The sequence below is a fragment of the Citrobacter sp. wls711 genome (assembly GCF_005281055.1).
In the GTDB taxonomy this organism is placed as follows: Bacteria; Pseudomonadota; Gammaproteobacteria; order Enterobacterales; family Enterobacteriaceae; genus Citrobacter; species Citrobacter gillenii.
The window spans coordinates 1-57,671 of sequence record NZ_SZXC01000060.1 but is presented as its reverse complement, the minus strand read 5'-3'; the positions used below and the strand labels follow the sequence as shown (position 1 = coordinate 57,671).

Below are 57,671 nucleotides of genomic sequence, written 5' to 3'. Positions count from 1 at the left end.
GCAGTGCGGCATCTTCAGCAAACGGCGTGGCTAATTTCGCGAGCGTATGCGCACTGTTGCGTACGCCCATCCGCCAGCGCATCGCCAGCTGTTTCTCCAGCGGCGGGCACAGCGCGCTCACTGGGATAAACACCGGCTCATGTCCCTCAAGTTTCGCCTGCGCCTGTCCGGCATGCAGGGTAGGTGCAATCCCCATCAGGTCAAAAATGGTTTCCGTCAGCACACGGGTTGGATCTTCGCTCACCCCGTGCACCACGACCGGGAAACCCAGCTTATGCAGCAAAATAGCCAGCAGCGGCGTCAGGTTAGCCTGCTTGCGCGCACCGTTGTAGCTGGGAATGACGATAGGCATCGGTTTGGCAACGGGCGGCGTCAGGCGAAGGGTATGGTTTTGCATCGCCTCATAAAAGCCCAGCATTTCTGCCTCACCTTCCCCTTTAATACGCAGCGCAATCAGTACGCCGCCCATCTCAAGGTCAGGTACGTCGCCGTTTAACATGTGGGTATACAGTCCGCGAGCGGTATCCTGGTCCAGGTCACGCGCGTGATTTTTACCTCGCCCAATCTCTTTGATGATTTTGCGGTAATCCATCGATAACTCCTTGCCTGTTGCTCACATCGTTAACGCCGACGGCGGCGTGTGGGTTTCGCTTTTTCTTTTGGTTTTACTATAACGTCTGGCACACCAGGTTGTTCTATCGGAAATATGGGTAACGCATTCAGTAAACGCTGACCATAGTTTTTGGTCAATAAACGCTTATCGTAAATCACCACTTCGCCCCAGCAACCGTGACTACGAATGAGTCGCCCAACCTGCTGAATCAAATTGAACGATGCCGCAGGTAAACTCTGCACCTCAAAGGGATAGCGATTCAGGCTTTTCAGCCATTCGCCCTCAGTCACCACCACCGGGCTGTCGATGGGCGGAAACGCAATTTTGTGAATATGAACCTGGGTCAACAGGTCGCCTTTCAAATCGAGGCCTTCGGCAAAAGACTGCAACCCAACCAGCACGCTACGCTCACCGTTTTGCACCCGCTTGCGGTGCAGTTCCACCAGTCGGTAGCGCGGCTGATCGCCCTGCACCAGCAACAGCAGACGCAGATCGGTTACGTGCTCAAGAAAACGCTGCATCGCCCGACCACTGGCAAAGAGCACCAGCATGCCCTGATGTTTTTTACTTTCCACCTGTTCGCGGAAATAGGCCGCCATTTCGGCAATATGCTGTTCTTCGTTCTCCATCAACGGTTCGTAACGCATCTGCGGAATGACAATTTTGCCTTGCTCGACATGATTAAACGGCGAGTCCAGCGCGACAAAACGGTCCCCTGCTTTTTCTTTCAGGCCGCTCATCTCCTGCAGGCGCGAGAAACTGTTGAGCGAGCGTAAGGTGGCAGAGGTGACGATAATATGCGGCACGCTGCGCCACAGCAGGCGTTCAAGCTGATCGCTGACGCGGATCCCCACGCAGTGAAACCAGACATGCATCTGTCCGTCACGCACGTCCCGCGTCACCCATTTGGTCACCGGCGCGCCTGATGACTGCGCCAGCGAAGCCAGCCGCCACAGTTTACTTTGCGCTTCAAACATACCCAGCGCCCGGTTCATCTGCAAAATAACCCGATGCAGACGAACGATATCGTGGCTGCCGGTTTTTTCGCTGAGATCGTTGAGGAACAGTTCCGCCAGACCACGTAGCATCTCGGTGAGCTTCGCCAGACGCTGACAAATCTCCATCACTTCCGCAGGCAGCTCGCCCATTGCAAAGCGGTGTTCGGCTTCCTGCGTGGCGGGCAGGTACAGATTGAGGATGTTGTTTAGTGAGGCGATCAGCTCATACAGCTCTTCACAGTGGGCGTTCAGGCGCTCTGGATTAGCCAGCGGCGGCGTGGTTTTCGGGCGAAACTGCTCCAGGCAGGTCGCCACGAGTTTGCTGAATAAATCCAGCTGCAGCCGATACCAGGGCGCGGTAATCTCGGCGCTCATTTCCAGCGCATCGCGCGCGACGTCCGGCAGATGGTGGCCTTCATCAAGCACCAGCAGCAAATTTTTCGGTTCCGGTAACACCGCTTCGCTCTCCATGGCCGCCATCACTAACGCGTGGTTTGCCACCACCACTTCGGCTTCCTGGATCTCACGGCGGGCAACAAAAAATGGGCATTCACGGTAGTAATGACAGTTACGATTCAGGCAGCTGGCTTTATCGGTGCTCAGGCGCTGCCAGAGCCCGTCATCAATGGCGATATCGGTGTGATCGCGCAACCCATCCCATTTGTAAGTGTCGAGGTCGCCTTTGAGCCTGGCGCAACGTTTTTGTTCTTCCTGGTTGTTGGGCGTCAGATCATCGTCGAGAAACGCCAGCAAATCCTGCTGATTGGGTTCGGTACTGGCCAAGGCCGCTAAATTACGCGGGCAGACATAGCGCCCTCGCCCAAACGCGGCGGTAAATCGCAGATCAGGGATAATTTTGCGCAGCAGCGGCAGGTCTTTACTGTAGATCTGATCCTGCAACGCGACGTTGGCGGTACTGACCACCAGCGTCTTTTGTTCTTCACGGGCAATGGCAATCCCCGGAATTAAATAGGACAGCGTTTTCCCGACGCCGGTCGGCGCTTCGATAGCCAGATGTCGCCCGTCTTCCCCAGCCAGCGTTTTCGCGACATCAGCAATCATCTGCCGCTGCGGTGCACGGGGGATAAAGTCGGGGATCTGTTCCTGAAGCGCCTTATACCAGGCGGCAATTTGCGCTTTCAACGCTGCGGTTAATGCCATGAGAAAACCTGAAATACTGTATAAACAGCCACTATTGTGGCACTTTCTGATACGCGTCGCAAAAAAAAAGCCCGGCTATTCGGCCGGGCTCGCAATTACTGTGCAGAAGACGGTCTGCGAGGACGACGCGGTGGACGCGGTTTGTCGCCTGCCGGTTTGCCTTCACTGTTACGCGGTTTCGCTTTTGGCGCACCACCGTCCTGGCGACGCGGCTGCTGACCACGGCCTGCTCCGCCTTGCCCACGACCACCGCCACCGCCACGCTGCTGGCGTCCGTTCTGGATTGGCTCGGCTTTAATCGACGGGTCCGGCGCATAGCCATCAACCGCAATACGCGGGATCTCTTTTTTCAGCAGTTTTTCGATGTCATGCAGCAGCTTGTGCTCATCAACACACACCAGAGACAGCGCTTCACCGGTAGCCGCAGCACGACCGGTACGTCCGATGCGGTGAACATAGTCTTCCGGGACGTTTGGCAGCTCATAGTTCACCACGTGCGGCAGCTCTTCAATGTCGAGCCCGCGAGCCGCGATGTCGGTCGCCACCAGCACGCGAATATCGCCGGATTTAAAATCGGCCAGCGCACGCGTACGCGCACCCTGAGATTTATTACCGTGGATCGCCGCGCTGCGAATACCGTCTTTATTCAGCTGTTCTGCCAGGTGGTTGGCACCATGTTTGGTACGGGTAAAGACCAGCACCTGCTGCCAGTTACCCTGGCCAATCATCTGTGACAGCAATTCACGTTTACGTTTTTTATCCACAAAGTGAACGAGCTGGCTGACCTGCTCAGACGCGGTATTACGACGCGCAACTTCAATTTCCAGCGGGTTATGCAGCAGTTTTTCTGCCAGCGACTTAATGTCGTCAGAAAACGTTGCGGAGAACAGCAGGTTTTGACGTTTAGCGGGCAGTTTAGCCAGTACGCGACGAATATCATGGATAAAGCCCATATCCAGCATACGGTCCGCTTCATCCAGTACCAGGATCTCAACCTGATCCAGTTTCACCGCGTTTTGATGTTCCAGATCGAGCAAACGGCCCGGCGTTGCCACCAGCACATCTACGCCACTGCGCAGTTTCATCATCTGCGGGTTAATGCTCACGCCGCCGAAAACCACCAGCGAGCGAACGTTCAGATACTTGCTGTAATCGCGGACGTTTTCGCCAATTTGTGCTGCCAGCTCGCGGGTTGGCGTCAGGATCAGCGCACGCACCGGACGACGGCTTTTGCCATGCGGCTGATGGGTAATGAGGTGTTGTAACAGCGGCAGGGTAAAACCTGCCGTTTTCCCCGTGCCGGTCTGGGCGCTGGCCATCAGATCACGGCCTTCCAGCACGGCGGGGATTGCCTGCTGCTGAATAGGGGTAGGTTCACGGTAACCCTGCTCGGCAACGGCGCGCAAGATTTCAGGATCTAAACCAAGGGAATCAAAAGACATAACTACTCCGAACCGCCCTGACCGTTACCGGTGTCGTTTTCAGGACGATACTCGCAAAAGAGATGACAAAAACCACAATGTCATGAAGGGGCGGAGTGTAGCAGTTTTTGTGATGTACCGCATAAATTATCCCGCCAGCCGCGAAAAACAAAATAAACCACCAGACTAGACAAGTGCAGAAATCAGTCATAATCTTAATCAATCGATTGATTAATAATTTAGGCATGCCATGAATACACCCACCATGACAACTAAAGGTGAACAGGCAAAGAACCAGCTGATTGCCGCCGCGCTCGCACAGTTTGGTGAGTACGGACTGCATGCCACTACGCGCGATATTGCCGCTCAGGCCGGACAAAACATCGCCGCGATTACCTACTATTTTGGTTCAAAAGAGGATTTATATCTCGCCTGCGCCCAGTGGATCGCGGATTTTATCGGTTCACAGTTTCGCCCTCATGCTGAAGAAGCCGAGCGTCTGTTTACCCAACCCGAGCCGGACCGGGCCGCCATGCGCGAACTGATCCTGCGTGCCTGCAAAAACATGATCATGCTGTTAACCCAGGATGACACGGTTAACCTGAGCAAATTTATTTCGCGCGAACAGCTCTCCCCCACTGCAGCCTATCAGCTGGTGCATGACCAGGTGATCAACCCGCTGCATAGCCACCTGACCCGCTTAATTGCCGCTTATACGGGTCGCGATGCCAATGACACCCAAATGATCCTGCATACCCACGCCATATTGGGTGAAGTGCTGGCCTTCCGTTTGGGTAAAGAAACTATTCTGTTGCGCACGGGTTGGTCACAATTTGATGCGGATAAAACCGCGCTAATTGAACACACGATCACCTGTCACATCGATCTAATTCTGCAAGGTTTAACGCAAAGGAGTCTGGAGTCATGAAAAAACCTGTCGTCCTCGGGCTGGTTATCGCGGCCCTCGTTGCCGTGATTGCTGGTGGAACGTGGTGGTATCAAAGCCAACAAGATAACGGCCTGACCCTGTACGGCAACGTCGATATCCGCAGCGTCAATTTAAGTTTTCGCGTAGGCGGCAGGCTGGCCTCGCTGGCGGTTGACGAAGGTGATGCGATTACTGCCGGTCAGGTACTGGGCGAACTGGACCACGCCCCCTACGAAAACGCGCTGATGCAGGCGAAGGCTAACGTTGCCGCCGCGCAGGCGCAGTACGACCTGATGCTGGCCGGGTATCGTGAAGAAGAAATTGCACAAACCGCAGCGGCCGTGAAGCAGGCCCAGGCAGCGTATGACTACGCGCAGAACTTTTATAATCGCCAGCTCGGATTATGGAAAAGCCGCACTATCTCGGCCAACGATCTGGAAAACGCCCGTTCTTCACGCGACCAGGCGCTGGCAACGCTGAAATCCGCGCAGGATAAACTCAGTCAATACCGCAGCGGTAATCGTCCGCAGGATATCGCCCAGGCGAAAGCGACGCTCGAACAGGCTCAGGCGCAGCTGGCGCAGGCTGAACTCGATTTGCATGACACCACGCTGACCTCCCCGTCTGACGGCACACTGCTTACCCGTGCGGTCGAGCCAGGCAGTATGCTGAACGCGGGCGGCACGGTGCTGACGCTGTCGCTTACCCGGCCGGTGTGGGTCCGCGCCTATGTGGACGAACGCAATCTGAGCCAGGCGCAGCCGGGACGTGAAATTCTGCTTTATACCGATGGCCGCCCGGATAAACCGTACCACGGCAAAATCGGCTTTGTGTCGCCAACAGCAGAATTTACGCCGAAAACGGTAGAGACCCCGGACCTGCGTACCGACCTGGTCTACCGCCTGCGTATTGTCGTGACCGATGCCGACGACGCGCTGCGTCAGGGAATGCCGGTGACGGTGAAGTTCGGTGACGAGGCGCGGCATGAATGACGCAGTCATTACCCTCAACGGGCTGGTTAAGCGCTTTGCCGGGATGGAAAAACCGGCGGTCGCCCCGCTCGACTGCACGATTCACGCAGGCTATGTCACCGGTCTGGTAGGTCCCGACGGCGCAGGGAAAACCACGCTGATGCGGATGCTGGCGGGCCTGTTGAAGCCGGATGGCGGCAGCGCGACGGTGATTGGCTTTGACCCCATCATCAACGACAGCGCCCTGCATGCGGTGCTGGGCTATATGCCACAGAAATTCGGCCTGTATGAAGATTTGACCGTCATGGAGAACCTCAATCTGTATGCCGATTTACGCAGCGTTACCGGTGAAGCGCGGGAGAAAACCTTTGCCCGCCTGCTGGAGTTTACCTCGCTGGGGCCGTTTACCGGACGTCTGGCTGGCAAGCTTTCCGGCGGCATGAAGCAGAAACTGGGGCTGGCCTGTACGCTGGTCGGCGAACCCAAAGTGCTGCTGCTGGATGAGCCCGGCGTGGGCGTGGACCCAATATCCCGCCGCGAATTGTGGCAAATGGTGCATGAACTGGCCGGGGATGGCATGTTGATCCTCTGGAGCACCTCGTATCTGGACGAGGCCGAGCAGTGCCGCGATGTGCTGCTGATGAACGAAGGTGAATTGCTCTATCAAGGCGATCCGACTCAGCTGACGCAAACCATGGCCGGACGCAGTTTTTTAATGAGCAGCCCGCAGGAAAATAACCGCAAACTGCTACAACGCGCGCTCAAGTTACCGCAGGTCAGCGACGGCATGATTCAGGGGAAATCCGTGCGCCTGATCCTGAAAAAAGCAGCCACGGCGGACGATATTCGCAAAGCTGACGGCATGCCGGAAATCACCATCACCAGTACAGCCCCGCGCTTTGAAGATGCGTTTATCGATTTACTCGGCGGCGCGGGAACCTCTGAATCGCCGCTGGGCGCTATCCTGCACACCGTAGAAGGTACCGCCGGTGAAACGGTGATTGAAGCCAAAGCGCTGACCAAAAAATTCGGTGATTTTGCCGCCACTGACCATGTGGACTTTGCCGTCCAGCGCGGTGAGATTTTTGGCCTGTTAGGCCCCAACGGGGCGGGTAAATCAACCACGTTTAAAATGATGTGCGGCCTGCTGGTCCCCACCTCAGGTAAAGCGCTGGTGCTGGACATGGACCTGAAGGTCAGTTCCGGAAAAGCACGTCAACATCTGGGCTATATGGCGCAGAAATTCTCCCTGTACGGTAACCTGACGGTGGAGCAAAATCTGCGCTTTTTCTCCGGCGTCTACGGCCTGCGCGGACGCGCACAGAAAGAAAAAATCGACCGTATGAGCGAGGCGTTCGGCCTGAAGAGCATCGCCTCCCATGCCACCGATGAACTGCCGCTGGGCTTTAAGCAGCGTCTGGCGCTGGCCTGTTCGCTGATGCATGAACCCGACATCCTGTTCCTCGATGAACCGACCTCCGGGGTTGACCCCCTCACCCGTCGCGAGTTCTGGCTGCATATCAACAGCATGGTAGAGAAAGGCGTGACGGTGATGGTCACTACCCACTTTATGGACGAGGCGGAATATTGCGACCGTATCGGGCTGGTGTACCGCGGTAAGCTAATCGCCAGCGGCACGCCGGACGACCTGAAAGCGCAGGCGGCCGATAACGACACGCCGGACCCGACCATGGAGCAGGCGTTTATCACGCTTATCAATGACTGGGATAAGGAGCACGCACATGAGTAATCACGCGCTTTCATGGCGACGCGTGCGCGCACTGTGCATTAAAGAAACGCGGCAGATCGTACGCGATCCCAGTAGCTGGCTGATTGCCGTGGTGATCCCGTTACTGTTGCTGTTTATCTTCGGCTACGGGATTAACCTCGACTCCAGCAAACTGCGGGTAGGGATTTTGCTCGAACAGCAGAGCGAAGAGGCGCTGGATTTTACCCATACCATGACCGGCTCGCCGTATATTGACGCCACCATCAGCGACAACCGCCAGGAATTAATTGAGAAAATGCAGGCCGGGCGTATTCGTGGGCTGGTGGTGATCCCGGTGGATTTTGCCCAGCAGATGGCGCGGCCAAACGATATTGCGCCCATTCAGGTGATCACCGATGGCAGCGAACCGAACACCGCCAACTTTGTGCAAGGCTATGTGGAAGGCATCTGGCAGATTTGGCAAAAGCAACGGGCCGAAGACCGCGGCGAATCGTTCGAACCGCTGATCGACGTGCAAACCCGCTACTGGTTCAACCCGGCGGCGATCAGCCAGCATTTTATTATTCCAGGAGCGGTGACCATTATTATGACGGTCATCGGCGCAATCCTGACCTCATTAGTGGTCGCCCGTGAATGGGAGCGCGGCACTATGGAAGCGCTGCTGTCGACCGAAGTCACCCGCGTAGAATTGCTGCTGTGTAAACTGATCCCCTATTATTTTCTCGGCATGCTGGCGATGCTGCTGTGTATGCTGGTATCGGTGTTTATTCTTGGCGTGCCCTATCGCGGTTCTCTGCTGATCCTGTTTTTTATCACCAGCCTGTTTCTGCTCAGTACGCTTGGCATGGGATTGCTGATCTCCACCATCACCCGCAACCAGTTTAACGCCGCGCAGGTAGCGCTCAACGCCGCTTTCCTGCCATCTATTATGCTGTCGGGCTTTATCTTCCAGATAGACAGCATGCCCGCCATTATTCGCGCGGTGACGTATATCATTCCCGCACGTTATTTCGTCAGCACCCTGCAAAGCCTGTTTCTGGCGGGAAATATTCCGGTGGTGTTGATAATCAACGTGTTGTTTTTAATCGCTTCGGCGGTGATGTTTATTGGTCTGACGTGGCTTAAAACCAAACGTCGGCTGGATTGAGGGGACGGCCATGTTTCATCGTTTATGGACATTAATTCGCAAAGAGCTGCAGTCGCTGTTACGCGAGCCGCAGACGCGGGCGATCCTGATTTTACCCGTACTGATTCAGGTGATCCTGTTTCCGTTTGCAGCCACGTTAGAAGTGACCAACGCCACTATCGCCATCTATAACGAAGACAACGGCAAGCATTCAGTGGAATTAACACAGCGCTTTGCCCGCGCCAGCGCCTTTACCCATATCCTGCTGCTGAAAAGCCCGCAGGAGATCCAGCCGACCATCGACACGCAAAAAGCCCTGTTGCTGGTGCGCTTCCCGGCCGACTTTTCGCGTAATCTGGATACCTTCCAACAAGCACCTATGCAGTTGATCCTTGACGGGCGCAACTCTAACAGCGCGCAGATCGCCGCGAATTATCTGCAGCAGATCGTTAAGGAATACCAGCAGGAGTTGATGGACGGCAAAGCGAAGCCGAACAACAGCGAACTGGTGGTGCGTAACTGGTATAATCCGAATCTGGATTACAAATGGTTCGTCGTTCCGTCGCTGATCGCCATGATCACTACCATCGGCGTGATGATCGTCACCTCACTGTCGGTAGCCCGCGAACGTGAGCAGGGCACGCTGGATCAGCTGCTGGTCTCTCCGCTCACCACCTGGCAAATTTTCATTGGTAAAGCGGTGCCTGCGCTAATCGTGGCTACCTTTCAGGCCACTATCGTGCTGGCTATTGGCATCTGGGCCTATCACATTCCGTTTGCCGGTTCGCTGGGCTTGTTTTACTTCACGATGGTGATTTACGGGTTGTCGTTGGTAGGCTTTGGTCTGCTGATTTCATCGCTGTGTTCAACCCAGCAGCAGGCGTTTATCGGCGTGTTCGTCTTTATGATGCCGGCAATTTTACTGTCAGGGTACGTTTCTCCGGTCGAAAACATGCCGGTCTGGCTGCAGAATCTGACGTGGATAAACCCAATCCGTCACTTTACGGACATCACGAAACAGATTTACCTGAAGGATGCGAGCCTGAAGATTGTCTGGGGAAGTTTGTGGCCACTGTTGGTGATAGCGGCCACGACCGGGTCAGCGGCGTATGCGATGTTTAGACGCAAAGTGATGTAGTTTTTTGTCTTTCGCCAGCAGCGAAATCACCGCGGGTCCGGCAAGGATCGCCAGTCCCGCTAACGCCAGTAAGACGTTGTTTTGCAGCACGCGGGATAGCAGCCACAGTACGATCATCGCCGCACCGAAATACCACGTGGTCGTTAGCTCTTCCAGTACGTCGGCGACATCACGCCAGCGCTGTTCATGATGACGCTGCAGCGCCAGCATTAATAAAACCGTGACGCCATAAACGACGCATAATCCCAGGCCGACGCGCACCAGCGTGCCGCTCATCCAGCCCATTACCAGCAATGCCACTACCAGTAAATGCAACATAATCTGCCAGCAACTAAGACCCGTTGCGACACGAACACGTTGTTGCCACCTCATGGCTTTTCTCCTGAAGGATCTTTAACTAATTATTCAGAGTACCGGACTTTACGGAAAATTCCGTAACACCGCATCCTTTTGTGACGCCGACTACACTATTTAAAGGAAAAATGACGCCGAAAGGAGACCCATGACCGAAACAGCAGATCGTTTTTCATTCAATGTGCTCACAATTAATACCCACAAAGGTTTTACCGCCTTTAATAAGCGATTTATTTTGCCTGAGCTACGCGATGCCGTCAGAACGGTCGGTGCGGATATTGTATGCCTGCAGGAAGTGATGGGCGCGCACGAGGTTCATCCCCTGCACGTAGAGAACTGGCCGGATACTACACACTATGAATTTCTCGCAGATACTATGTGGAGCGACTTCGCCTACGGACGCAATGCCGTGTATCCGCAGGGGCATCACGGTAACGCGGTGCTGTCGCGCTATCCCATTGAACATTATGAGAATCGTGATGTATCCGTCGGCAGCAGTGAAAAGCGCGGTGTGCTTTACTGCCGCATCGTGCCGCCGATGCTCCCTCACCCCATCCATGTGATGTGTGTACATCTTGGTTTGCGTGAAGCCCACCGCCAGGCGCAGTTGACCATGCTGGCGGATTGGGTCAATGCCCTGCCTGAAACGGAACCCGTGGTGGTGGCCGGGGATTTCAACGACTGGCGGCAAAAGGCCAATTATCCGTTGAAGGTTCATGCCGGTCTTGACGAGATTTTTACCCGCGCCCACGGACGCCCGGCGCGTACCTTTCCGGTACGTTTGCCACTGCTGCGCCTCGACAGGATCTATGTGAAAAACGCCAATGCCAGTATTCCGACGGCACTGGCGCTACGTCACTGGCGACATTTGTCCGACCATGCCCCCCTGAGCGCGGAGATTCATTTATGAAATATGGCTGGCGTGAAGGCAATCAAATTCAGCTGCTGGAAAACGGCGACCAGTACTACCCTGCCGTGTTTAAGGCCATTGAACAGGCGCAGCAAAAAATCATCCTTGAGACTTTTATCTGGTTTGAAGATGCGGTCGGGAAACAATTGCATGCGGCACTGCTCGGTGCGGCACAGCGTGGTGTCAAAGCCGAAGTGCTGCTCGACGGCTACGGGTCACCGGATCTCAGCGAGGAGTTTGTCAGCGAACTCACCACCGCGGGCGTGGTTTTCCGCTATTACGACCCACGCCCGCGGTTGTTCGGCATGCGAACCAACCTTTTTCGCCGCATGCACCGCAAAATTGTGGTGATTGACGACCGTGTCGCTTTCGTCGGCGGGATTAACTATTCCGCCGAGCATATGTCCGATTACGGCCCGGAGGCCAAGCAGGACTACGCCGTGCGTATTGAAGGTCCCATCGTGGCAGACATCCTGACCTTCGTGCTGGAAAACCTGCCGGGGCAAAGCGCCGTGCGCCGCTGGTGGCGACGTCATCATCGGGCAATCGAAAATCGCCAGCCCGGCGAGGCGCAGGCGCTGTTTGTCTGGCGCGATAACGAAGAACATCGTGATGATATTGAACGCCATTATTTGAAAATGCTCACCCAGGCCAAACGCGAAGTGATCATTGCCAACGCCTATTTCTTTCCCGGCTATCGCCTGCTGCATGCGCTGCGCAAAGCGGCGCGACGCGGCGTGCGGGTCAAACTGATTGTGCAGGGTGAACCGGATATGCCGATTGTGAAAGTCGGCGCTCGCCTACTGTACAACTATCTGGTGAAAGGCGGCGTCCAGGTGTATGAATACCGTCGCAGACCCCTGCACGGCAAAGTCGCGCTAATGGACGATCACTGGGCGACGGTGGGCTCCAGCAACCTCGACCCGCTCAGCCTGTCGCTGAATCTGGAGGCCAACATCATTATCCATGATCGCGCATTTAACCAGGTCCTGCGGGACAATCTGCATCCCATTATTACCGAGGATTGCCAGCAGGTAGATGAATCGATGCTGCCCAGACGCACCTGGTGGAACCTGACCAAGAGCGTGCTGGCGTTCCACTTTTTACGCCACTTTCCGGCGCTGGTCGGCTGGCTACCGGCGCACACGCCGCACCTTACCGAAGTCGCGCCTCCCGCGCAGCCGACTCTGGAAACGCAGGACCGCATTCAGGCTGAAGATGCAGGAGGGAAACCCTGATGGCGAAAGCATCTCCCCGCTGGCGGTTAGCAAAAAAGATCCTCACCTGGCTGTTTTTTATCGCGGTGATCGTACTGCTGGTGGTGTATGCCAGCAAGGTCAACTGGGAAGAGGTCTGGTCGGTTATCCGGGATTACAACCGCCTCGCCCTGCTCAGCGCCATTGGTCTGGTCATCGTCAGCTATCTGCTGTACGGCTGTTATGACCTGCTCGGACGCTATTACTGCGGACACAAGCTGGCAAAACGTCAGGTGATGCTGGTGTCGTTTATCTGCTATGCCTTCAACCTGACGTTAAGCACCTGGGTGGGCGGCATTGGCATGCGCTATCGACTCTATTCCCGCCTCGGATTACCGGGCAGCACGATCACGCGCATTTTCTCACTCAGCATTACCACCAACTGGCTGGGCTATATTCTGCTCGGCGGGTTTATTTTTACCTTCGGCGTCGTTCAACTGCCCGCACACTGGTATATCGACGAGGCCACACTGCGCATTCTGGGTATCGTACTGCTGCTGATTATTGTCATTTATCTGTGGTGTTGCGCCTTCGCTAAACATCGGCATATCACGATTAAAGGGCAAAAACTGGTGCTGCCATCGTGGAAATTCGCGCTGGCGCAGATGGCCATCTCCGGAGCAAACTGGATGGTGATGGGAGCGATTATCTGGCTGTTATTAGGCCAGGATATCCATTATTTCTTCGTGCTGGGCGTGCTGCTGGTCAGCAGTATCGCCGGGGTTATCGTACATATTCCGGCGGGTATCGGCGTGCTGGAAGCGGTATTCATGGCACTGCTGGCAGGCGAAAATACCTCGCAAGGCACGATCATCGCCGCCCTGCTCGCGTATCGCGTACTGTATTATTTTATCCCGCTGCTGCTGGCGTTGATGTGCTATTTGTTGCTGGAGAGTCGGGCGAAAAAACTGCGGGCAAAAAACGAGAAGGCAATGGCGAAATAACCGTGAAGGTTATTGCCGGATGCGGCGTAACGCCTTATCCGGCCTACTTTCTACGCAACACGGTAGGCCGGATGAGCGCAGCGCCATCCGGCAGCAGAAATTAACGACGATTGCCGAAAATACGCAGCAGCATCAGGAACAGGTTGATAAAGTCCAGATACAGCGTTAACGCCCCAAGGATCGCGTATTTACGCAGGTTGGAACTGTCGCGCAGATCGATTTGCTCGCCGATGTTTTTCAGCTTCTGCGTGTCATAGGCGGTCAGGCCGACAAACACAATCACCCCAATGTAGGTCACCGCCCACATCAGCGCTTCGCTCTTCAGCCAGAAGTTAACCAGCGAGGCCAGCACGATGCCGATCAACGCCATAAACAGCATGTTGCCAAAACCACTGAGATCGCGCTTGGTGGTGTACCCGTACAGGCTCATGATACCGAACATCCCGCCAGTGACCACAAACGTGCTGGCGATAGACGAGTAGGTATAGACGATAAAGATGCTCGACAGCGTCAGCCCGGTTAATGCCGAATAGAGCATAAACAGTGTGGTGGCCATACCGGCGCTGAGCCTTTGCACCATGCCGGAAAGGACAAACACCAGCGCCAGTTGGGCGATGATCAGCCCAAAGAAAGTGATTTTGCTGGAAAAGACAAACGTCATCACCGCCGGCGTGTTCGCCGCATACCAGGCAATAAACGCCGTCAGTAACAACCCGCAGGTCATCCAGCCGTAGACTTGCGCCATATAGGTTTGCAGACCGGAACGGGCCTGCACAATAGAATCGGTTCGTGGGAATCGGTCCATGACAATCTCCTGAATTAGTATGTACCTAAACCAATTGTACTCTACCAGCGTTTTGCTGCTTGCTTATCGCTGTCGCGGGCATCAACCCAACGGTCGCCTTCCGGCGTGGCCTCGCGTTTCCAGAACGGCGCGCGGGTCTTAAGATAATCCATAATAAACTGTCCGGCGTCAAAGGCACTGCTGCGATGCGCGCTGGTCACGCCAACGAAGACTATCTCATCTCCCGGCCACAGCTCACCAATACGGTGGATAACCGTCACGCGGCCCAGCGGCCAGCGTTCACGCGCCTCATCGACGATTTCCGCCAGCGCTTTTTCGGTCATGCCCGGGTAATGTTCCAGCGTCAATGCCTGCACGCTGTCCCCGAGATTGTGATTACGCACTTTACCGGTAAACGTGACCACCGCGCCGTCTTCATCGCGCGCTGCCAGCCAGGGATATTCTTCCCCCACGCTAAACGGCGCAGGCCCAACAACAATTCGCGTTTCAGCCATCTCAGCCTCCGGTTACCGGTGGGAAGAAGGCCACTTCATCACCTGCGTTGAGGGGATGGTCGAAGCTCACCAGCGTCTGGTTGACGGCCGCCAGCAGCTTGCCATCTTCTAAAGCCAGCGCCCAACGATCGCTTTGCGCAGCCAGATGCTGGCGCAAGGCTTCCACCGTGGGAAAATCTGCCGCGACCTCTAACGTATCTGCGTTCACCAGTTCTCGCACCTGGGCAAAGAAAAGCACCTTAATCATCTGCATCCACCTTAAAATCGCCCGACTTGCCGCCGCTTTTCGCCAGCAGACGTACCGGACCAATCACCATATCCTTTTGAACCGCTTTGCACATGTCGTAGATGGTCAGCGCCGCCACCGATGCTGCGGTTAACGCTTCCATTTCGACGCCTGTTTTCCCGGTCAGTCGGCACAGCGATTCAATGCGCACACGGTTGTGTTCCGGCTCGGCGCGCAGATTAACCTCAACCTTGCTGAGCATCAGCGGGTGACACAGCGGGATAAGATCCCAGGTACGCTTGGCGGCCTGGATACCGGCAATACGTGCGGTCGCGAAAACATCGCCTTTATGGTGGCTGCCGTCGATAATCATCGCCAGGGTTTCGCTACGCATAGTGACGAAGGCTTCGGCGCGCGCTTCACGTACGGTTTCGGCTTTGGCGGAAACATCCACCATGTGCGCTTCGCCAGCGGCGTTAATATGAGTCAGTTGCGACATACTTATTTCTTCAAATGGGGGTGGAAGTTACACGGACGCGTACGGGCATCGAGCTGCGGCGCAATGATATTTTCCCAGGCAGTGCGACACGCTTTGGTCGACCCCGGCATGGCAAAAATCAGCGTTTTATTGGCCACACCGGCAATCGCGCGTGATTGCAACGTCGCGGTGCCAATCTCTTCAAAGGAGAGCATGCGGAACACTTCGCCAAACCCTTCGACTTCACGGTCGAACAGCGGCAGCAGCGCTTCTGGTGCCTGGTCGCCTTCGGTCAAACCGGTACCGCCGGTAATCAGCACCACTTGCACATCGTCGCTGGCAATCCAGGCGGAAACCTGGGCGCGGATGGCATAGCGGTTCTCTTTAACAATCGCCTTGTCTACAATCTGATGACCCGCCTCCAGCGCACTGTCGCGCAGATAATGGCCGGAGGTATCGTCCTCTTCGCCACGACGGCTGGAAACAGTAAGAATAGCAATGCGTGTCGGGATAAATTCAGCGCTTACCTGACTCATGAAAAACTCCTTTTAGCGATCAGCCGCCAATGTAAGATAAGTTTTGCGTAATACCGGTATTGTTCTGATGCAGGAAGTGGGTCTGTTTTTTCTCCAGCAGCGCGCTTGAGATACGTTCTTCCAGCGCAGACTGCTGAGCGTCATCTTCCAGCAAATCACGCAGGCTGACCCCGCCTTCACCGAATAAGCACAGATGCAGTTTGCCGACAGAAGAGACGCGCAGACGGTTGCAGGTGGCGCAGAAGTCTTTCTCATACGGCATGATCAGACCGATTTCACCCGCATAATCGGGATGACAGAAAACCTGCGCCGGACCGTCGCTGCGCTGGCGTAGCTGATGGATCCAGCCGCGACGCAGCAGTTCATCGCGCAGTACCTGGCCGGAGATATGGTGTTTACGGAAGAGAGAACTGCCTTCGCCGGTTTCCATCAGCTCAATAAAGCGTAATTGAATCGGACGTGGCTGGATCCAGGCGAGAAAGGTGTCCAGTTGATGGTGGTTTACATCGCGCATCAGCACGGTGTTCACTTTGACTTTCTCAAAACCGGCATCAAAGGCGGCATCAATGCCCGCCATCACCTGTTGAAATTTATCCTGCCCGGTAATGGCATGAAACTGACGGGCGTCAAGGCTGTCGACGCTGACGTTCAGCGCCGTGAGCCCCGCCTCACGCCAGGTGGCGGCATCCCGTGCCAGACGATAACCGTTGGTGGTCACCGCTATCTGGCGGATGGCGTCATTTTCTCGCACGGCGGCGATGATGTCGGTAAAGTCGCGACGCAATGACGGCTCGCCCCCGGTCAGACGCACTTTTTCCGTTCCCAGATTGGCGAACGCACGCGTGACACGACGAATTTCATCAACGGTCAAAAAACCGTTATTGGTGACCCCACCGGGCTTGTAGCCATCCGGCAGGCAGTAGGTGCAACGAAAGTTACACACATCGGTAATCGACAAACGTAAGTAGTAAAACTTACGTGCGAAAGCATCGGTAAGTTGAGAGCCCATGTACACCTTTCCAAATACGGGAGGCGGAGTCATTTCTTCCTGCGCCCTGGTGACAATCTGATGTAAGCCTTGTCACGGCCAAAGCACCGTATCATTTGACCCAGGTGCAGAGGCTAGAGTGTTTATACTCGTCATACGTCGAGTACATGTTGGTTATGCCGATACTAGCGTGTAAATAACAGTTTTGCCATGTACACTTTCGCTATATAATCTTATACATAGCGACATGATCGTGCAATTTCGCTACAGAATAAGCAAAAATCACAGTTTTGCATTGATATACATCATCTTGCTATCAGGTGGATGTCGTCAAAAAGGGGTAGATCGCCTAAATTTATTTTCACACAACACCGCCAGATAATTGCTGAAAACCCGTAATTTACGCTACTGTAACGGCGATCAATTGATATCAGGAATAACTATGCGCACTCGCACGTTGGCGGATCTGGATCGCGTTGTCGCTCTCGGCGGAGGGCATGGATTGGGACGCGTCCTCTCTTCACTGTCTCCTTTAGGTTCACGCCTGACGGGCATTGTCACCACCACCGATAACGGCGGCTCTACCGGTCGAATTCGCCGCTCCGAGGGAGGTATTGCCTGGGGAGATATGCGTAACTGTCTGAACCAGTTAATTACCCAGCCCAGCGTCGCATCCGCGATGTTTGAGTATCGTTTTGGCGGTAATGGCGAACTTTCCGGGCATAACCTCGGAAATCTGATGTTAAAGGCATTAGATCACCTCAGCGTACGGCCTCTGGAAGCAATCAATTTAATTCGCAGCCTGTTGAAAGTTGACGCGCATTTAATTCCGATGTCCGAGCTGCCGGTCGATTTAATGGCTATCGACGATCAGGGACATGAGATTTATGGCGAGGTGAATATCGATCAGCTCACTATCCCGCCTCAGGAACTGATGCTGTCGCCAAAGGTGCCGACCACGCGCGAAGCGGTAGAGGCTATCGCTGAAGCCGATTTGATTCTGATCGGGCCGGGCAGTTTTTACACCAGCTTGATGCCGATCCTGCTGCTCGACGAACTGGCGCAGGCCTTACGTCGCACACCGGCTCCGATGGTCTACATCGGCAATCTGGGGCGTGAATTAAGCCTGCCTGCCGCCAGTCTGACGCTTAACGATAAGCTGACTATCATTGAACAATATGTCGGGAAAAAAGTGATTGATGCGGTGGTTGTCGGGCCAAAAGTGGATGTTTCCGCCGTGAGTGACCGCATTGTGATTCAGGACGTGCTGGAAGCCAGCGATATTCCGTATCGCCACGACCGTCAGCTGTTGCACGACGCGCTGGAAAAAGCGGTGCAAGCGTTAGGCTAGGTGGAATTGCCTGATGGCGCTACGCTTATCAGGCCTACCAACGCGCTCTATCCCGTAGGCCGGATAAGGGATTTATCCCGCATCCGGCACCCACTTACGATGCCGCGATAAACAGCTCGCGCAGCTGGTGCAGCTGATCGCGGATTTGAGCAGCTTCTTCAAACTCCAGGTTCTGCGCGTGCTTCATCATCTGCCCTTCCAGTTCATGGATTTTCTGCTGCAGCGCCTTCGGCGTCATATCCAATTCAACCACCTCGGACTTCGCGCCGGAACGCGACTTGCCTCGGCCCTTGGCTTTGGTCCTGGCAATATTTTGCCCCAGCGCCAGAATGTCGACCACCTTCTTGTTCAGCCCCTGCGGCGTAATACCGTGCTCTTCGTTGTACTGATGCTGCTTCTCACGACGCCGTTCGGTTTCGCCGATCGCCTTCGCCATTGAGGCCGTAATTTTATCGCCGTAGAGGATCGCTTTACCGTTGATGTTACGTGCCGCACGGCCGATAGTCTGGATCAGCGATCGCTCAGAACGCAGGAACCCTTCTTTGTCGGCGTCCAGAATCGCCACCAGAGAGACCTCAGGCATGTCCAGACCTTCTCGTAACAGGTTGATACCCACCAGCACGTCAAACTCGCCCAGACGCAGGTCACGAATGATTTCCATACGTTCCACGGTGTCGATGTCCGAGTGCAGATAGCGCACCCGCTCGCCGTGCTCTTCGAGGTATTCCGTGAGGTCTTCCGCCATCCGCTTGGTTAGCGTCGTCACCAGTACACGTTCGTTGATCGCCGCGCGGATACGAATTTCAGACAGCAGGTCATCGACCTGTGTTGCCACCGGGCGCACTTCAATCACTGGATCCAGCAGGCCGGTCGGTCGTACTACCTGATCAACGACGTCATCGCCGGATTTCTCCAGCTCATAGTTGCCCGGCGTGGCGGAGACATAGATGGTTTGCGGGGCCAGCGCCTCAAACTCTTCAAACTTCAACGGGCGGTTATCCAGTGCTGACGGCAGACGAAAACCGTACTCGACCAGCGTCTCTTTTCGCGCCCGGTCGCCGCGATACATACCGCCGATTTGCGGAATAGTCACGTGGGATTCATCGACCACCAGCAGGCCATCGGCTGGCAGGTAGTCAAACAGCGTCGGTGGCGGCTCGCCAGGCCCGCGCCCGGAGAGATAGCGGGAATAGTTTTCAATGCCCGAACAGTAGCCCAGTTCGTTCATCATCTCCAGATCGAACTGCGTACGCTGGCTTAAGCGCTGTTCTTCCAGCAACTTGTTGTTCGCCAGCAGGTTTTTACGCCGCTCGGCAAGCTCGACCTTAATGTCTTCCATCGCCTGCACAATGCGTTCGCGTGGCGTAACGTAGTGCGTTTTGGGGTAGACGGTAAAGCGTGGAATGCTGGATTCAACCTGCCCGGTCAGCGGGTCAAACAGTGACAAACGCTCCACTTCTTCATCAAATAGCTCCACGCGCAGCGCAATGTCGTCAGATTCTGCCGGGAAGATGTCTATCACTTCACCGCGCACACGGAACGTCCCGCGCTGAAATGCCTGATCGTTGCGGGTATATTGCAGCTCCGCCAGCCGCCGCAAAATGGCGCGCTGGTCGATGATCATGCCGACCGTCAGGTGCAGCATCATTTTCAAATACAGGTCCGGGTCGCCCAGACCATAGATCGCGGAAACCGAGGCCACCACAATAACATCCCGACGCTCCAGCAGCGCCTTGGTCGCCGACAGTCGCATTTGCTCGATGTGTTCGTTGACCGACGCATCTTTCTCGATGAATGTATCAGAACTCGGTACATACGCTTCCGGCTGGTAATAGTCGTAGTAGGAGACAAAATACTCTACCGCGTTATCCGGGAAGAATTCTTTCATCTCGCCATAAAGCTGGGCCGCCAGCGTCTTGTTGGGTGCCAGCACCATGGTTGGCCGCTGGAGGTCCGCAATGACGTTGGCGATGGTGAACGTTTTCCCCGAACCCGTTACGCCCAGCAGCGTCTGATGCGCCAGACCATCCTCCAGCCCTTCTTCCAGGCGACGAATCGCCTCAGGCTGATCGCCAGAGGGTTTAAAAGCGGAATTCAGTTTGAACGGTTTACTCATGAGCAGCTACCTGAAGCAATGGGCGGGCAGGTGTCTAATTTTACTCGCAGCAGTAGATTTTGCCAGTAAAATATACTGGATGAAAAAACAGTAACACACCACAATATTTCTGTTACGCCCCCTTAACCCCCATCACGGCGGGCTAAAATTTCACCGCAGGCAAGATAAAACACCAGCAAAAATGTGTTATCCCCAGACCTATGACTTTTTTAACATTTGTCAAGCCAGCAGATGAAAGTTTTATGGCAACGGATGACACTTCCGCGACAGCCATTGCTTTTATCTAACAATCTGTATTTGAATAACTATTTTCTCAAGCCGTCTTTCGCAGCAATTTAGTCGCAGGCCGCGTCTTCTCTCGCTTACATAGTGTTTTCTAACTCTAATACACAAGGTTATCCACAGGAATAGTGGATAACTGTCTCCAGCCCGTGCTGACTGCCGCCTGGCAGAAACGTATCGATGTCCTTTTTTGGTCGAATAAAAAAAAATTATCGCTAAATTTTGATATTTATCAGCTAACGAAGCGGGCTGGAGCAGTCGAGATCCTGCTCGCATTTTCATCATTTTTTTGCCTGCCCAGGGCGTTAACACGGGCAGGCCACTGCAGACTATCCGCACCAGAATGGCGCCTAAGACAGCGTGCTCAAATCGATATAGCGTCCGGTCTCTGCCTGCTCCGGCGTCTCTGACAGCCACGGGATCTCGCCCAGCAGCGGTGCCGCAAGCGTACGCCTCAGCGTCGCCATGTATTCAGCGTGACGCTTCCCTGGCGGGGTTACGTCATTGGCAACCCAGCCGACCAGCGTCAGCCCGGCCTGGCGTATCGCCTGCGCGGTCAGGAGGGCATGATTGATACAGCCGAGCTTCACGCCCACCACCAGAATCACCGGCAGCTGTTCCGCTTGCACCCAGTCGGCAAAGCTCAGCGTCGGCGAAAGCGGGGTCAACCATCCCCCGGCCCCTTCTACCAGCACCCAGTCGGCCTGTTTCTCCAGGGCGCGTAAACCGGCAGACATCACCGGGGCCTGAATCGGTCGCCCTTCATCGGCGCTGATAATATGTGGTGACGTGGGTTCGGCGAAGGTATACGGATTGATGGCCGCATAGTCCACTGCCAACGTACTGTTCCGCTGCAACGCCAGGGCATCGCTGTTGCGCAGGCCGTCTGCCGTCATTTCACTGCCCGAGGCGACCGGCTTGTAGCCCACGGTCCGATAGCCCAACTGTCCTGCCGCCTGTAACAATGCACAGCTGGCGATGGTTTTACCGACCTCGGTGTCCGTCCCGGTGACAAAATACGTTTTAGTCACGTTGAATCACTCCCAAAAAAAGATGGTACGTCAGCGGGTATTTCCCCTGTTTCTGAGGCCAGGCTAACTGTAACTGTTGCAGCTGTGAGCGGGTCAGCACACGCTGTTCGCGACCTTCATGCAAATGCGTCGCGCCAATGCCTTTGAGCGAACGCATGGCGCTTAGCGCATCGTCAAACCACAGCGTGACGGCCTGCATCTGATACTCAACCTCCCAGCCGTGCAGCGCGTTTTCCAGCTGTTCGACGGGTAAAAAACGGTTGGCGTGCGCCCGGTTATCCACCGCCTGCCACGCCTGACGCAGTTCCGGCATCGAGCCATGCGCCAGGGTGCTGAAGGCCACTGTCCCGCCGGGGCGCACGACCCGGTAGAGTTCGCCTAATGCGTCGCGTAAATCGCCGCACCATTGCACGGCCAGATTGCTCCAGGCCAGGTCAAACGTCGCAGTATCCTGCGGAATGGCCTCAATATCGGCCAGCAGATAATGGTGCGCCGCATCGTGCCGCTGGGCTTGCGCCAGCATGGGCGCAGACAAATCCAGGGCGCTGACCTCGCTCCCCTGCTCTCGCCAGTAGCGACTCATGCGACCTGGCCCGCAGCCGGCATCCAGCACGCGGGCATACTGCCGCCCCGCCAGCCGCGCCAGTAACGCATCGGCGCTTTGACGCTGTAATTCAGCGTGTTGTTCGTAGTGGGAGGCAGCGCGTCCGAACGCGGCGGCAATCGCCTGCTTATCAACCTGCGTCATGCAGCACCTCCAGCAAGCGGTCGATATCCTGAGCTTCATGCGCCTGAGTCAGCGTCAGTCGCAGTCTGGCAGTACCAACCGGCACGGTAGGTGGCCGGATTGCCGTCACCCAGCAACCCCGATCGCGTAACGTCTGCGCCAGCTGCAACGCTTTTTGGTTATCGCCGACGATCAGTGGCTGAATGGCGCTGTCTGACTGTGCCAGCAGCAAATCAGGGTTCGTCATACCGGCACGAAAACGCTGGATAAGCATCGCCAGCTTTTCCCGGCGCTCGTCGCCTTCGCGATTGCGGATCACCGCCAGCGCGGCGCGCAACGCCTGAGCCTGCGCCGGGGGCATACTGGTGCTGTAAATCAGATGGCGAGCAAACTGCAGCAGATAATCGGCCACGCTGTCAGAGCAGAGAATGGCCGCCCCGCTGACGCCAAAGCCTTTGCCGAAGGTCACCACCAGCAGCTCGGGCTTGACCTGCTGCTGCCAGCACGAGCCGCGTCCTTCCTCACCGGTGACGCCAATACCGTGGGCATCATCCACCAGCAGCCACGCCTCCTGGCGCTGCGCTTCGGCGTGGATTTGCGCCAGCGGCGCGCTGTCGCCGTCCATGCTGAATACACCTTCGGTGACCACCAGCTGTTGCCCCGGACAGGGAGCCGCCAGCAGACGAGCTAAATGCTGAGTGTCGTTATGGGTAAAGCGGCGCAGCATGGCCGGGCTCAGACTGGCGGCCTCCAGCAGCGAAGCGTGGCTGAGTCGGTCTGCAACAATGCGATCCTGTTTACCCATCAGCGCGGCAATCACCGCCTGATTGGCGGCAAACCCGGAGGTAAACAGCAGCGCGCGTGAATAACCCAGCCATTGTGCCAGTTCGTCTTCCAGCGCCTGATGCGCTATGGAATAACCGCTGACATGCCCTGATCCGCCGCTGCCGACGCCAAATCGGTCGGCCCCTTGCTGCCACGCACAGACGATCTGCGGATGGTGGCTTAGCCCAAGGTAATCGTTACTGGAAAAATTCAGATATTGACGACCATCTGCCTGCAGCCAACGCCCGGCGCCCTGCGTCACCGCATGACGACGGCGCAGAGCATCGGCAGAACGACGCGCCGCCAGCGCATCGTCAATTTTTTGCTGCCAGGTCATACCGTTGCCGCGTTGTAGTAATCGTCAGTGTCTGGAGTGCGCAGGGCCTGTTCCAGACGCTGCTGCTGTTCGTTATCGCCCGCCAGCACCGCCGTTTGCTGGGGATTCAGGCCCAGCTTGCGGAACAGCAGCAGGTCTTTATCTTCGTTCGGGTTCGGCGTGGTCAGCAGTTTACAGCCGTAGAAAATCGAGTTAGCCCCGGCCATAAAGCACATGGCCTGGGTCTGTTCGTTCATTTGTTCGCGTCCTGCAGACAGACGGACATACGAGGTCGGCATCATGATGCGCGCCACGGCGATGGTGCGGATAAAATCAAACGCATCCACATCGTCATTATCCGCCAGCGGCGTGCCCTTCACCTTCACCAGCATATTGATGGGGACGCTTTCCGGCGGAGTGGGCAGGTTTGCCAGTTGCAGCAGCAACCCGGCGCGGTCAGTGACCGTTTCGCCTAAGCCGACAATGCCGCCAGAGCAGACTTTAATCCCGGCTTCACGCACTTTATCCAGCGTATCCAGGCGTTCCTGATATGAACGGGTAGTGATGATATTGCCGTAAAACTCCGGCGAGGTGTCGAGGTTGTGGTTGTAGTAGTCGAGACCCGCGCTGGCCAGACGCTGCGCCTGCGTTTCATCCAGCGTACCCAGCGTCATACAGGCTTCCAGCCCCAGTTCTTTCACGCCCTGCACCATTTGTTCCAGGTAAGGCATATCGCGCTCGTGTGGATTCTTCCACGCCGCGCCCATGCAGAAACGGGTTGAACCGGCTTGTTTGGCCTTACGCGCAGAGTCCAGTACCTGCTCAACTTCCATTAAACGCTCGGTTTCCAGACCGGTTTTATAGCGGGAACTTTGTGGGCAATATTTGCAGTCTTCCGGACAAGCGCCGGTTTTTATCGACAACAACGTACTGACCTGTACCTGCTGCGGGTCAAAGTGCTGACGGTGGATCTGTTGCGCTTCAAACAGCAGATCCAGCAGTGGTTTTTCAAATAATTCGGTAACTTGCGACATTGTCCAGCGAGAAGAATGAGCCATATTGGTGTTCGTTTCATTTTGAGTTTCGTGTAGACTCGTAAACCTAAATCTTTTTAATTTGGTTTACAAGTCGATTATGACAACGGACGATCTTGCCTTTGACCAACGCCATATCTGGCACCCTTACACCTCGATGACCTCCCCGCTGCCGGTGTATCCGGTAGCGCGCGCTGAAGGTTGTGAACTGATTTTAGCCAGCGGCGAGAGACTGATTGACGGGATGTCGTCCTGGTGGGCGGCGATCCACGGTTACAATCACCCGCAGCTGAACGCCGCGATGAAAACGCAAATCGACGCCATGTCACACGTGATGTTTGGCGGTATTACCCATGCTCCAGCCATTGCACTGTGCCGCCAGCTGGTTGCCATGACGCCAGAACCACTGGAATGCGTTTTTCTCGCGGACTCAGGCTCCGTTGCCGTGGAAGTAGCGATGAAAATGGCGCTGCAGTACTGGCAGGCAAAAGGCGAATCTCGCCAGCGTTTCCTGACGTTTCGTAATGGGTATCACGGCGATACCTTCGGGGCAATGTCGGTCTGCTGCCCTGACAACTCCATGCACAGTCTGTGGAAAGGGTATTTGCCGGAAAATCTGTTCGCCCCAGCTCCGCAAAGCCGGATGGGCGGCGAATGGGATGAGCTGGATATGGTGCCCTTTGCCCGTCTGATGGCGGCCCATCGCCACGAGATTGCGGCGGTGATCCTGGAGCCAATTGTGCAGGGCGCCGGCGGCATGCGCATGTACCACCCCGAATGGTTGAAGCGCATCCGTAAGATGTGCGATCGCGAAGGTATTCTGCTGATTGCCGACGAAATCGCCACCGGCTTTGGCCGTACCGGTAAGCTGTTTGCCTGTGAACACGCCGACATTACGCCGGATATTTTATGTCTCGGCAAAGCGTTAACCGGCGGGACGATGACCCTTTCTGCCACCCTGACCACTCGCCAGGTGGCGGAAACCATCAGTAACGGCGAAGCGGGCTGCTTTATGCACGGTCCGACGTTTATGGGCAATCCGCTGGCCTGCGCCGTCGCCTCCGCCAGTTTGTCTCTGCTGGAGTCGGGCGAGTGGCGCTCACAGGTGGCGGCAATCGAAGCGCAACTGCGCCGTGAACTGGCACCGGCGGCGGATTCGGCGTATGTCGCCGACGTGCGCGTTCTCGGTGCCATCGGCGTGATAGAAACCACCCACCCGGTGAAGATGGCGGCGTTGCAGAAGTTCTTTGTCGATCAGGGCGTATGGGTCAGACCGTTTGGCAAGCTTATCTACCTGATGCCGCCGTATATTATCCAGCCCGAACAACTGCGTCGCCTGACCCAGGCGGTGAACGACGCCGTGCGCAATGCAACATTTTTTAGCGATTAATCGGCGGTAAACTGTGCGTTTTCTGGCTACACTTTTTGGCTAACGAGAGGAGTCGGCATGAAACTTATCAGTAACGATCTGCGCGACGGGGACAAACTCCCGCATCGCCACATTTTAAACGGCATGGGGTATGACGGGGACAATATTTCCCCGCATCTGGCGTGGGACGATGTGCCCGCCGGGACCAAAAGTTTTGTCGTGACCTGTTACGATCCTGATGCACCAACCGGCTCCGGCTGGTGGCACTGGGTGGTGGTTAACCTGCCTGCAGATACCCGGGTTCTGCCGCAAGGGTACGGCTCCGGGCTGGTTGCGTTGCCGGAAGGCGTGCTGCAAACGCGCACGGACTTTGGTAAAGCTGGCTACGGCGGCGCGGCACCGCCAAAAGGGGAAACGCATCGCTATATCTTTACTGTTCACGCGCTGGATGTGGAGCGTCTTGATGTCGATGAGGGCGCCAGCGGCGCGATGGTCGGATTTAACGTCCATTTCCATTCGCTCGCCAGCGCGTCAATTACCGCGATGTTCAGTTAAGCGTAGTGCCGGATGTCGGCTTCGCCTCATCCGGCCTACCAGGCAGACCGTAGGCCTGATAAGACGCATCAGCGTCGCCATCAGGCAATTTGCTACAGAAATTCAGGCAACAATTTCAACAGCGTTCCTTGCGCTAACAGCTCGGTCGCACACTCGATATCCGGAGCGAAAAAACGGTCCTGGGTATAATGTGAAACCTGTTCGCGCAAGGCCTGACGCGCCTGTTCCAGCAGCGGGCTTGAGGTCAGTCCTTCACGTAAATCGATTCCCTGACAGGCCGCCAGCCACTCCACGGCTATCACACCGCGCGTATTTGCCGCCATCTCCCACAGTCGGCGACCAGCCGCAGGTGCCATGGAAACATGATCTTCCTGGTTGGCCGACGTGGGCAGGCTGTCTACGCTGTGCGGGTGCGCCAGCGCTTTGTTTTCACTGGCCAGTGCGGCGGCAGTGACCTGCGCAATCATAAAACCAGAGTTAACCCCACCATTTTTGACCAGGAATGGCGGCAACTGCGACATGTGTTTATCCATCATCAGCGCAATACGCCGCTCTGATAGCGCACCAATTTCCGCGATCGCCAGCGCCAGATTATCCGCCGCCATCGCCACCGGCTCGGCATGGAAGTTACCGCCGGAAATCACATCCCCTTCTTCGGCAAACACCAGCGGGTTGTCCGACACCGCGTTGGCTTCAACTAACAGTACGTCCATCACCTGGCGCATTTGCGTCAGGCACGCGCCCATCACCTGCGGCTGACAGCGCAGGGAATACGGATCCTGCACTTTTTCACAGTTATGATGGGATTGCGACAGCGCACTGGCGTCGGTCAGCACATGACGATACAACATAGCGGCGTCAATCTGCCCACGCTGTCCACGCGCGGCATGAATGCGAGGGTCAAACGGACGACGTGAGCCCAGCACCGCTTCGGTCGTCAGCGCGCCGCACACCGTCGCTGAAGCAAACAGCTCCTGGGCTTCAATCAATCCACGCAGAGCAAAGGCGGTGGACGCCTGAGTCCCGTTCAGCAGCGCCAGCCCCTCTTTCGCCTCCAGCGTAATCGGCTCCAGTCCGGCTTTTTTCAGTGCCTGCGTCGCCGGGAGCCATTCCCCCTGCCAGCGTGCTTTCCCCTCACCTAACAAAGTCAGCGACATGTGCGCCAGCGGGGCCAGATCGCCCGATGCGCCGACAGAACCTTTCGCTGGGATCAGCGGATAAACTTCGGCGTTCACCAGCGCAATTAACGCTTCAATCACGCTCAGGCGAATACCGGAGAAACCACGCGCCAGGCTGTTGATTTTCAGCACCATGATCAGACGCACCATGGCATCATCCAGCGCGTTGCCAACGCCAGCAGCATGTGAAAGCACCAGCGAGCGCTGAAGATTTTGCAGATCTTCCGTGGCGATACGGGTCTGGGCCAGCAGGCCAAATCCCGTATTGATGCCGTAGGCCGTTCGCCCTTCGGCAACAATATTATTCACGCAGGCCACGCTGGCGTTGATGGCATCAACCGCGCTGGGGTCCAGACTCAGTTGTACCGGCTGCTGCCAGATCTCCCGTAGCTGCGTAAAACTCAGATGACCTGGTGTTAACGTAAGCTTAGTCATTTCAGTCTTTCCCCTGCGTCCCGGCAATCATCGGTAAATTCAATCCTTGTTCAACGGCACATTCCACCGCGATGTCATACCCGGCGTCGGCGTGACGCATGACGCCCGTGGCCGGATCGTTATGCAGAACCCGAGCAATACGCGCGGCGGCTTCATCGGTGCCGTCACACACAATCACCATCCCCGCATGTTGCGAGAAGCCCATGCCGACCCCGCCGCCGTGGTGCAGCGACACCCAGGTCGCCCCGCTGGCGGTATTGAGCAGCGCGTTAAGCAGCGGCCAGTCGGACACGGCGTCAGAACCGTCGCGCATGGCTTCGGTTTCACGGTTTGGGCTGGCAACAGAGCCAGAGTCCAGATGGTCACGTCCAATGACGATAGGCGCGGAGACTTCACCGCTGCGCACCATTTCGTTAAACGCTAGCCCCAGTTTTTGCCGCCACTCCAGACCAACCCAGCAGATACGGGCCGGCAAGCCCTGGAAGTTAATCCGCTCACGCGCCATATCCAGCCAGTGGTGCAGGTGTTTATCGTCGGCAACAATTTCTTTTACTTTGGCATCGGTCTTATAAATATCCTGCGGATCGCCGGAAAGCGCCACCCAGCGGAAGGGGCCAATGCCGCGACAGAACAGTGGTCGAATATAGGCGGGAACAAAGCCTGGGAAATCAAAGGCATTTTCCACGCCCATCTCTTTGGCCATCTGGCGAATGTTATTACCGTAATCAAACGTCGGCACACCCATTTTGCTAAAGTCCAGCATTGCCTGTACGTGTGTGGCCATGGAACGTTTCGCCGCCTGCACCGTACCCTGCGGATCGGATACCGCTTTTGCCTGGTACTCTTCCCAGCTCCAGCCGGACGGCAGATAACCGTGTAGCGGGTCATGAGCGCTGGTCTGATCGGTGACCATATCCGGACGCACACCACGCTTCACCAGTTCCGGAACAACGTCGGCAGCGTTCGCGCACAGCGCAATAGAAACGGCTTTACCCTCACGGGTGTATTTGTCGATACGCGCCAGCGCGTCATCCAGCGTTGTGGCCTGCTCATCCACATAGCGGGTACGCAGACGGAAATCGATACGGCTTTGCTGACATTCAATGTTCAGCGAACACGCGCCCGCCAGCGTCGCGGCTAACGGCTGCGCCCCGCCCATACCGCCAAGACCAGCGGTCAGTACCCAGCGTCCGCTCAGGCTACCCTGATAATGTTGACGTCCGGCTTCAACGAAGGTTTCATACGTCCCCTGCACAATGCCCTGACTGCCGATATAAATCCAGCTCCCGGCGGTCATCTGGCCGTACATCGCCAGCCCTTTCGCATCCAGTTCGTTGAAGTGTTCCCAGGTCGCCCAGTGCGGGACCAGGTTGGAGTTGGCAATCAGCACGCGCGGCGCATTGTCGTGGGTTTTGAAGACGCCGACCGGTTTACCCGACTGGACCAGCAGCGTTTCATCGGCCTCCAGTTTGGTCAGCGCCTTGACGATGGCGTCATAGCATTCCCAGTCACGCGCGGCGCGACCGATCCCACCGTACACCACCAGCTCATGGGGATTTTCCGCCACATCAGGATCGAGATTGTTCATTAACATGCGCAGCGGCGCTTCGGTCAGCCAGCTTTTGGCCGTTAAGGTGGTGCCGCGTGGGGCACGAATATCCTGCTGACGATACTTGCTGTGAGACATGAAGGAAACTCCTCAGGCTGAATGTAGGCCGGATCAGGCGTATACGCCGCCATCCGGCACAGCGCCTGATGGCGACGCTAACGCGTCTAATCAGGCCTACGATGAACGGTCACATTGGTTAAAAGTATATACTTGTCTATACAATCAAACGCAAGGTTATAGTTAACAACTAATCTACATTTTCGTCATACTGCGGCAGCAATCACGATTTTCAGGACATGAAGCGCCCTTGCAGACGATAGCGGGAACCCGGAAAAAGCAAACGAGCATGAGAGACAATGGATGACGCAGACCAGGTCTTGCGGCGAATCAGCAGGCAGGGATCGTGTTCTTTAATGTTCAGCAGCGCGCACTCTTCCGCGCTGGCGCGAACCGCTTCGACAATATGCTCGCCTTCGGTCAACGGGGCGATCAGCGACAGATAGGCGTGCGGCGTGGTCTGACTGTAGTCCTGTGTCAGATACTCCGGCACAATCTCCGCATTGACGCAGCGATCTTCAATTTGTACAGGTAGGGAGTTTTCAAAGTGCACCATGATCGAGTGATAAATAAAGGTACCTTCTTTAACGTTCAGCGCCGTGGCCTGCTGCGCGTTCGCGCGTGTGCTTTCCAGCTTCAGCACCTCGCACCGATGCTGATGCTGGCGGGCGATAATTTCATCGGCAATGCTGCGAATTTCAAACAACGCGGACTGACCTTTCGGCTCGGCGACAAACGTACCGACGCCCTGCAAACGCACCAGCAGCCCCTCGTCAGTAAGCTCACGCAGCGCCCGATTAATGGTCATACGGCTAAAACCATACTGCGCGACCAACTCCGCTTCCGACGGGATGCGATCGTGAGGTTGCCAGATACCGCTGGCAATCTTTTCACTGATCTCCTGTTTTACCTTTTCGTAAAAAGGTGCCGGGGCAGAACGGGAGTGGGATGGGAGCATGCGTTAGCCTTCCTTACGCTGAAAAATGAGAGTGGTAAAATGGCGGCGTAACGCGATTCGACACGTCAGTGCCACCAGTGTGCGATTTGCCAGCCAAGACGCGCCGCAACGCGCGCCGCGTTGCCATCATCGTCAAAACGGGGATTAAATTCAACCATGTCTACCGCCTGCAGCTTACCGCAGCGGCACAGGGGCTCAATCAGCCTCAGCAGCGTCGACAACGGCACGCCCAGCGCGGCGGGCGCGGACACAGCGGGCATTTCCCAGACCGGTAGAACGTCGAGGTCGATGGTCAGATAGATGACGTCTACGCTGGAAATAAACTGCGCCATCTGCGACTGCGCGTTTTGACAGTGCAGATCCTCCACCACTGTAACCCCAAGCCGCTGCGCTTCATCCCACAGCGCCTGGGTGTTAGCCGCCCGGTTAACACCAAAGCAGGCGTAATGAAATTCACGCTGCTGCACGTCGCAAAGCTGCGCCAACTGGCGAAACGGCGTACCGGAGGTGGCCCGATCGGCATGGCGTAAGTCGAGGTGGGCATCGAGATTGACGATGCCCACGGTTAAGCGTGGGAACGCATCCAGCACACCTGCACCGTGGGCAAAGGCGGTTTCGTGCCCGCCCCCCAGCACAAAAGTGCGCATCTCAGCCTGCTGACAACGCTGTACCGCATGGCGTAACGCCTGCTGCGCCCCTTCGAGATCGGGGGCTTGCGCCACAATGTTGCCCAGATCCACCAGCCGGTCATGGCCTTGGTGGCTGGCTAAATTCGCCAGCGCTTTACGCAGTGCATCAGGTGCGCCAGCCGCCCCCGTGCGTCCCTGATTACGCTTTACGCCTTCATCGCAGGCGAATCCCAGCAGCGCTATCTGTTCACGATAGTTTTCCGGGCTAAACGCCGCACTAAGCGTGATGGTCTGAAACAGGCGCAGCGCGTTGGGTGACTCAGCGCGATCGTCGCGACCTTGCCAAAGCGCGGGAGATGCGGGATGCCAGTGACTCATGATGGTTGTCCTCGGAATACGCGTTGATACAGCGGGTTGCGGCCAGGTTCATACAGGATCTCAACCGGAAGGTGGGCATCCCACACCACAAAGTCCGCCACGAACCCGGCCTTCAATTGCCCATGGGTCGCCTGACGACCAAGGGCTTGCGCCGCATGACGCGTGACGCCCGCCCACGCTTCTTCCGGCGTTAAGCCAAACTGCACGCAGGCCATGTTCATCGCCCAGTGCAAACTGATAAACGGACTGGTACCAGGGTTGAAATCCGTCGCCACCGCCATAGGCACGTTATATTGACGTAGCCACTCCACCGGCGGGCGCTGTTTCTCTTTAAGAAAATAAAAGGCACCGGGCAGCAGAACACCCACCGTGCCGCTGCGACTCATCGCCGCCACACCTGCCTCATCGAGGTATTCAATATGATCGGCCGATAATCCGTGATAGCGGCTAACCAGCTGCGCGCCGCCAAGCAACGACAGCTGTTCCACGTGGCCCTTAACCGGAATGCCCAACGCCTGAGCTGCCTTAAATACCCGTTCACTTTGCGCCAGGCTAAACCCAACGCTTTCACAAAACAGGTCGACAGTCTCAAACAGTCCCTGTTCCCACAGCTGCGGCAAAATGGTCTCGCACACCAGCGTAATATAGCCGTCAGGATCGTCACGGTATTCCGCCGGTGTCGCGTGCGCGGCCAGCAGCGTGGGGCTGATTTCAAGGGTATTTTCCGCCGCCAGCGCAGAGACCACGCGCAAAATTTTCTCTTCTGTCGCCAAATCCAGACCATAGCCTGATTTCACTTCCAGCAACGTGACGCCTTCTTTTATCAGCCGTTCCATGCGCGCGCGCGCCACGGCAAGGAGCTGATCGTCAGATGCGCGGCGGGTCGCCGACACGGTGGCGTTTATGCCCCCACCCTGGGCGCTGATTTGCTGGTAAGACACACCATTCAGCCGCTGCTCCCACTCGCCTGCACGATTTCCGCCAAAAACCAGATGCGTGTGGCAATCAATCAAACCTGGCGTAACCAGCCGACCCTGCATATCAAAGGTATTGTCATGTGTGCGGTATAACAAGGATTCAGGCACGATGGCGCGAATCTTGCCCTGTCGAATAATCAGCGCGTGACCGTCCACCAGCCCATACGGGGTATTACGTTCAGGATCCATGGTCGCCAGGCGGACATTACGCCAGATGGCATCATCAGGGAAAAATTGCTGCATTCCACTCACCACTTGTCATAGGTTGTATAGACATTTATTGAGATCCTGCGGATGTTGTCAACCTGAAGGGCGATAATTGTTATTTAATTGTGATATCAGGACGTTCTGCATCCGACATTGCTGCTATAAAAAACAACTTTTTACCTTTTCGCCTTTCCGTTTCGCTCAACTTAGTATAAAAAAGCAGGCTTCAATGGATAAATTTCAAAGCCCGGAGCAACCTGTGAACATTTCATCAGTTTCCCGTCTGGCGCTGGTAATGGCTTTTGGCGTGACGCTGACCGCCTGTAGCGCAACCTCGCCCGATCAAATTCCTTCCGACCAGACCGCGCCAGGCACCTCCTCGCGCCCGATTCTGTCGGCAAATGAAGCCAGCAATTTTGTCGCGGCTCATTATTTTTCGGCACTGACGCCAAACACCGCGCCGTGGTCCCCTTCTGCGATTTCTCTGCCCGCACAGCCTGATTTTGTTGTCGGCCCGGCAGGGACTCAGGGCGTCACCCACACCACCATTCAGGCGGCGGTGGATGCAGCAATCATTAAACGCACCAACAAGCGTCAATATATTGCGATCATGCCGGGTGAATATCAGGGCACGGTTTATATCCCTGCAGCAACGGGCAGCCTGACGCTGTACGGCATGGGCGAAAAACCGCTTGATGTGAAAATTGGCCAGGCCATTGACGGGGAAATGAGCACCGCTGACTGGCGTCGTACGGTCAACCCGAGCGGCAAATATATGCCGGGTAAACCTGCGTGGTATATGTTTGATAATTGCCAGAGCAAGCGCGGTACCAACATTGGCGTACTGTGTTCTGCGGTCGTCTGGTCACAAAACAACGGTCTGCAGTTACAGAACCTGACCATCGAAAACAACCTCGGCGACAGCGTGGATGCAGGTAACCATCCGGCCGTTGCTCTGCGTACCGATGGCGATAAAGTACAGATCAACAACGTCAACATTCTGGGTCGTCAGAACACCTTCTTCGTAACCAACAGCGGTGTACAAAACCGTCTGGAAAACGATCGTCAGCCGCGTACGCTGGTGACAAACAGCTACATTGAAGGCGATGTGGATATTGTTTCTGGTCGCGGCGCGGTGGTATTCGAAAACACCGATTTCCGCGTCGTCAATTCTCGCACCCAGCAGGAAGCCTACGTGTTCGCACCTGCCACGCTGTCGAACATTTATTACGGTTTCCTTGCCGTCAACAGCCGCTTTACGGCTGCCGGTGATGGTGTGGCGCAGTTAGGCCGCTCGCTGGATGTTGATTCTAACACCAATGGTCAGGTGGTGATCCGCGACAGCGTGATCAACGAAGGCTTTAACATGGCAAAACCGTGGGCTGACAGCGTTATCTCAAAACGCCCGTTTGCCGGTAACACCGGTGCGGAAGATGACAAAGGTGAAATTCAGCGCAACCTGAACGACACCAACTTCAACCGCATGTGGGAATACAACAACCGCGGTGTGGGTAGCAAAGTGCTTGCCGAGCCGAAGCAGTAATTGCAAAAAGGGATGGCTGACCGCCATCCCTGAACATCTCTACCTTATTATTGCACCAGTACAGCCTGGCACTTGGGCCGGTAACCCAACAACCGGTTTATCCTCTACAGATTCCTGGGATGTTCCACCCGAATAGGCAGGAACAGCAAAAACAGGAATCACGTTCAGATAATGACGCCCGCAAGCGGGCGTCACAGTGGTTAGTACGCGTTGATCACAACCCACATCGGGCCTTGTCCGACTGCATAACGACCTTTCTCGGTCAGCAGCCCCTGCTCACCGGCAATGTCATACACCGCAATATGGTGCGATTTCTGCCCGGCGGCAATCAGGTATTTTCCGCGGTGGTCGATATTAAAGCCACGCGGCTGGGTTTCGGTAGGCTGGAAGCCCTCTTTGGTCAGCACGCTGCCGTCTTCTGACACGCTAAACACCGTAATCAGGCTGGCGGTACGGTCACAGGCATACAGATGACGACCGTCAGGCGTGATATGAATATCTGCCGCCCAGCGGGTGTCGGAGAAATCAGCTGGCATCATATCCAGCGTTTGTACGCACTCAATTTTGCCGTGCGGATCGTTCAGTTCCCAGACATCAACCGAACTGTTCAGCTCATTGACGCAATAGGCGTACTGATGATTCGGATGGAACGCCATATGACGCGGTCCCGCACCCTCTACGGTCGTCACCTCCGCCGGATCCTGCGCGACCAGCTTGCCATCATCGCTGAGGCCAAACAGGCAGATACGATCCTGCTTCAGTGCGGGAACCCACAGCGTGCGGTTATCCGGAGAGATATTGGCCGAGTGGCACCCGTCCATACCTTCCACTACGTCCACCAGCTCAACCGGTAGGCCATCCTCCAGACGCGTCACGCTCACGCTGCCTGCGTTGTACGATCCGACAAACACAAAACGACCTTGATGATCGGTCGAAATATGCGTCGGGCTGCCCGGCAGCGCAGATTCTGCGGCAAAGGTCAGCGCACCGTCATCCGGCGCAATACGGTAGGCCAGCACGCGAAACTCAGGACGCACGCCAACATACAGATAGCGCTTATCCGGGCTGACGACCATCGGCTGCACCTGACCCGGTACATCAACCACCTGCGTCAGCGTCAGTGAACCGTCGTGATTCAGGCTCCAGACGTGGATTTGCTGACTTTCAGGGCTGGCGGTATAAACGGTTTGCTTCATGAATGCTCCTTTTACTTTTTGGCAAGTGGCTGCAACTGCCTGACACACGCCTAAGGTAGACGCTTTTAACGGTGGATGCTTAATTAAGACTCAGAATTTTGTCCGGTTGCCGACTCGGTGTACCATGCCAAAAGACACAATTCTCAACCTTAATCTGGAATAACTGATGACCACTCGCGTGATTGCCCTGGATTTAGACGGTACGTTGCTGACCCCGAAAAAAACCTTACTGCCCTCTTCTCTCGAAGCGCTATCATGCGCCAGAGAAGCCGGCTACCAACTTATCATTGTCACGGGTCGCCATCACGTTGCTATTCATCCTTTTTATCAGGCACTGGCGCTGGATACACCTGCAATTTGCTGTAATGGCACTTACTTGTATGATTATCAGGCAAAAAAGGTTCTGCAATCCGATCCCCTTCCCGTGGATCAGGCGTTGCAGCTGATCGATCTGCTGGAGGCACATCAGATCCACGGTCTGATGTATGTAGACGATGCCATGCTGTATGAGCGCCCGACCGGGCATGTGGTACGTACCGCAAACTGGGCGCAAACCCTGCCGCCGGAGCAGCGTCCCACCTTTACCCAGGTCCCCTCACTGGCGCAGGCCGCACAGGACGTTAACGCTGTCTGGAAATTTGCCCTGACCGACGAAGATATTCCTAAGCTGCAGCAGTTTGGCAAGCACGTTGAGCAACAGCTGGGGCTGGAGTGCGAATGGTCATGGCACGATCAGGTCGACGTGGCCCGCAAAGGCAACAGCAAAGGACGACGCCTTGCCCAGTGGATTGAAGCGCAGGGCGGGTCAATGGAGAATGTCATCGCCTTTGGCGACAACTTTAATGATATCAGCATGCTGGAAGCCGCAGGCACCGGCGTGGCAATGGGTAACGCAGATGACGCGGTCAAGGCTCGCGCCAATATCGTGATTGGTGACAACACCACCGACAGCATCGCCAAATTTATTTATTCTCACCTGCTGTAATCAGGCGGTTATCGACACGCTCTTAATTTGCGCGTACAGCCACAGGCCAGGTTTGATGCCCAGTTCATCCCTGGCCCACGGGCTGATCCTCGCCCACAGCGTTTTACCGCCGACCTCAAGCTGCACTTCCACCTGCCCGTTGTCGTCATAGCACTGCGCGACCTTGGCGCGCAACACGTTGCGAATACTGGTCTGCTGCGGCGGTTGTAATACCAGTGATACATCCGAGGCCTGAATACGAATACGCAGCGCGGTTTGCAGCGGCTGCTCCAGTTTATTAACCCACAGATGCTGATCGCCCAGCGCCAGCGCGGTCATTGAATAATGCGGATGATGTTCCAGCACGCTGACTTTGAGGATGCTGCTTTGCTGTTCTTTCGGTAGCCAGGGGTGCATCACGCTGCTGCCCCAGACATCCTCCAGCGAGCCAAACGCTTTTACCTGGCCGTTCTCCAGCACCATCACTTTATCGGCCAGATGCAAAATCTCATCCAGCGAATGGCTGACATACAGCATCGGGATGTTGATTTCGCGCGCCAGGCGTTGCAGGTAGGGCAGCAGTTCACGCTTACGCGGAATATCCAGTGACGCCAGCGGCTCGTCAAGCAGCAGCAACTCAGGCGCGGTCAGCAGCGCCCGACCAATGGCCACGCGCTGTTTTTCACCGCCGGAAAGGCTACCAGGCAGGCGCTCGAGTAGCGGTTCAATCCCTAACAACATCACCAGCTTATCAAACTGCCCGGCCATGCTTTTCGCCATGCCGTAGCGCAGGTTACCGCGCACTTTATAATGCGGGAACAGGCGCGCATCCTGAAAAACGTAGCCGACCCGGCGTTTTTCAGGGGTTAAACAGATGCCATTTTCTACATCGTTCAACACCCGACCGTTGAGCACAATGCGCCCGGACTGCGGCTTCGTCAGTCCGCTAATGGCGTTAATCAGCGAGGTTTTGCCCGCCCCGGACACGCCAAAAATCGCGGTAATGCCAGTGGCGGGTAACGTTTCGTCGAGCGTCAGACAGTGCGAGCCTAACGTCTGGGTGAAATTCAGTTCCAGCATGATTATCGCCCCGTCCGTTCGCGGCTGATGCGCGCCAGCCATTCAGAAATCAGTAGCGAAATTAACGCCAGCACAATCGAAATAATGCAAAGCCTCGCCGCCGCGCTTTCACCACCGGGGGTCTGGATCAGGGTATACATCGCCGAAGGAATAGTGCGGGTTTCACCGGGGATATTGGAAACAAAGGTAATTGTTGCGCCAAACTCGCCAAGCGAGCGGGCAAAGGCCAGCACCGTACCGACAATAATACCCGGCAACATCAGCGGCAAGGTGATGGTCAGAAATACGCGCCAGCGACCGGCCCCCAGCGTACGGGCGGCCTGCTCCAGCTTGACGTCGACACCTTCCAGCGCCAGACGGATGGCCCTCACCATCAGAGGGAAAGACATCACCGCCGCCGCCAGTACCGCGCCGCGCCAGCTAAAGGCAAAGGTAATACCAAACCAGTCGTACAGACGCTCGCCGATAAATCCGCGCCGCCCCATGGCGACTAACAGCAGATAACCGACCACCACCGGTGGCAGTACCAATGGCAAGTGCAGCACGCTGTCGAGCAGCGCTTTGCCTGGGAATTTGCATCGCACCAGCAGCCAGGCAAAGAAGATCCCAAACGGCAGGCTAAACAGCACGGCCAGGGAAGAAACTTTCAGGCTCAGTATAACAGCCTGCCATTCAGGATCGCTGAGTATCATTACTTGGTCGTAAATCCATAACGTTTAAAGATTTCAGCAGCCTGCGGTCCCTTCAGGTAATCATAGAACGCGCTGACCGTGGCGTTGGAATGCCCATCAACAATCGCGACTGGGTATTCGACTTTTTTGTGTGAATCTTCCGGGAAAGTGGCTACCACTTTGACGCCTTTGCTGGCGACAGCATCGGAACCGTAAACAATCCCCAGCGGCGCTTCGTTACGTTCGACCAGCGCCAGTGCGCCGCGTACGTCTTCAGCTGGGGCCAGTTTCGGCGCCAGAGTATCCCATGCGCCCAGTTTTTGCAGCGCTTCTTTGGCATAAATGCCCGCCGGAACATGTTCCGGGTCACCGACCGCCAGACGCCCGCCATTCAACAGGTTGGTCCAGTTGGTTTTACTGTCGATGGCAAAGTCTTTTTGCTCACTGGCTTTCGGTGCGACAACCACCAGGCTGTTTCCGAGCAGCGTTTTACGCGATGCGGTGTCGATAGACTTTTTGTCTACCGCATAATCCATCCATTTCTGGTCGGCAGAAATAAACAGATCGGCGGGCGCACCGGCTTCAATTTGGCGCGCCAGCGTAGAAGACGAGGCAAAAGAGGAGACGACGTCCACGTTCTTCTCTTTTTTATACTGGGCTGCAATATCCTGCATCGCATTTGTCAGCGACGCCGCGGCGAACACCGTAATTTTGCCTTCATCCGCCAATGCATGCCCGGCAACAGAAAGAGAGAGTGTTGCCCCTGCAAACAAGCGTAACCATGTACGTGCCATCTGTAACTCCTTTGCGTTTCGTTATGTACGCAGCAATATAACGATTAATTCAGGATTTTCCCAGTGGTTATTCGTACCCATCAAAGGTTATATAAAGAAATTATCGGCAGGAAAAGCAGGATCTTGAGAAACTATAGGTACAGAAAGCGAGCCGGGAGGCGAGAAATATAAACGCCCGACTGAGCGGGCGTTTGGGGAATCAATGGTTCTGTTTGGACTGATCTTTCTGACCGATACCGGAGAAAATGTTGAACACTTCACCCAGTCCGTAAATCAGCCCCAGAATGATGGCCATCACCACAGGAACCATGATTACGGCGAATACCAGACTTTTCAATAACTCTAACATGATCAACTCCAGATATAGTCCTTAGCTGTATTTTAACCCCATAACGCAGAATTGCACTCCCCTTTTGTGCGGTCGACTTTGCGCGCGCGCGGTTTTCCGTCACAATATCCCTTTTGCCAGGAGCTTGATATGCAGGCCGAAATCCTTCTTACCCTGAAACTTCAGCAAAAGCTGTTTGCCGATCCCCGCCGCATTTCGCTGCTTAAGCACATTGCGCTTTCCGGCTCTATTAGTCAGGGCGCGAAGGATGCGGGCATCAGTTACAAAAGCGCCTGGGATGCCATCAATGAGATGAACCAGCTCAGTGAGCAAACGCTGGTAGAGCGCGCCACCGGCGGCAAAGGCGGCGGCGGCGCGGTATTAACCCGCTATGGCCAGCGCCTAATCCAACTTTACGATTTGCTGGCACAAATTCAGCAGAAAGCGTTTGATGTCCTGAGCGACGACGACGCCCTGCCGCTGAACAGTTTGCTGGCAGCCATCTCCCGTTTTTCACTGCAAACCAGCGCCCGTAACCAGTGGTTTGGCACCATTACCGCACGCGACCACTCTCAGGTTCAGCAGCATGTTGATGTCCTGCTGGCCGATGGCGAAACGCGGCTGAAAGTCGCGTTGACGGCGCAAAGTGGCGAACGTTTAGGGCTGGATGAGGGTAAAGAAGTGCTGGTCCTGCTGAAGGCGCCATGGGTGGGGATCACCCAGGACGACGCTATCGCCCAGGCGGCTGATAACCAACTACAGGGGACCATCAGCCATATTGAGCGCGGCGCCGAACAGTGCGAAGTGTTAATGGCGCTGCCCGATGGCCAGACGCTGTGCGCCACGGTTCCGTCGGAAGACGCCGCGACGCTGCAAGAAGGCGCTAACGTCACCGCGTATTTCAACGCCGACAGAGTGATTATCGCCACGTTGTGTTGAGTCGATTGACATCGGCTCGCAGAACACGTATCCCTGTTGTTCATTGCTGCAAAACATGGGATATAAAATGTCATCGTTGCAAATTTCGCAAGGCACGTTTCGTCTGAGCGACACAAAAACGCTCCAGTTGAATACGTTGACGTTGAACGCGGGGGATAGCTGGGCGTTTGTCGGTTCTAACGGCAGTGGGAAATCCGCGTTAGCGCGTGCGCTGGCGGGGGAATTGCCGCCGTTAAAAGGCGAGCGCCGCTGTCAGTTCACGCGCATCACCCGACTCTCCTTTGAGCAGTTGCAACAACTGGTCAGCGACGAATGGCAGCGAAATAACACCGATCTCCTCAGCCCCGGCGAAGACGACACCGGACGCACGACGGCAGAAATCATTCTGGATGAAATAAAAAACCCAGCGCGATGCAAAGCGCTGGCGCAGCAGTTTGGCATTACGCATCTGCTCGACAGGCGTTTCAAATACCTCTCTACCGGCGAAACACGTAAAACCCTGCTTTGTCAGGCGCTGATGTCGGAACCGGAATTGCTGATCCTGGATGAACCGTTTGACGGGCTGGACGTTGCGTCACGTCATCAGTTAGCGGATTTGCTCGCCACGTTGCATCAGGCAGGTATTACGCTGGTGCTGGTCCTCAACCGCTTTGATGAGATTCCAGAATTCGTGCAGTTTGCTGGCGTCCTCGCGGATTGCACCCTGACTGAAACCGGCGAGAAAGCCGGTTTACTGCAACAGGCATTGATAGCCCAGCTTGCGCATAGCGAACAACTGGCCGGGATTACATTACCCGAACCCGATGAACCCTCTGTTCGCCATACGTTGGCCGATCACGAGCCGCGTATTGTGCTCAACGATGGCGTGGTCTCGTATAACGATCGCCCTATTCTGCATCACTTGAGCTGGCAGGTGAATCCGGGCGAACACTGGCAAATTGTCGGCCCAAATGGCGCGGGGAAATCCACCCTGCTCAGCTTAATCACCGGCGATCACCCACAGGGTTACAGCAACGCCCTGACGCTGTTTGGTCGTCGTCGCGGCAGCGGTGAAACCATCTGGGATATTAAAAAACACATTGGCTATGTCAGCAGCAGCCTGCACCTCGAGTACCGCGTCAGTACCACGGTACGCAACGTGATCCTCTCCGGTTATTTTGATTCGATCGGTATCTACCAGGCGGTTTCTGACCGGCAGCGTAAGCTGGTACAGCAGTGGTTAGACATTCTGGGCATCGATAAGCGTACTGCCGACGCGCCGTTTCACAGCCTTTCCTGGGGTCAGCAGCGACTGGCGCTGATTGTTCGCGCGCTGGTTAAGCACCCTACTCTGTTAATCCTCGATGAACCCTTGCAGGGGCTGGATCCGCTGAATCGCCAGTTGATCCGCCGTTTTGTTGATGTGCTGATCGGCGAAGGTGATACCCAGCTGCTGTTCGTTTCTCACCACGCCGAGGATGCGCCAGCCTGCATTACCCATCGACTGGAGTTTGTGCCTGACGGCGAGATCTATGGCTATCGACAAACGTCCCTGGAATAATAAACATGTTATTTCAGGCAAGCTGTTCCGTTCACCTCATGTATATAGCTTCTCCGATGCCACACTACCCGTGAACGGGTAAAGGGCGTTCTCCGCCACGCCCTTTACAATCCCGGCTCCCGGCGGGAAAATTGCCACTTCGTGGTCCCCTCCGCTTATTCCTCCAGGCTACCGGGCCGGGCGCGAGGAAGCATCCATGCAAAACGCGCCCTGAACCCGCATCCCTGCGGGTTCTCCCGGCCTTACGGAAACACGTCGGCAATTTTCAGCCGGACCAGCCCACACCTAACCACCGGTGTTGTTATTTGAACTTACCTGAACAGAGAAATTAATTTGACTGAAAGTCAGAGCGCTGAAGCGACATCCTGCTCCGGGATAATACATTTTCCATACATGTCTAACTGACGTGCTGTACGCATTGGACGCCCATTTTTTACCTGCTTTTTCGGATAAATGGCGCAGCCACAAACAAAGTCTATGATTTACAATTAAAAAAATGGTGGTAAGCGTTGAAAACACTGAAGTGTAAACGATTCCACTAATTTATTCCATGTCACACTTTTCGCATCTTTGTTATGCTAGGATCATTCCATACCATAGGCTTAACGGAGCGAATTATGAGAGTATTGGTTACAGGTGGTAGCGGTTACATAGGAAGCCACACGTGCGTGCAGTTACTGAAAAACGGTCACGACGTAGTGATCCTTGATAACCTCTGCAACAGTAAGCGCAGCGTACTGCCCGTTATCGAGCGTTTAGGCACGAAGCATCCGACCTTCATTGAAGGGGATATCCGCAACGAAGCGCTGATCACCGAAATTCTCCACGATCACGCCATTGATACGGTCATTCACTTTGCCGGTCTGAAGGCCGTGGGTGAGTCTGTTGCCAAACCGCTGGAATACTACGACAACAACGTCAACGGTACCCTGCGTCTGGTAAACGCGATGCGCGCCGCCAACGTCAAGAACTTCATCTTCAGCTCCTCAGCCACAGTCTATGGCGATCAGCCGCAAATTCCTTACGTTGAAAGCTTCCCAACCGGAACCCCGCAAAGCCCGTACGGCAAAAGCAAACTGATGGTCGAGCAGATCCTGACCGATCTGCAAAAAGCCCAGCCAGAGTGGAGCATCGCGCTGCTGCGCTACTTCAACCCGGTTGGCGCACATCCGTCAGGCGATATGGGCGAAGATCCGCAGGGCATTCCCAACAACCTGATGCCTTACATTGCTCAAGTTGCCGTTGGCCGCCGCGAGTCGCTTGCCGTATTTGGCAACGACTACCCTACCGAAGATGGCACCGGCGTTCGTGATTACATCCACGTGATGGATCTCGCCGACGGGCACGTTGTCGCTATGGAAAAACTGGCGGGTAAACAAGGTGTGCATATTTATAACCTCGGCGCGGGCGTCGGCAGCAGCGTACTGGACGTGGTCAACGCCTTCAGCAAAGCCTGTGGTAAACCGATTAACTACCATTTTGCACCGCGCCGTGACGGCGATCTTCCCGCCTACTGGGCAGATGCCAGCAAAGCCGATCGCGAATTAAACTGGCGCGTAACCCGCACGCTGGACGAAATGGCACAAGACACCTGGCACTGGCAGTCACGCCATCCGCAAGGATATTCGGATTAAGGACACGTCATGACGCAATTCAATCCTGTCGATCATCCACACCGCCGCTTTAACCCGCTTACCGGGCAGTGGATCCTCGTCTCACCACATCGCGCCAAACGTCCCTGGCAAGGGGCGCAGGAGACACCGTCTAAGCAGGTTCTCCCTGCACATGACCCGGACTGCTTCCTGTGTGCAGGTAACACGCGCGTAACCGGTGATAAAAACCCGGATTACGCCGGCACCTACGTCTTTACTAATGATTTTGCCGCGCTGATGTCCGACACCCCGGACGCACCGGACAGTCACGATCCGTTGATGCGCTGTCAGAGCGCACGTGGAACCAGCCGTGTCATTTGCTTCTCACCCGATCACAGCAAAACGCTGCCGGAACTCAGCGTGCCTGCGCTGACGGAGATTGTGAAAACGTGGCAGATGCAAACGGCCGATCTGGGGAAAACCTATCCCTGGGTACAAGTGTTTGAAAATAAAGGCGCAGCGATGGGGTGCTCGAACCCACATCCACACGGTCAGATTTGGGCCAATAGCTTCCTGCCCAATGAAGCAGAGCGTGAAGACCGCCTGCAAAAAGACTATTTCGCTGAGCAAGGCAAACCGATGCTGGTCGATTATGTCCAGCGTGAACAGGCAGACGGCAGCCGCACGGTGGTGGAAACCGAGCACTGGCTGGCGGTCGTGCCTTACTGGGCGGCATGGCCGTTTGAAACGCTGCTACTGCCTAAAGCACATGTGCTGCGTATTACCGATTTGACCGACGCGCAGCGTGCCGACCTGGCGCTGGCGCTGAAGAAACTGACCAGCCGTTACGACAATCTGTTCCAGTGTTCTTTCCCTTATTCCATGGGCTGGCACGGCGCACCGTTTAATGGCGAAGAGAATCAACACTGGCAGCTGCACGCGCATTTTTATCCGCCCCTGCTGCGTTCCGCGACCGTGCGTAAATTTATGGTCGGTTATGAAATGCTGGCGGAAACCCAGCGCGACCTGACGGCAGAACAAGCCGCCGAGCGTTTGCGTGCGGTCAGTGACATCCATTTTCGCGAATCCGGAGTTTAAAAAATGAGTCTGAAAGAAAAAACACAATCTCTGTTTGCTGAAACATTTGGCTACCCTGCCACCCATACGATTCAGGCACCCGGCCGCGTCAACCTGATTGGCGAACATACCGACTATAACGACGGCTTCGTTCTGCCTTGTGCCATCGACTACCAAACCGTGATCAGCTGCGCGACGCGTGACGATCGCATCGTGCGCGTGATTGCCGCTGACTACGAGAATCAGGTTGATGAGTTCTCTCTCGACGCGCCGATTATCGCCCATGACAGCCAGCAGTGGTCGAACTATGTCCGCGGCGTGGTAAAACACCTGCAAAAGCGTAATAGTGCCTTTGGCGGTGCCGATCTGGTGATCAGCGGCAATGTACCCCAGGGCGCTGGCTTAAGCTCCTCAGCGTCGCTGGAAGTGGCGGTCGGCACCGTGTTCCAGCAGCTTTATCACCTGCCGCTCGACGGCGCGCAGATTGCCCTGAACGGTCAGGAAGCCGAAAACCAGTTCGTCGGCTGCAACTGCGGCATCATGGATCAGCTGATTTCCGCGCTGGGCAAGAAAGATCATGCGCTACTGATCGACTGCCGTACGCTGGGTACCAAAGCGGTCTCCATGCCTGAGGGCGTCGCCGTGGTGATCATTAACAGTAACTTTAAGCGTACGCTGGTCGGCAGTGAGTACAACACCCGTCGCGAGCAGTGCGAAACCGGTGCGCGCTTCTTCCAGCAGCCCGCGCTGCGTGATGTCAGCCTTGAAGCATTCAACGCCGTCGCCCATGAGCTAGACCCGATCGTCGCCAAACGCGTCCGCCACGTGATCACCGAAAATGCCCGTACCGTGGAAGCCGCTGATGCCCTGGCAAAAGGTGACCTGCTGCGCATGGGCCAGTTGATGGCGGAATCTCATGCCTCCATGCGCGATGACTTTGAAATTACCGTGCCGCAAATTGATACCCTGGTGGAGATCGTCAAAGCGACCATCGGATCCCAGGGCGGCGTGCGCATGACCGGCGGCGGCTTCGGCGGCTGCATTGTGGCGCTGATCCCTGAAGCGTTGGTTCCTGTGGTACAGCAGGCTGTCGCTGCGCAGTACGAAGCGAAAACCGGTATCAAAGAAACCTTCTATGTGTGTAAACCTTCACAAGGAGCCGGACAGTGCTAAACGAAATTCCCGTCATGGCCCCCGATGGCCAGCCGTTTCGTCTGCTGACCCTGCGTAATGACGCAGGGATGGTGGTCAACCTGATGGACTGGGGCGCAACGCTGTTGTCGGCCCGCATTCCTCTGAGCGATGGTAGCGTGCGTGAAGCATTGCTCGGCTGCGCCAGCCCGGAGCAATATCCTGATCAGGCTGCGTTTCTGGGGGCATCGATTGGCCGCTACGCGAACCGTATCGCCAACAGCCGTTACACCTTCGCAGGTGAAACCATTGAATTACTGCCAAGCCAGGGTGAAAACCAGCTGCACGGCGGGCCGGACGGTTTCGATAAACGTCGCTGGCAGATAGTGAATCAGAATGATCGTCAGGTGCTGTTCGCACTGACCTCTGACGATGGCGACCAGGGTTTCCCTGGCCACCTTTGCGCGACAGCGCAGTATCGCCTGACCGACGACAATCGCATTTCAATCACCTATCGCGCGACGGTCGATAAGCCCTGCCCGGTGAATCTGACCAACCACGTTTATTTCAACCTCGACGGTGATAAAACCGATGTCCGCCAGCATAAGCTGCAGATCCTCGCCGACACGTATCTGCCGGTTGATGCGATGGGTATCCCACACGAGGGCCTAAAGCCGGTGGCAGGCACTTCTTTTGACTTCCGTACGCCAAAAGTTATCGCCAGCGAATTTCTGGCCGATGACGATCAGCGCCACGTAAAAGGTTACGATCACGCCTTCCTGCTACAGGCACAAGGTGATGCCCGTAAGCCGGTCGCGCTGCTGTGGTCGCAGGATGAAAAATTGCAGATGGAGGTCTACACCTCGGCCCCTGCTTTGCAGTTCTACTCCGGGAATTTCCTCGGCGGCACACCGTCCCGTGGTCCAGAGGCGTACGCCGACTGGCAAGGTCTGGCGCTGGAAAGCGAGTTTCTGCCGGACAGCCCGAACCATCCGGAATGGCCGCAGCCGGACTGCTTCCTGCGCCCGGGCGAAGAGTACGCCAGCGTGACGGAATACCGGTTTATTCCGGCCTGATTAAAATCAATTGCCCGGCAGCATGAGCATGCCGGGCATAACATCACAGATCGGTATAATTGCCCAGCAGGAAACCCTGTTCAAGTATGTGCTGCTTAAGTGTGGGTGACGTTAACACCTCCAGTTCATCCAGTCGCGGATGACAATAGCGACTTTGCATAACAATCTTATCGACGAAACCAGGGTGGCACATCAATTCCACAGTTTGTTCATTTTCAACGGTGGCGCGTTCCAGTGCATCAAGAACGAAGCGGGATGAAACGTTTTCAGCATAAAAATCACTGATGAAATAATCGACACCACGTATATCCTGTACCGTTATATTCTGCTGGCGCGTCGCCTGCCAGTCGATTCGCAATGGAAGACCCTTATCACGCGCAAAACTCGCAACATGCTGCCAAACTTGAGGAATAAAATGGGCATGATGGTGGCTATCAATATGCGTTGGCATCCGACCAAAAAGAGAAACAAAACTGTCATATTGCCGGTGTAATTCAGCCACAACTTCATCATCTTTCAGTAATCCGCTCCCGGCGGTCTCCCAGAGCCATTTACCTAAAACCCCTTCTCTCGCCAGTGAAGGCATATTTGTCAACGGCACACCGTAGCTAAGAACAAAATGTAAACCCACACCTAGTGCGGGAAAATCGGCGCTGAGTGCTGCCGCATGCTCAATACCAGTGGCATTCATCATAGCGGTCGTTGACGTCACTATCCCATGGCGATGCGCTTCAACAATACCGTAGTTGGTACCGTGGCTTAAACCAAAGTCATCAGCATTCACGATCAATATTTTCGTCATATACTGCCCTCTTGTTGATTTTCGCCTGACTGAAGGCTGGCAATGGTACAGGCAAACTGCGGCAGATGGTCTTGATTCGCCAGCAGCATTTCCCGCGCTAAAATTTCAGCGCCCCGATCCGAATCAACCAAAGGGTTGAGATTCAGCGCCAACAAAACATCATCAATACGCCCACTCAACGCAGCTTGTGAGGCAGCAATTTCGAAGCCTTTGATTGTATAAATCAGTCCTAAAACTTTCTCGTCAAAGTGGGTGACGCGCGGATGCGGCGTTACACCGCCTCGCCCTAACAGACAGGTCATTTCGACTGCCCAGTCTGCTGGGATATTATCAACGTGCCCATAATGAGGAACATTAATATAATGTTCGGTCTGTTTATCGTTGTAAATTGCATTAATAACCTCACAAGCTGCATCAGAGTAATAAGCACCACCACGGGCATCCAGTTCTGCAGGCTTAGTATCTAACTGCGGGTTTTTATAAATATCGAATAACTTTCTTTCCAACTCCTGTACCACCTGGGCACGAACGTTGCCTTTAAAATACTCAGCCATTTCTATTGCCAACATCTCTTTATGTTTGAAGTAATAAAGAAGATAAGAACAGGGTAGCAAATTCAGTGAGCGTAACAGTCCACAACTAAACGGCAGGCTGAAAATATTTTTTACTGTGCTACCGTTGATTATCCCTGAGGCGACACGATCGAGAACCTCTGCAAAGCGCGACTGTCCATTTACCAGCACGTCTCTAATGAAAACCAGATGATTCAGGCCAAACAGATCAATAGAAAGCTGATCATCTTTGGTTAGCGATAACAAATCTTCTATCAACATCCGCATTCCCACCGGGACGTTACAAACACCAATGAAACGTTTAAAGTCGGTATGTCGATATACCGCCTCAGTTACCATTCCGGCGGGGTTAGTAAAGTTAATGATCCATGCTTGTGGGCAAATATTCTGGACATCCTGCACAATATCCAAAATGACCGGAATGGTGCGCAGACCTTTAAATAATCCACCTGCACCGTTAGTTTCTTGCCCCAAATAGCCCAGTGATAGCGGAATCCGCTCATCCTGCTCGCGTGCCTTTAGCTGGCCGACACGAAATTGTGTCGTAACAAAATCAGCATTCTGCAATGCTTCCTGACGATTCAGAGATTTATGGATTGTTATCGGTACACCGGCACGCGCGACCATGCGCTGACAAAGCGCATAAATGATATCGAGTTTTTCTTTACCCTCTGCGACATCCACCAGCCACAGCTCATTAATAGGCAACTCATGATAGCGCTTAATAAAGCCGTCAAGCAATTCCGGAGTATAGCTACTCCCGCCACCAATGGTGACTACTTTTAATTTTTTCATTTTAGCTCCTGAAAGCAGTATTCTACTTTCTTTAAAATTTCATTTATTCACTTTCAGTTAGCAACAACCGTGTCATTTCTTTGGACTCGCCAACCGTCTTCGGTAGTTACCAGGTGTGAATGAGGTTAGTTTTTTAAAATTATTAATAAAAATACCCGGACTGCTAAAACCAGCTTCGAATGAAATATCTATCACTGAGAAATTAGTTGTCTCTAACTGTTTCTTACAATAGTTGATGCGAATATCATTAATTATTTGCCCGGGTGTTTTCTGATAATAACGATTAGTTGCCCGCGTGAGATATGATTGTGTTTTCCCTGATAACCGGACCATATTTTCCAGCGCATTATCAGCAAACATCGATTTTTTGTGCATGTCCCTCACCAACTGCACTAACCAGCCGGGTATGGATTCTAGTTGTGGGCTATCTTCATAATGTTGCAAGCGATTAGCCACATAAAAAGTGAGCAACTTATTGAACTCCTCACATTCATTTTGGTGTATGTCCAATGTTGACAGTGTAGCTTCTATAAACGCTAAAAACGCGGTTGACATAGCATAACATTGCGATGCGATAAAATAGGATGGCAGCATATCCAGATAATGCTCAGAAAAATAACGTTTGCTCACCCCCATATTTAAGATACGCGTAACCCCATAGTCATAAAATGTTTGATGATAAGAGCCAACCGGAATAAAAACAAAATCACCACGTTCCATGATCACGCGCTTACCATTTATCTCCTGGCGACAACTTCCTGTCAGGACGAGTGTAAATTCATAATAATCGTGTTGGTGTAGTCCACTTATACTTTCTGTTTTATCGAGAATAAAGAAATAAAAATCATTACCCCTTAAAAACTGACTTTCATGAACCGTGCTGATTTCCATAATGCATCCTTATTAAAATTTCAGTGCAGCAGCAATATCGTCTTCGCTCTCTTCCTCATCAATAACGTTTTGTGCTTTATTGGCGATAATAACGAATGGCAAGTAAATCATGGTCGCAATACCGAGGTTAATCAGGGCCATAATCAATGCCGCGATACTCCCGTTAGAATTGAAGAAAGCGCCCAACCCTGGTGGCATCGTCCACGGAGCAAAATTAGTGGAGGGTGGAATAATACCCAATGAATAGACCAACAATGTAATCCCCGCAAGAATAGGTTGAATGAGCACAAAGGGGATCATCAATACCGGATTCATAATGATCGGCAAACCGAAAAGAATGGGTTCATTGATATTAAACAGGCCGGATGGCAGGGCCATCTTTGCCACCTGACGATAGTCAGCCCGACGAGAAGCGATAAAAATCGCAAAAATCAGGCTTAGCGTCGCACCGGTTCCTCCCAGGTAAACGTAGGACTCCAGCATAGGGCCGGTCCAGAAATGGAAGGTTTTACCCGCAGCCAGCGCCGCATCAACCGAGCCATATTGAGTATAGACCGCCATGTTTTCCATTCCCCACGGACCGAGGATGCCGCTATTTAGCGCAGTTAATGCCAGGCCTCCGTGAACACCAAAAAACCACAAGAATGAATTAAATATCACATAGGCCCACCCTACGATGCTCCCGAGTGACGCGAGCGGCGTTGCAATCGAATTCATAATCACCTGGTGAAAATGTGTCCCCACCAACGACAATCCCCATGAGATCAGGCCCATCAACAAAAGTATAATGAACCCAGGAATTAACGCGGTAAATGATCGCGAAACCGACTCCGGAACGCTTTCAGGTAATTTTATAACCCACTGGCGACGAATAATAAACGTGAATAATTCAGCAACCACTAGCCCAATAATGATCCCGGAAATAATGTTGGCACCGCCTAACCAATTTGGACCAATGCCACTGACGCCACTGACAGTAAATGGCGTAACAGTCATAAATGCGGCGATCGATAATAACCCCGAAGCAAGGGGATCAACTTTTCGCTCTTCAGCTAGTGCCATCCCAATAAAGAATGGGGTCATCAATGACATTATTCCCAACGTGCCGTTATAAACGCTACTACCGGTTACTTTCAATTGTTCAAGGGTATCGATTGTCCCAGCATCCAGGCGTACACCCATCGACCAGAAAAATGAACCTTCAGTGAAATTAAGAAAGACATTGTTAATAAGAACAAACATGGCTCCAACTAGCGTCAGAGGCATTAACCTGATAAAACCATTTTTAATCGCATTGACATGTACCTGTTTTCCCAGCTTTACGGCAACAGGTAAGATCACCCTTTCAAGGGAACTGATTGTGCCCGACATAATGAATACCCTCAAATATGACACTTGATAAGGAAAATAGAATATTTTGATAAAAATTATTAATAACTACGCTGCCAGTACAATGAATCATGAATTACGAATAGCATACATGACCGATGTCCCAGGGCAGTAATGAGTAAGATCCACAAATTATGTATGATTGACTTTTTGACATGACAATTTTCACATTTTAATAAAATTCAAGCGTGCTATTGCGGACTAACACTCTCAGAACTCAGGGTAAACTTACGCCCTTGAGGCACAACGAATCTGGAAGATGCGTTAAGACGCCGCCCACTGCGTTGTCATGCTTCTTTCGCACATCTTGTCTAGCACGAAAACACAACGTCTCATTTACATGCGTCTTACACTGCTGTTCAATTTTCGCTATTGTATAAGAAGATGTATTGCCGCTGACGCATTACGGCAATATAATGATAATCATTATCATTCAATGTGATTTATAGGAGTGAATGTATGGCTGTAACTAAGCTGGTTCTGGTACGTCACGGTGAAAGTCAGTGGAACAACGAAAACCGCTTTACCGGTTGGTACGATGTTGATCTGTCCGAGAAAGGCGTAGGCGAAGCAAAAGCGGCGGGCAAACTGCTGCGAGAGGAAGGTTACAGCTTCGATTTTGCTTACACGTCTGTGCTAAAACGTGCCATCCACACCCTGTGGAACGTACTGGATGAACTGGATCAAGCGTGGCTACCAGTTGAAAAATCCTGGAAGCTGAACGAACGTCATTACGGCGCGCTGCAGGGGCTGAACAAAGCAGAAACCGCTGAAAAATACGGTGACGAGCAGGTTAAACAATGGCGTCGTGGCTTCGCGGTCACCCCACCGGAGCTGACCAAAGATGACGAGCGCTATCCGGGGCACGATCCGCGTTATGCTCAACTCACTGACAAAGAGCTACCGGTTACCGAAAGCCTGGCGCTGACCATCGAGCGCGTTATCCCTTACTGGAACGAAACCATTCTGCCGCGCATGAAAAGCGGTGAGCGCGTGATTATCGCCGCTCACGGTAACTCCCTGCGTGCGCTGGTGAAATACCTGGATAACATGGGCGAAGATGAAATTCTGGAACTGAACATTCCGACCGGCGTACCGCTGGTGTATGAGTTCGACGAAAACTTCAAGCCGATCAAACGTTACTATCTGGGTAATGCTGACGAGATCGCGGCAAAAGCGGCCGCCGTTGCCAACCAGGGTAAAGCGAAGTAATTTTCATCCCGGTTCAAACGAAAAAAGCGTGGAATGCTCCACGCTTTTTTATTGCCGGATGGCAGCGTTGCCTTATCCGGCCTACCGAGCGTAGCCCGGATAAGTTTTTTACCCGCGACGCGCTTTTACCGCTTCTGCCAGCTGACGCAGTACCGCATCAGTATCTTCCCAGCCAATGCAGGCATCGGTAATGCTCTTGCCGTAAGTCAGCGGCTCGCCGCTATCCGGATTCTGATTACCTTCCACCAGATGGCTTTCGATCATTACGCCAATAATCGCTTTCTCACCGCCGGCTACCTGCCCACAAACGTCTGTAGCCACATCCATCTGCTTTTTAAACTGCTTGCTGGAGTTGGCATGGCTAAAGTCGATCATCACCTGCGCAGACAAACCAGCTTTAACCAGCCCTTCTTTCACGTCTGCAACGTGCTGAGCACTGTAGTTCGGCTCTTTACCACCGCGCAGAATGATATGGCAGTCGCCATTACCGCTGGTATTCACAATGGCTGAATGACCCCATTTAGTCACCGACAGGAAACAGTGCGGCGCGCCAGCGGCGTTGATTGCATCGATCGCCACTTTGATGGTGCCATCAGTACCGTTTTTAAAACCAACCGGGCAGGAAAGACCGGATGCCAGCTCACGGTGAACCTGGGACTCCGTCGTACGTGCGCCAATAGCCCCCCAGCTCATCAGATCGGCCAGGTACTGTGGGGTAATCATATCAAGGAATTCACCCGCCGCAGGCAAGCCGCTGTCGTTAATATCCAGCAGCAGCTTACGCGCAATGCGCAGGCCATCGTTGATCTGGAAGCTGTTATCCATATGCGGATCGTTGATCAGCCCCTTCCAGCCGACGGTGGTACGCGGCTTTTCAAAATAGACGCGCATGACGATTTCAAGCTCGTCTTTAAGCTCATCACGCAGCGCCAGCAGGCGAGCGGCATAGTCTTTGGCGGCTGCCGGATCATGAATCGAGCACGGCCCGATCACCACCAGTAAGCGATCGTCGCTGCCTTTCAGAATTTTATGAATCGCTTTGCGGGCGTGAGCAACCGTATTTGCGGCATTTTCAGTAGCAGGGAATTTTTCCAGCAGTGCGACCGGGGGGAGTAACTCGTTGATCTCTTTAATGCGTAAATCGTCGTTCTGATAATTCATGATTATTCCAGCGTTGCCATACTTATATAAATGAATGCAATCCCTCCAATCTATATCTTCAGTTCTAAAGTGTAAACGGGGTTTTACACTTTGGACGGATTAATCCTGGAATAAGCCAAAAAAACGCAATAAAGTAGCGATAAACGAGATCCAAACTACAATTTATAACTGCAACAGCTTATTTTTTTATTAATTTCAATATTCTATGCTGGTTTTAATTTTCATACTGAAATAGTTAACTACCTCTGAGGATTTAACTGGCATATGCACTGTTGGAAGAGGTTATCCGACATATCGACCATAACAGGAGCATATTATGCAAATGACAAAGCTGGCCTCACTCTTTCTTACTGCCACTCTTAGCCTCGCCAGCGGCGCGGCGTTGGCTGCAGACGCAAACACGCAGTCAAATAACGGTCAGGCGAACTCTTCGGCGGATGCCGGTCAAATCGCACCGGACGCACGCGAGAACGTGGCACCGAATAATGTCGACAACAACAACGTTAATTCGGGCGGCACCATGCTGCATCCGAACGGTTCATCAATGAATCATGAAGGGATGACCAAAGACGAGATGCACAAAAACTCAATGTGCAAAGACGGTCGTTGTCCGGATATCAATAAGAAGGTAGAGACCGGAAACGGTATCAACAATGACGTAGACACCAAAACCGACGGCACCACCCAGTAAAGCTAAAAATATGGCTAATAACGGGAGAGCAAAAGCTCTCCTTTTTAATTTTGTCAGCCCAAACCCGGTATGATGTCATACAGTAATGATGAGAATAACAAAGGGATGACATTATGGCGCACTCACATACCCCCACTTCCCCTGACCTGCCCAAAGATAATAACGCCCGTCGACTGCTGTTCGCCTTCTGCATTACGGCGGGATTTATGTTTGTGGAGGTGGTCGGCGGGATCCTGTCAGGCTCGCTGGCGCTGCTGGCGGACGCCGGCCATATGCTGACAGATGCAGCCGCTCTGCTTTTTGCACTGCTGGCTGTCAGGTTTGCTCGCCGACCACCGACCATCCGACACACGTTCGGCTGGCTGAGGCTCACGACGCTGGCCGCGTTTGTGAACGCTATCGCGCTAGTGGTGATCACCATTTTAATCGTCTGGGAGGCGATAGAGCGCTTCTATACCCCACGACCGGTAGCTGGCGGCATGATGATGGTGATTGCCGTGGCAGGTTTACTGGCTAACGTTCTTGCCTTTTGGGTGCTGCATCGCGGGAGCGAGGAGAAGAACCTCAATGTTCGCGCCGCGACCTTGCACGTAATGGGCGATTTACTGGGGTCAGTTGGCGCGATCATCGCGGCGTTGATCATCATCTGGACCGGCTGGACGCCAGCGGATCCGATCCTGTCGATTCTGGTTTCCGTGCTGGTACTGCGTAGCGCCTGGCGGTTATTGAAAGATAGCGTGAACGAATTACTCGAAGGCGCACCGCTGGCACTGGATATTCCCGCGCTACAGCGCCACCTCAGCCGGGATATTCCTGAAGTTCGCAACGTGCACCATGTGCACGTCTGGATGGTGGGTGAAAAACCGGTAATGACGCTACATGTGCAGGTGGTTCCCCCGCACGATCACGACGCATTGCTGGAACGCATTCAACATTTCCTGACGCATCATTATCAGATTGAACACGCAACGATCCAGATGGAATATCAGCCATGCAACGGGCCGGACTGCCACCTGTATCAGGGACTGTCCGGCCATTCACATCACCATCACTAATGGGAGAGCGCGCGTGAGCCACGCTCGCGCGCGCTGTTCATCCACATCCTGCTGCCGTTAAGCGCAATAACGGTGAGGATCATGTATTCCAGCGACATCGCATACACGCCTTGTAGGGCGAAGATCACCACGCTGATGACGTTAATGATCACCCACAACAGCCAGTTTTCGACGTATTTCCGCGTCATCAGGATCATCGCCGCAATCGACAGCACCATCATGCAGGAATCCCAGAACGGAAATGCATCGGGTTGCAACTCAGGTGCGGCAACCTGTAATCCCAGTCCTTGCATAATGTTCACGGCCATACGGGTCAGAAACGCGAAGACCGGATCGATAAATACCGTCATCAGACCAATCGCCACCACGCAAGCCGCCAGCCAACTTAGCGCTTTCGGCAACGGCAGCCAGCGAATTTTCAGCTCAGCCTCATGTTGGCTGGTTTGTCGGGACCAGGCATACCAGCCGTAGATATTGGCGGCAAAAAAGAACACCTGTAATAACAGGCTGGCGTAGAGTTGGATCTGAAAGAAGATGATCGCAAACAGCGTGACGTTTATCAGACCAAAGACGTAGTTGCTGATTTTCTCAAGGCTTGCCAAACCAATGCACAGTAAACCGGCAACGGTCCCCACTGCTTCAATCCATGACAGGTCGTATCCCCCCGCGCCAATCGGGATATGAACCAAAATATTCTGCGTGCTAAAAAAATCCATCTTTTCCCCCAGAGCAATAATTTATTTAAGCTCGTAGTGTAGCCGCAAATTCCAGCATGCGGTTTAACGGCAATAGTGCCCCTTCTCGCAGCGCGTCATCAACCTGTATCTCATGGGCTGCCCCACCTTGCTCAAGGCCCTCTGCAATCGCTTTGAGGCCGTTCATCGCCATCCACGGGCAATGTGCACAGCTGCGACAGGTTGCCCCCTCGCCAGCCGTCGGGGCTTCAAGCAACTCTTTGTCCGGCACAGCCTGCTGCATTTTGTAAAAAATACCCCGGTCAGTCGCCACGATAAGCTGCTTATGCGGTAACGTTTTTGCCGCGTTGATGAGCTGACTCGTCGACCCCACGGCATCGGCCATATCGACTATTGATTGAGGTGATTCAGGGTGTACCAGCACGGCTGCGTCGGGATATAACCCTTTCATGCGCGTTAATGCCTGTGTTTTGAATTCGTCATGGACGATACAGGCCCCTTGCCAACAAAGAACATCGGCTCCGGTCTGTTTTTGCACGTAGTTGCCCAGATGCTTGTCCGGAGCCCAGATGATTTTTTCACCTAAACTATCCAGATGCTCAATAAGTTCAACCGCAATGCTGGATGTCACCACCCAATCCGCACGCGCTTTCACTGCCGCCGACGTGTTGGCATACACCACGACGGTGCGGTCCGGATGCGCATCGCAAAATGCACTGAATGCGTCGATTGGACAGCCCAGGTCTAAGGAACATTCCGCCTGCAGCGTTGGCATCAGAATGGTCTTTTCCGGGCTGAGGATTTTAGCCGTTTCGCCCATAAATCGGACCCCAGCCACCAGCAGCGTAGAGGCCGAATGCTTTGAGCCAAACCGCGCCATCTCCAGCGAGTCAGAAATGCAGCCACCGGTTTCCTCTGCCAGCTGTTGGATCTCTGGGTCGGTATAATAGTGCGCCACCATCACAGCATCGCGCTCTTTTAGCAGGCGTTTGATTTTCTCGCGATAAAATTGTTTTTCATCCTCGTTCAGCGGCGCGGGCTTAGGCGGAAACGGATAAATTGCGGCTTCAGGGTCAAACATCACGCTCATCATGCTTTCTCGTTTTACTGGCTTAACGAAATAACCGAGTAAAAGCGTGAAGTACGCCATAATCGGTTAGATTTGTTTTATATGCTAAACAAGATAACGGATTGGCGTAAAAAAGTCACAATAATTGCGTTAGATGATGCCGGATGGCGACTGGCGTCTTATCCCGCCTACATGCGGGCCAGATATCTTTCGTAGGCCTGATAAGCGAAGCGCATCAGGCAAGCAGGTTCGAATCTTCCATATCGCAGATAGCAAAAAGGCGCCTTTAGGGCGCCTT

General features: G+C 54.4%; 54 protein-coding genes and 1 riboswitch (1 of these 55 running past the window's edge). Of the genes, 22 read left to right on the top strand and 32 right to left on the bottom strand.

Going from position 1 to position 57,671, the window contains the following annotated elements; all coding sequences use genetic code 11:
• From ybiB to rhlE, 3 genes are all read right to left on the bottom strand, one after another.
• A protein-coding gene (ybiB, locus tag FDW98_RS18265) for a DNA-binding protein YbiB (RefSeq protein WP_137398898.1) crosses the window boundary here: on the bottom strand, window positions 1-592 show its 5' portion. 377 nt of this gene lie to the left of the window's left edge; 592 of the gene's 969 nt are visible here — the first part of the coding sequence; its start codon is at window positions 590-592; the stop codon falls past the left edge of the window.
• A gap of 29 nt (window positions 593-621) precedes the next feature.
• Window positions 622-2,772, bottom strand: a complete 2,151-nt coding sequence (gene dinG / locus FDW98_RS18260; protein ID WP_096757763.1) for an ATP-dependent DNA helicase DinG — start codon at window positions 2,770-2,772, stop codon at window positions 622-624.
• Between the two features lie 95 nt (window positions 2,773-2,867).
• Complete coding sequence (rhlE, locus tag FDW98_RS18255; protein WP_096757764.1) at window positions 2,868-4,214, bottom strand: ATP-dependent RNA helicase RhlE; 1,347 nt, start codon at window positions 4,212-4,214, stop codon at window positions 2,868-2,870.
• 229 nt (window positions 4,215-4,443) lie between these two features.
• Between rhlE and cecR the strand changes: the two genes are divergently transcribed.
• The 5 genes from cecR to FDW98_RS18230 are packed head-to-tail and all read left to right on the top strand — an operon-like array spanning window position 4,444 to window position 10,085.
• Entirely contained in the window at window positions 4,444-5,121 is a 678-nt protein-coding gene (gene cecR, locus FDW98_RS18250; RefSeq protein WP_096757765.1) for a transcriptional regulator CecR, read from the top strand.
• Window positions 5,118-6,113 carry a secretion protein HlyD gene (hlyD, locus tag FDW98_RS18245; protein WP_096757766.1) on the top strand — a complete coding sequence of 332 codons (996 nt, stop codon included), beginning with the start codon at window positions 5,118-5,120 and terminating at the stop codon, window positions 6,111-6,113. Before cecR ends, hlyD begins: the two co-directional genes overlap by 4 nt.
• The gene (locus tag FDW98_RS18240) at window positions 6,106-7,842 is read left to right on the top strand and encodes an ATP-binding cassette domain-containing protein (protein WP_096757767.1); all 1,737 of its coding nucleotides are present in this window, start codon (window positions 6,106-6,108) and stop codon (window positions 7,840-7,842) included. Before hlyD ends, FDW98_RS18240 begins: the two co-directional genes overlap by 8 nt.
• Entirely contained in the window at window positions 7,835-8,968 is a 1,134-nt protein-coding gene (locus FDW98_RS18235; protein ID WP_096757768.1) for an ABC transporter permease, read from the top strand. The genes FDW98_RS18240 and FDW98_RS18235 overlap by 8 nt, the downstream gene beginning before the upstream one ends.
• A 10-nt stretch (window positions 8,969-8,978) precedes the next feature.
• Window positions 8,979-10,085: an ABC transporter permease gene (locus FDW98_RS18230; RefSeq protein ID WP_096757769.1), complete on the top strand. Its 1,107-nt coding sequence runs from the start codon at window positions 8,979-8,981 to the stop codon at window positions 10,083-10,085.
• Here FDW98_RS18230 and FDW98_RS18225 read toward each other — a convergent pair.
• Window positions 10,047-10,457 carry a YbhQ family protein gene (locus FDW98_RS18225; RefSeq protein ID WP_096757770.1) on the bottom strand — a complete coding sequence of 137 codons (411 nt, stop codon included), beginning with the start codon at window positions 10,455-10,457 and terminating at the stop codon, window positions 10,047-10,049. The genes FDW98_RS18230 and FDW98_RS18225 overlap by 39 nt on opposite strands.
• A 130-nt stretch (window positions 10,458-10,587) precedes the next feature.
• On the opposite strand from FDW98_RS18225, the gene FDW98_RS18220 reads away from it, so the two are divergent.
• From FDW98_RS18220 to FDW98_RS18210, 3 genes are read left to right on the top strand one after another with little or no spacing between them, the layout of a single operon-like run.
• On the top strand, window positions 10,588-11,349 hold the full coding sequence (locus tag FDW98_RS18220) for an endonuclease/exonuclease/phosphatase family protein (protein WP_096757771.1): 762 nt from the start codon (window positions 10,588-10,590) through the stop codon (window positions 11,347-11,349).
• Window positions 11,346-12,587: a cardiolipin synthase ClsB gene (gene clsB / locus FDW98_RS18215; protein WP_096757772.1), complete on the top strand. Its 1,242-nt coding sequence runs from the start codon at window positions 11,346-11,348 to the stop codon at window positions 12,585-12,587. Before FDW98_RS18220 ends, clsB begins: the two co-directional genes overlap by 4 nt.
• Window positions 12,587-13,549: a YbhN family protein gene (locus tag FDW98_RS18210; RefSeq protein WP_096757773.1), complete on the top strand. Its 963-nt coding sequence runs from the start codon at window positions 12,587-12,589 to the stop codon at window positions 13,547-13,549. The genes clsB and FDW98_RS18210 overlap by 1 nt, the downstream gene beginning before the upstream one ends.
• A gap of 100 nt (window positions 13,550-13,649) precedes the next feature.
• Here FDW98_RS18210 and FDW98_RS18205 read toward each other — a convergent pair whose 3' ends face one another.
• From FDW98_RS18205 to moaA, 6 genes are all read right to left on the bottom strand, one after another.
• The gene (locus FDW98_RS18205) at window positions 13,650-14,354 is read right to left on the bottom strand and encodes a Bax inhibitor-1/YccA family protein (RefSeq protein WP_096757774.1); all 705 of its coding nucleotides are present in this window, start codon (window positions 14,352-14,354) and stop codon (window positions 13,650-13,652) included.
• 41 nt (window positions 14,355-14,395) lie between these two features.
• Window positions 14,396-14,848, bottom strand: a complete 453-nt coding sequence (gene moaE / locus FDW98_RS18200; protein WP_096757775.1) for a molybdopterin synthase catalytic subunit MoaE — start codon at window positions 14,846-14,848, stop codon at window positions 14,396-14,398.
• Window position 14,849: 1 nt separating this feature from the next.
• Window positions 14,850-15,095, bottom strand: a complete 246-nt coding sequence (moaD, locus tag FDW98_RS18195; protein WP_096757776.1) for a molybdopterin synthase sulfur carrier subunit — start codon at window positions 15,093-15,095, stop codon at window positions 14,850-14,852.
• Window positions 15,088-15,573, bottom strand: a complete 486-nt coding sequence (gene moaC, locus FDW98_RS18190; protein ID WP_096757777.1) for a cyclic pyranopterin monophosphate synthase MoaC — start codon at window positions 15,571-15,573, stop codon at window positions 15,088-15,090. Before moaC ends, moaD begins: the two co-directional genes overlap by 8 nt.
• 2 nt (window positions 15,574-15,575) lie before the next feature.
• Window positions 15,576-16,088 carry a molybdenum cofactor biosynthesis protein B gene (moaB, locus tag FDW98_RS18185; protein ID WP_096757778.1) on the bottom strand — a complete coding sequence of 171 codons (513 nt, stop codon included), beginning with the start codon at window positions 16,086-16,088 and terminating at the stop codon, window positions 15,576-15,578.
• A gap of 19 nt (window positions 16,089-16,107) precedes the next feature.
• Complete coding sequence (gene moaA, locus FDW98_RS18180; protein ID WP_096757779.1) at window positions 16,108-17,097, bottom strand: GTP 3',8-cyclase MoaA; 990 nt, start codon at window positions 17,095-17,097, stop codon at window positions 16,108-16,110.
• Window positions 17,085-17,230: riboswitch (molybdenum cofactor riboswitch) on the bottom strand. Its footprint overlaps the gene before it by 13 nt.
• 288 nt (window positions 17,231-17,518) lie before the next feature.
• Here moaA and yvcK point away from each other — a divergent pair.
• Window positions 17,519-18,427, top strand: a complete 909-nt coding sequence (yvcK, locus tag FDW98_RS18175; protein ID WP_096757780.1) for a uridine diphosphate-N-acetylglucosamine-binding protein YvcK — start codon at window positions 17,519-17,521, stop codon at window positions 18,425-18,427.
• A 94-nt stretch (window positions 18,428-18,521) separates the two neighbouring features.
• On the opposite strand, the gene uvrB is transcribed toward yvcK, so the two are convergent.
• From uvrB to bioB, 5 genes are all read right to left on the bottom strand, one after another.
• Entirely contained in the window at window positions 18,522-20,543 is a 2,022-nt protein-coding gene (gene uvrB / locus FDW98_RS18170) for an excinuclease ABC subunit UvrB (RefSeq protein WP_096757781.1), read from the bottom strand.
• Window positions 20,544-21,175: 632 nt separating this feature from the next.
• Window positions 21,176-21,856 (bottom strand): dethiobiotin synthase, encoded by a 681-nt coding sequence (gene bioD, locus FDW98_RS18160; protein ID WP_096757782.1) that lies wholly within the window; start codon window positions 21,854-21,856, stop codon window positions 21,176-21,178.
• Entirely contained in the window at window positions 21,849-22,604 is a 756-nt protein-coding gene (bioC, locus tag FDW98_RS18155; protein WP_096757783.1) for a malonyl-ACP O-methyltransferase BioC, read from the bottom strand. The genes bioD and bioC overlap by 8 nt, the downstream gene beginning before the upstream one ends.
• Window positions 22,591-23,745: an 8-amino-7-oxononanoate synthase gene (gene bioF, locus FDW98_RS18150; protein ID WP_096757784.1), complete on the bottom strand. Its 1,155-nt coding sequence runs from the start codon at window positions 23,743-23,745 to the stop codon at window positions 22,591-22,593. Before bioF ends, bioC begins: the two co-directional genes overlap by 14 nt.
• On the bottom strand, window positions 23,742-24,782 hold the full coding sequence (gene bioB, locus FDW98_RS18145) for a biotin synthase BioB (protein ID WP_096757785.1): 1,041 nt from the start codon (window positions 24,780-24,782) through the stop codon (window positions 23,742-23,744). The genes bioF and bioB overlap by 4 nt, the downstream gene beginning before the upstream one ends.
• A 76-nt stretch (window positions 24,783-24,858) precedes the next feature.
• Between bioB and bioA the strand changes: the two genes are divergently transcribed.
• Window positions 24,859-26,148, top strand: a complete 1,290-nt coding sequence (gene bioA / locus FDW98_RS18140) for an adenosylmethionine--8-amino-7-oxononanoate transaminase (protein WP_096757786.1) — start codon at window positions 24,859-24,861, stop codon at window positions 26,146-26,148.
• Between the two features lie 57 nt (window positions 26,149-26,205).
• On the top strand, window positions 26,206-26,682 hold the full coding sequence (locus tag FDW98_RS18135; protein WP_096757787.1) for a kinase inhibitor: 477 nt from the start codon (window positions 26,206-26,208) through the stop codon (window positions 26,680-26,682).
• A 92-nt stretch (window positions 26,683-26,774) separates the two neighbouring features.
• Here the strand turns inward: FDW98_RS18135 and hutH are convergent, their stop codons facing one another.
• The 5 genes from hutH to hutI all read right to left on the bottom strand — a co-directional run bounded on the left by hutH (window position 26,775) and on the right by hutI (window position 33,146).
• The gene (gene hutH, locus FDW98_RS18130) at window positions 26,775-28,295 is read right to left on the bottom strand and encodes a histidine ammonia-lyase (RefSeq protein WP_096757788.1); all 1,521 of its coding nucleotides are present in this window, start codon (window positions 28,293-28,295) and stop codon (window positions 26,775-26,777) included.
• A 1-nt stretch (window position 28,296) separates the two neighbouring features.
• Window positions 28,297-29,982, bottom strand: coding sequence for a urocanate hydratase (hutU, locus tag FDW98_RS18125; RefSeq protein WP_096757789.1), 1,686 nt, complete (start codon window positions 29,980-29,982; stop codon window positions 28,297-28,299).
• 211 nt (window positions 29,983-30,193) lie between these two features.
• Window positions 30,194-30,919: a histidine utilization repressor gene (locus FDW98_RS18120; RefSeq protein WP_096757790.1), complete on the bottom strand. Its 726-nt coding sequence runs from the start codon at window positions 30,917-30,919 to the stop codon at window positions 30,194-30,196.
• Between the two features lie 65 nt (window positions 30,920-30,984).
• The gene (hutG, locus tag FDW98_RS18115) at window positions 30,985-31,926 is read right to left on the bottom strand and encodes a formimidoylglutamase (RefSeq protein WP_096757791.1); all 942 of its coding nucleotides are present in this window, start codon (window positions 31,924-31,926) and stop codon (window positions 30,985-30,987) included.
• On the bottom strand, window positions 31,923-33,146 hold the full coding sequence (gene hutI, locus FDW98_RS18110; RefSeq protein WP_096757792.1) for an imidazolonepropionase: 1,224 nt from the start codon (window positions 33,144-33,146) through the stop codon (window positions 31,923-31,925). Before hutI ends, hutG begins: the two co-directional genes overlap by 4 nt.
• Before the next feature lie 223 nt (window positions 33,147-33,369).
• On the opposite strand from hutI, the gene FDW98_RS18105 reads away from it, so the two are divergent.
• Window positions 33,370-34,653: a putative acyl-CoA thioester hydrolase gene (locus tag FDW98_RS18105; protein WP_096759446.1), complete on the top strand. Its 1,284-nt coding sequence runs from the start codon at window positions 33,370-33,372 to the stop codon at window positions 34,651-34,653.
• Window positions 34,654-34,853: 200 nt separating this feature from the next.
• On the opposite strand, the gene pgl is transcribed toward FDW98_RS18105, so the two are convergent.
• A complete protein-coding gene (gene pgl / locus FDW98_RS18100) occupies window positions 34,854-35,849 on the bottom strand; it encodes a 6-phosphogluconolactonase (RefSeq protein ID WP_096757793.1) in 996 nt (331 codons plus the stop codon).
• A 166-nt stretch (window positions 35,850-36,015) separates the two neighbouring features.
• Between pgl and FDW98_RS18095 the strand changes: the two genes are divergently transcribed.
• Window positions 36,016-36,834, top strand: a complete 819-nt coding sequence (locus tag FDW98_RS18095; protein WP_096757794.1) for a pyridoxal phosphatase — start codon at window positions 36,016-36,018, stop codon at window positions 36,832-36,834.
• On the opposite strand, the gene modC is transcribed toward FDW98_RS18095, so the two are convergent.
• From modC to FDW98_RS18075, 4 genes are all read right to left on the bottom strand, one after another.
• A complete protein-coding gene (gene modC / locus FDW98_RS18090; RefSeq protein WP_096757795.1) occupies window positions 36,835-37,893 on the bottom strand; it encodes a molybdenum ABC transporter ATP-binding protein ModC in 1,059 nt (352 codons plus the stop codon).
• 2 nt (window positions 37,894-37,895) lie between these two features.
• Window positions 37,896-38,585, bottom strand: coding sequence for a molybdate ABC transporter permease subunit (gene modB / locus FDW98_RS18085; protein WP_096757796.1), 690 nt, complete (start codon window positions 38,583-38,585; stop codon window positions 37,896-37,898).
• Window positions 38,585-39,358: a molybdate ABC transporter substrate-binding protein gene (gene modA / locus FDW98_RS18080; RefSeq protein WP_096757797.1), complete on the bottom strand. Its 774-nt coding sequence runs from the start codon at window positions 39,356-39,358 to the stop codon at window positions 38,585-38,587. The genes modB and modA overlap by 1 nt, the downstream gene beginning before the upstream one ends.
• Before the next feature lie 199 nt (window positions 39,359-39,557).
• Entirely contained in the window at window positions 39,558-39,707 is a 150-nt protein-coding gene (locus tag FDW98_RS18075; RefSeq protein ID WP_085047482.1) for an AcrZ family multidrug efflux pump-associated protein, read from the bottom strand.
• Window positions 39,708-39,836: 129 nt separating this feature from the next.
• Between FDW98_RS18075 and modE the strand changes: the two genes are divergently transcribed.
• The 6 genes from modE to galM all read left to right on the top strand — a co-directional run bounded on the left by modE (window position 39,837) and on the right by galM (window position 47,041).
• Entirely contained in the window at window positions 39,837-40,625 is a 789-nt protein-coding gene (gene modE, locus FDW98_RS18070; RefSeq protein WP_096757798.1) for a molybdenum-dependent transcriptional regulator, read from the top strand.
• 67 nt (window positions 40,626-40,692) lie between these two features.
• Window positions 40,693-42,165 carry a molybdate ABC transporter ATP-binding protein ModF gene (modF, locus tag FDW98_RS18065; RefSeq protein ID WP_096757800.1) on the top strand — a complete coding sequence of 491 codons (1,473 nt, stop codon included), beginning with the start codon at window positions 40,693-40,695 and terminating at the stop codon, window positions 42,163-42,165.
• Between the two features lie 617 nt (window positions 42,166-42,782).
• The gene (gene galE, locus FDW98_RS18055; RefSeq protein WP_096757802.1) at window positions 42,783-43,799 is read left to right on the top strand and encodes a UDP-glucose 4-epimerase GalE; all 1,017 of its coding nucleotides are present in this window, start codon (window positions 42,783-42,785) and stop codon (window positions 43,797-43,799) included.
• 9 nt (window positions 43,800-43,808) lie between these two features.
• Window positions 43,809-44,855, top strand: a complete 1,047-nt coding sequence (gene galT, locus FDW98_RS18050) for a galactose-1-phosphate uridylyltransferase (RefSeq protein WP_096757803.1) — start codon at window positions 43,809-43,811, stop codon at window positions 44,853-44,855.
• 3 nt (window positions 44,856-44,858) lie between these two features.
• On the top strand, window positions 44,859-46,007 hold the full coding sequence (galK, locus tag FDW98_RS18045) for a galactokinase (RefSeq protein WP_096757804.1): 1,149 nt from the start codon (window positions 44,859-44,861) through the stop codon (window positions 46,005-46,007).
• Window positions 46,001-47,041, top strand: a complete 1,041-nt coding sequence (gene galM, locus FDW98_RS18040) for a galactose-1-epimerase (RefSeq protein WP_096757805.1) — start codon at window positions 46,001-46,003, stop codon at window positions 47,039-47,041. The genes galK and galM overlap by 7 nt, the downstream gene beginning before the upstream one ends.
• A gap of 43 nt (window positions 47,042-47,084) precedes the next feature.
• Here galM and chbG read toward each other — a convergent pair whose 3' ends face one another.
• The 4 genes from chbG to chbC all read right to left on the bottom strand — a co-directional run bounded on the left by chbG (window position 47,085) and on the right by chbC (window position 51,472).
• Window positions 47,085-47,843, bottom strand: a complete 759-nt coding sequence (chbG, locus tag FDW98_RS18035; protein WP_096757806.1) for a chitin disaccharide deacetylase — start codon at window positions 47,841-47,843, stop codon at window positions 47,085-47,087.
• Complete coding sequence (locus tag FDW98_RS18030) at window positions 47,840-49,210, bottom strand: 6-phospho-beta-glucosidase (protein ID WP_096757807.1); 1,371 nt, start codon at window positions 49,208-49,210, stop codon at window positions 47,840-47,842. Before FDW98_RS18030 ends, chbG begins: the two co-directional genes overlap by 4 nt.
• 72 nt (window positions 49,211-49,282) lie before the next feature.
• Window positions 49,283-50,101 carry a transcriptional regulator ChbR gene (chbR, locus tag FDW98_RS18025; protein ID WP_096757808.1) on the bottom strand — a complete coding sequence of 273 codons (819 nt, stop codon included), beginning with the start codon at window positions 50,099-50,101 and terminating at the stop codon, window positions 49,283-49,285.
• Window positions 50,102-50,113: 12 nt separating this feature from the next.
• The gene (gene chbC / locus FDW98_RS18020) at window positions 50,114-51,472 is read right to left on the bottom strand and encodes a PTS N,N'-diacetylchitobiose transporter subunit IIC (RefSeq protein WP_096757809.1); all 1,359 of its coding nucleotides are present in this window, start codon (window positions 51,470-51,472) and stop codon (window positions 50,114-50,116) included.
• Between the two features lie 477 nt (window positions 51,473-51,949).
• Between chbC and gpmA the strand changes: the two genes are divergently transcribed.
• Window positions 51,950-52,702 carry a 2,3-diphosphoglycerate-dependent phosphoglycerate mutase gene (gpmA, locus tag FDW98_RS18015; RefSeq protein ID WP_096757810.1) on the top strand — a complete coding sequence of 251 codons (753 nt, stop codon included), beginning with the start codon at window positions 51,950-51,952 and terminating at the stop codon, window positions 52,700-52,702.
• Between the two features lie 108 nt (window positions 52,703-52,810).
• Here the strand turns inward: gpmA and aroG are convergent, their stop codons facing one another.
• A complete protein-coding gene (gene aroG / locus FDW98_RS18010; RefSeq protein ID WP_096757811.1) occupies window positions 52,811-53,863 on the bottom strand; it encodes a 3-deoxy-7-phosphoheptulonate synthase AroG in 1,053 nt (350 codons plus the stop codon).
• Window positions 53,864-54,179: 316 nt separating this feature from the next.
• On the opposite strand from aroG, the gene FDW98_RS18005 reads away from it, so the two are divergent.
• Window positions 54,180-54,554 carry a YbgS-like family protein gene (locus FDW98_RS18005; RefSeq protein WP_096757812.1) on the top strand — a complete coding sequence of 125 codons (375 nt, stop codon included), beginning with the start codon at window positions 54,180-54,182 and terminating at the stop codon, window positions 54,552-54,554.
• Between the two features lie 113 nt (window positions 54,555-54,667).
• The gene (zitB, locus tag FDW98_RS18000) at window positions 54,668-55,609 is read left to right on the top strand and encodes a CDF family zinc transporter ZitB (protein ID WP_096757813.1); all 942 of its coding nucleotides are present in this window, start codon (window positions 54,668-54,670) and stop codon (window positions 55,607-55,609) included.
• Here zitB and pnuC read toward each other — a convergent pair.
• Together pnuC and nadA are read right to left on the bottom strand one after the other, a co-directional pair.
• Window positions 55,606-56,325: a nicotinamide riboside transporter PnuC gene (pnuC, locus tag FDW98_RS17995; protein WP_096757814.1), complete on the bottom strand. Its 720-nt coding sequence runs from the start codon at window positions 56,323-56,325 to the stop codon at window positions 55,606-55,608. The two genes, zitB and pnuC, sit on opposite strands and share 4 nt — an antisense overlap.
• Window positions 56,326-56,350: 25 nt before the next feature.
• Window positions 56,351-57,394 (bottom strand): quinolinate synthase NadA, encoded by a 1,044-nt coding sequence (gene nadA / locus FDW98_RS17990; protein ID WP_096757815.1) that lies wholly within the window; start codon window positions 57,392-57,394, stop codon window positions 56,351-56,353.
• Window positions 57,395-57,671 lie beyond the last annotated feature (277 nt).

Coding starts and splice junctions, on each gene's coding strand:
- modF (WP_096757800.1), top strand. CDS start 40,693: ATGTCATCGTTGCAAATTTCGCAAGGCACGTTTCGTCTGAGCGACACA.
- galT (WP_096757803.1), top strand. CDS start 43,809: ATGACGCAATTCAATCCTGTCGATCATCCACACCGCCGCTTTAACCCG.
- hlyD (WP_096757766.1), top strand. CDS start 5,118: ATGAAAAAACCTGTCGTCCTCGGGCTGGTTATCGCGGCCCTCGTTGCC.
- bioB (WP_096757785.1), bottom strand. CDS start 24,782: ATGGCTCATTCTTCTCGCTGGACAATGTCGCAAGTTACCGAATTATTT.
- FDW98_RS18225 (WP_096757770.1), bottom strand. CDS start 10,457: ATGAGGTGGCAACAACGTGTTCGTGTCGCAACGGGTCTTAGTTGCTGG.
- FDW98_RS18210 (WP_096757773.1), top strand. CDS start 12,587: ATGGCGAAAGCATCTCCCCGCTGGCGGTTAGCAAAAAAGATCCTCACC.
- moaA (WP_096757779.1), bottom strand. CDS start 17,097: ATGGGCTCTCAACTTACCGATGCTTTCGCACGTAAGTTTTACTACTTA.
- FDW98_RS18235 (WP_096757768.1), top strand. CDS start 7,835: ATGAGTAATCACGCGCTTTCATGGCGACGCGTGCGCGCACTGTGCATT.
- hutH (WP_096757788.1), bottom strand. CDS start 28,295: ATGACTAAGCTTACGTTAACACCAGGTCATCTGAGTTTTACGCAGCTA.
- chbC (WP_096757809.1), bottom strand. CDS start 51,472: ATGTCGGGCACAATCAGTTCCCTTGAAAGGGTGATCTTACCTGTTGCC.
- moaE (WP_096757775.1), bottom strand. CDS start 14,848: ATGGCTGAAACGCGAATTGTTGTTGGGCCTGCGCCGTTTAGCGTGGGG.
- FDW98_RS18135 (WP_096757787.1), top strand. CDS start 26,206: ATGAAACTTATCAGTAACGATCTGCGCGACGGGGACAAACTCCCGCAT.
- modC (WP_096757795.1), bottom strand. CDS start 37,893: ATGCTGGAACTGAATTTCACCCAGACGTTAGGCTCGCACTGTCTGACG.
- hutU (WP_096757789.1), bottom strand. CDS start 29,982: ATGTCTCACAGCAAGTATCGTCAGCAGGATATTCGTGCCCCACGCGGC.
- FDW98_RS18030 (WP_096757807.1), bottom strand. CDS start 49,210: ATGAAAAAATTAAAAGTAGTCACCATTGGTGGCGGGAGTAGCTATACT.
- bioF (WP_096757784.1), bottom strand. CDS start 23,745: ATGACCTGGCAGCAAAAAATTGACGATGCGCTGGCGGCGCGTCGTTCT.
- FDW98_RS18205 (WP_096757774.1), bottom strand. CDS start 14,354: ATGGACCGATTCCCACGAACCGATTCTATTGTGCAGGCCCGTTCCGGT.
- galK (WP_096757804.1), top strand. CDS start 44,859: ATGAGTCTGAAAGAAAAAACACAATCTCTGTTTGCTGAAACATTTGGC.
- aroG (WP_096757811.1), bottom strand. CDS start 53,863: ATGAATTATCAGAACGACGATTTACGCATTAAAGAGATCAACGAGTTA.
- modB (WP_096757796.1), bottom strand. CDS start 38,585: ATGATACTCAGCGATCCTGAATGGCAGGCTGTTATACTGAGCCTGAAA.
- galE (WP_096757802.1), top strand. CDS start 42,783: ATGAGAGTATTGGTTACAGGTGGTAGCGGTTACATAGGAAGCCACACG.
- modE (WP_096757798.1), top strand. CDS start 39,837: ATGCAGGCCGAAATCCTTCTTACCCTGAAACTTCAGCAAAAGCTGTTT.
- rhlE (WP_096757764.1), bottom strand. CDS start 4,214: ATGTCTTTTGATTCCCTTGGTTTAGATCCTGAAATCTTGCGCGCCGTT.
- clsB (WP_096757772.1), top strand. CDS start 11,346: ATGAAATATGGCTGGCGTGAAGGCAATCAAATTCAGCTGCTGGAAAAC.
- hutG (WP_096757791.1), bottom strand. CDS start 31,926: ATGAGTCACTGGCATCCCGCATCTCCCGCGCTTTGGCAAGGTCGCGAC.
- chbR (WP_096757808.1), bottom strand. CDS start 50,101: ATGGAAATCAGCACGGTTCATGAAAGTCAGTTTTTAAGGGGTAATGAT.
- zitB (WP_096757813.1), top strand. CDS start 54,668: ATGGCGCACTCACATACCCCCACTTCCCCTGACCTGCCCAAAGATAAT.
- FDW98_RS18120 (WP_096757790.1), bottom strand. CDS start 30,919: ATGCTCCCATCCCACTCCCGTTCTGCCCCGGCACCTTTTTACGAAAAG.
- uvrB (WP_096757781.1), bottom strand. CDS start 20,543: ATGAGTAAACCGTTCAAACTGAATTCCGCTTTTAAACCCTCTGGCGAT.
- bioC (WP_096757783.1), bottom strand. CDS start 22,604: ATGACGCAGGTTGATAAGCAGGCGATTGCCGCCGCGTTCGGACGCGCT.
- gpmA (WP_096757810.1), top strand. CDS start 51,950: ATGGCTGTAACTAAGCTGGTTCTGGTACGTCACGGTGAAAGTCAGTGG.
- pgl (WP_096757793.1), bottom strand. CDS start 35,849: ATGAAGCAAACCGTTTATACCGCCAGCCCTGAAAGTCAGCAAATCCAC.
- FDW98_RS18220 (WP_096757771.1), top strand. CDS start 10,588: ATGACCGAAACAGCAGATCGTTTTTCATTCAATGTGCTCACAATTAAT.
- moaC (WP_096757777.1), bottom strand. CDS start 15,573: ATGTCGCAACTGACTCATATTAACGCCGCTGGCGAAGCGCACATGGTG.
- moaD (WP_096757776.1), bottom strand. CDS start 15,095: ATGATTAAGGTGCTTTTCTTTGCCCAGGTGCGAGAACTGGTGAACGCA.
- hutI (WP_096757792.1), bottom strand. CDS start 33,146: ATGCAGCAATTTTTCCCTGATGATGCCATCTGGCGTAATGTCCGCCTG.
- FDW98_RS18230 (WP_096757769.1), top strand. CDS start 8,979: ATGTTTCATCGTTTATGGACATTAATTCGCAAAGAGCTGCAGTCGCTG.
- moaB (WP_096757778.1), bottom strand. CDS start 16,088: ATGAGTCAGGTAAGCGCTGAATTTATCCCGACACGCATTGCTATTCTT.
- FDW98_RS18075 (WP_085047482.1), bottom strand. CDS start 39,707: ATGTTAGAGTTATTGAAAAGTCTGGTATTCGCCGTAATCATGGTTCCT.
- cecR (WP_096757765.1), top strand. CDS start 4,444: ATGAATACACCCACCATGACAACTAAAGGTGAACAGGCAAAGAACCAG.
- nadA (WP_096757815.1), bottom strand. CDS start 57,394: ATGAGCGTGATGTTTGACCCTGAAGCCGCAATTTATCCGTTTCCGCCT.
- FDW98_RS18005 (WP_096757812.1), top strand. CDS start 54,180: ATGCAAATGACAAAGCTGGCCTCACTCTTTCTTACTGCCACTCTTAGC.
- dinG (WP_096757763.1), bottom strand. CDS start 2,772: ATGGCATTAACCGCAGCGTTGAAAGCGCAAATTGCCGCCTGGTATAAG.
- chbG (WP_096757806.1), bottom strand. CDS start 47,843: ATGACGAAAATATTGATCGTGAATGCTGATGACTTTGGTTTAAGCCAC.
- modA (WP_096757797.1), bottom strand. CDS start 39,358: ATGGCACGTACATGGTTACGCTTGTTTGCAGGGGCAACACTCTCTCTT.
- bioA (WP_096757786.1), top strand. CDS start 24,859: ATGACAACGGACGATCTTGCCTTTGACCAACGCCATATCTGGCACCCT.
- pnuC (WP_096757814.1), bottom strand. CDS start 56,325: ATGGATTTTTTTAGCACGCAGAATATTTTGGTTCATATCCCGATTGGC.
- FDW98_RS18240 (WP_096757767.1), top strand. CDS start 6,106: ATGAATGACGCAGTCATTACCCTCAACGGGCTGGTTAAGCGCTTTGCC.
- FDW98_RS18095 (WP_096757794.1), top strand. CDS start 36,016: ATGACCACTCGCGTGATTGCCCTGGATTTAGACGGTACGTTGCTGACC.
- yvcK (WP_096757780.1), top strand. CDS start 17,519: ATGCGCACTCGCACGTTGGCGGATCTGGATCGCGTTGTCGCTCTCGGC.